The organism is Streptomyces sp. NPDC054887 (genome assembly GCF_053610585.1).
In genome coordinates, this window is sequence record NZ_JBSGYQ010000065.1 from 1 (window position 1) to 43,187 (window position 43,187).

Genomic DNA, 43,187 nt, shown 5'->3' on the forward strand with positions numbered 1-43,187 from the left:
ACGTCTTCGGCTCCATCCCCTCACCCTAACCCAACTATCATAGTTGCGATAGTTGGGTGGCTTTCGAAAGCGCCGCTCATCGACACCCCTCCAGCATCGCAGCGGCGCTCGGCGCCCAGATGATCGACGACGTCGCCCCGGAGATGTGGTAGAAGCGTGTGCTGCGCTGCTCCAGGTGTCCCATCGGCAGTCCTTTGGCCGTGACCAGCTCGCGCATCGCGGACAAGACGTCGCCCGGTGTGGTTCACCGGGCGAGCGCGGTGGGCATGGGGTCCACCGTGGGGCTGGCCACCCGTTCCAGCTCGTCGCCCTGGCGGGCGTCCATGAACTGCTGGACCAGGGCGAGCAGGCCGTCGGGCTGGGCGGGGGTGACCCGCGTCGGCCGGCGGACCGGGCCCGCCGCCGAGGCCGGGTCAGCCGCAGCGGATGCGTCTCGCTCCGCTCCTGGGCGCCGGTATCGGTGAGCTCGGCCTCGACGGTCCGTGCTGCGGACTGGCGGGACTCCTCGCCTGCTGCGCGGGCCACCGCGTTGCGGTAGTGGCGCTGCCAGGAGCCCATGTCCCCGGTGAAACCGCAGCCGCGTACGAACGCCTCGACTATCTCCCACTTCGGCACGCCGTTGCCCGACTCCGCCGCGGACAGGGCCGCGGCGGAGTAGTGCGAGCGCGCCGACAGGTCCTTGTAGGTGAGGTTGGAACCGCGCCGGAGCGCCCGCAGTTCGCGGGCGAGCTCCGCCACGAGTTGCCGACGTCTTCCAGGATGGAAGTTCCTACACTGCCCATCCGAAAGCTCTCGACATGTTCCACGCTATCTTCGACGCGCCCTGTCTGACCACGTTCCGTTGTCTCGATGAACTCGGTCTGGAGATCGAGTGCCAGCACCCAGCCGCGTTCACCGATGAGCGACCAGCACTGCCGCGAGCCCCTCTTGCAGGTCCTTGACGAAATACTCAGGAACCTCCAGCGACGGGAAATGCCCCCCGATTTCGGGGGACCTCCATCGGACGATGTGCCGGTACCGCTCCTGCGCCCAGGGGCGCGGACACTTGTCGATGTCGCGGGGATACATAGTGATTGCTGACGGGACGTCGACCCGAAGTTCGGGGTCCAGCGCGTTGACACCGCCGTGGCTTTCGTAGTAAATGCGGGCCGCCGATGCGCCGGTCTGCGTCAGCCAATACAGGGTGACGTCATCGAGAACGCGGTCTCTTGAAATGGTCTCGAACGGGCTGTCTTCGATGTCTGCCCACTCGGCGAATTTGTCGAGGATCCAGGCAAGAAGGCCGGCCGGAGAGTCGACGAGCGAGTAGCCGATGGTCTGCGGTCGGGTCGCCTGCTGCTTCGCGTATGCCGCGCGGTGGCTCCAGAAGCCGCGGGTCTCCTCGGTCCACTTGCGCTCGACCGCCGTCAGCCCGTCCGTTGTCAACCCGGGTGGTGCCTGCGCCAACGTGGAGTGGATGCCGAGAACGTGCGCCGGGAACCTGCCGCCGAGGACCGTGGTGATCACACCACCCCAGTCGCCACCATGGGCTACGAACTTGCTATACCCGAGCCTTCCCATCAGTTCCACCCATGCGGCCGCGATCTTATCGATTCCCCACCCGGTGGTGGCCGGCTTGTCGCTGTAACCAAAGCCTGGCAGTGACGGGACCACGACGTGGAATGCCGGCGCGTCTGCGTCTCTCGGATCCGCCAGCTCGTCTACTACGTCGATGAACTCAGCAATGCTGCCTGGCCAGCCGTGAGTCAAGATCAGAGGAGTGGCATCTGCGCGTACGGATCGGCGGTGCAGGAAGTGGATTCCCAGACCATCAATGATCGTGCGGAACTGGCCGATCCAGTTGAGACGCTCCTCGAACGACCGCCAGTTGTACTCGGTGCGCCAGTAGTTCACGACATCGACGAGGTCGGCGAGAGGAACACCCTGTTCCCAGCGGCGAGGATCGGGCGCGTAGCGACAGACCGTCTCGACCTCCGGCAGCCGCGCCGCGGCCAGTCGTGCCCGCAGATCGTCGAGGTCAGCTTCAGGTGCGTGGGCTTCGAATGCTTGCACGTCGCTGGTTGGACGGGGCATAAGACCTCCTGGCCATCGCGGAACCGGCTATGACCTATCACGAACCGGCTAAGACGGTTCTACTATGTCTTCGCGTCAGCGCGCAACCAGCTATGGTGGTTCCATGCGTACTGGGTTCCCTAACTTCCGCATCGGTACCGTGCTGGCGACCAGCTTCACGGGGACTCTGTCGGAGCGTCATGGCGACACTGTGGAGCGCATTCCCACGCCGCAGCGACTCGTCGACTGGCTGGCGGTGTATGGCCTCACCGTGGACTCCTGCACCACTGCCCAGCTCGAACTGGCCCATAGGCTGAGGGAATCGATTCACGCCGCCGCGACAGCAGCCGCGGTGCAGGACGCCCTCCCTGCGCCTGCCGTCCAAGTCATCAATGACTACAGCGCTCAGGGGCGAGCCGCGGCGATTCTGACGCCCGAGGGTAAGCGGCGATGGCGGCTCAGCTCGGCTTCCTGCGTGGAAGATGCCCTCAGCGTGATCGCCGCCGACGCGATCAGCATCATCGCAGGCGAACGAGACGGAAAATTGGCCTTGTGCGCATCGCCAACCTGCCAAGCCGCCTTCTTCGACACCAGCCGAAGCCGCACCCGCAGATGGTGTGACATGAACACATGCGGGAATCGCCAGAAGAAGGCGCGCTTCAATGCCAGCCAGCGCAAAAGCCCCAGATCAGCGGAGTGATCGTTACCTCGGTACATCCAAGTGGGCCCCACGCCTGCAGGATCAGGCTGCCGGGGCATCCGTGGGGCGCTTTGTAGTGCGGCTGCCTTTCGGTTCACGCCGCTCCGCGATCCAGCCGGGTGAGCACTTTCTGTAAACACCCTGTCGCTTTGGGTAATCGTGCGGTAGGCGTGTGCTGCATCCGCGCACGTTCTGCTTCCTGGGCTTGGGCCCGGACGCCCAGCGCGTCGGCTGCAAGGCGGGCCCGCTCGTACGGCGATGCGGCCCGGTTGCGGGTCAGCGGACGCAGCACTGCCTGGCCCTCGGTGTCGCGCGGGTACCGGGCGCGCAGGTCTGCGGGCGGACCTGCGCGCCGCCAAGCACGGCACACCGCGCAGCGGGTCTTTGACCGGCTGCGCGGTGCACGAGGGCGCGGCAGGCTCGCACAGCATCTGGACTGGAGCGACCCGAATTGCTGAGCACGTGACTGAACGGTGCTGGCATCGTGTGCCCCATGGCAACGATAGAAGATGCGTCCGAACCTGATACTTCCGTAGGTCGCGTCCCGATGGATCTGGAGGAGGCAGCATGGCTCTATCAGGCAGACGAGGTGTCTCCGGAAGACCTGCCGATGACCGCTGCCGAAGCACTCGCTGCAGGAGTGGATTCCCCGACACTCTGCGAGCTCGCCGGGTTGCCGCGCAACGCGGACTCCCGAGACATTTGCGACGCCTTCGAGCAGGCGCTCGCGGAACTGGGAATCGCGTTGCCCGATCCCGCCCGGGCCCAGCGCTATGCGCTCCGCAGGCTGGCCGTCAGGTTCGCCGCCGGGGAGGTGGCCCTCACCGATCTGGCATCGGATACGTGGTGGGAGATGGAGGTCGAGACCGCAGAGGAGCAGGCGTTCCTGGAACTGCTTCGGACGTGTGCGTGCTGCACCGAATACACGCTGGGGCTCGACCAGGAGGCATGGAAGTCCCAACTGCGACTCGCAGCGCTCGCTCTGGCTTCACACCCTGCGGTCGAGCCGGACAGCTTGCGGTGACATCAATAGGTACTGAGGACTTTCGTGCTGTAGCCGCGGGCGCCGGCCTTGGTCCGGAACCAGTGAGCCTCTTTCATCCTGTGCTGGAGGGTGAAATGGGCCGGTCAGCGGGTGTGGTGACGGGGCAGGGCCCTTCGTCGTTGGCGTGGTGATCTCACTCAACACACCGGTGACCGAAGGGCCCTGTGGTTCCGCATCCTGCCCATGCTCGATGTCCCGCACGAGCTGGTCGAGCATGTTTCCTGGCTGCTGTACGAACACCGCCGGGCTCGCAACACCCGCTGGCGCAGGCTCGACTGCTTCAAGCAAGCGCTTCTCACGCTGGTCGTGCAGGACATCCTTCGTGGGCATAGCGGGTTGTGGGCGGAGTAGCCGAAGAAGACGCCGGCCACCGACGAGGAGTGGCCGCTGGCTGCCTCTCGCAGTTCTTGCAGGCGGCGGCCGCTTGGTGCGTGGATGTACTGGCCCCAGCCATTGATTTGCCTGTGCGCGAGGTTGCTGTCCTTGACGCTAAGGGTTGACGGCTCAGGCACCCGCCCGCGTGACCAGCCGCCGCGTCGGTAAGATGCGGGCGATCACATCCCGGCAGCGGCTCGTGTGTGCTCCAGGCCGGGGCGTGTAGGTTCGAATAAGGGGAGCACTGTGGCTCTGGCAGAGCGGCCTTCGCTGGCGTGGGATGTCGCTGACCTGGTGGCTCAGCAGTTGCTAGTCGTGCCGAATCCCCTGGCCGCGTGGAACAGTGACACGTTCTGGGTCTCCGTGTGGGACTCGGACCCTGGACAGGTCCTTGTCTCCCTGCATGTTCCGCGTGAGAGCGCCGATCCGTTCATGCAGCTGAAGATCGGGTTTGCGGTGACCGAGGAAAGCCCCAAGCTCCAGGCCGAACATATCGTCGCCGCCGTCCGGCGCCCGCACCCCCTGAACGGCGCGGTGGTCTGCGCGGGCTATCGAGAGTGCGCCGAAGCCTTCGGGTATGTCTGGCCGTCGTCGCTGGAAGAGTGAGTCACCAGCCACCGGTCAACTTCAGTGGCCAAGGGCAGGGAGAGCCAGGTTCCGCCGGCCTTCTGCTCGGGCGGAGCCTGCTCCTGTCCCTGGTGCCGGGACCTGACCGTTTAGCCCTGCTCGATCCAGGACTGCTCGATTCCCACCCTCTCGTGCTTGTCGCAGTGCCCGCACCGAGTCGGATTGGCCTCCGGGGGAAGGGTGTCCCAGCCGACGCGCTCGACCGCCTGCCACCGCTCGTCGGTGAACGCCGCCCCACACTCGGTACAGCTCGGACGACGGGCGCAGCGCAGGAGAGGCTTCTGCTTCGCCCAGTCGGGAAGCGGCCCCGGGCGCTCCTGGCGGTCGGTCTCTTGGGCGACGGCGCCGGCCTTCTGCTTGCAGCCGTCGAACAGGTGCGGGTGGGAGTCCTTCGGGGTGCCCCAGTCCGTCGTCTGTGCCGCTTCCCACCGTTCGTCGCGACGCGGGCTCGGCTCCGGCTTCAAGGGCATCGCCGCCCGATAGCCGGCGTCGTAGCGAACAGTGGACCACCATCCCTTCCGAGGATGATGGGCCGCCGACTTCTGATGCCGTGTGGTGCTACAGGGGGGCTGCGGGCTCCCTGAGTGGTCTGGCAGGTCTCGCACCACCAGTAGGTGCCCGGCTTTCCGATCTTCGCTTCCGCCGGGCTGGGCGCGGCCGCTGTCCCGCAGGTCTCGCACACGGGCGCGTCGCCGTAGACGAGCGGAGCGTGCAGGGCCTTCTTCTGGAAGCTGGTGGCCTTGGTCAGCAGCTTGGAGCGCAGCTCCGCGTACTCCTTCGCGTCGCCTTCCTTGGCGGCCTGGACGAAGGTGTCCTTGGTGCCGGCCCGGTTGAGGGCGTTCAGAGCGGTGATGGCGTCGACACGTGTGGCGACAGGTATGCCGGCTCCGGACGGCAGCATGTCGGGAACGTCGCCGTTGCGCACCGGCGACGGAGCGGCGGCAAGTGCCGGACGCCGAAGGTGTACGCCTCCGAGGTGTGACGGCGCCGGGCGCCGGGCGGCGGGCGAGTCCGTCGAGCAGATCGACCTGATCATCCCTACCGGCAAGCGCAAGGGCCGGAACCCCGGCGCTCTCCAGTTCGAGAGCCGACCGGTCCAATCGCTCCAGGACCACCTGGGTTTCCCGCGCGTCCCGGCGACCAAAGATCAGGGCCGCCCGGTCCCGGAATCCCGACCACACCTCAGTGCCGGCCGCCGAAGCCACCGCCGCCCCGAACGCCGAAGCCAGAACAACCAACGCCTGGTCCAACATGTCATCCCCCCGCAAGGCGGCCAGCCCTCATGTCCCTATGCCGATAAAGCGTACCGAGCCGGGCACCTCACCGAACCGCCTCGGCAGACTTTAAATCGAGGGCAGATCGCGCAACGGCCGTCAGGCGTCTGCCCGGTCTTTGACGCCTCGGCCCCACAGCGGGCCGGTGTCGAGCTGTGCGCGAACAACTTGCCTAACCTGCCTCGACTGTTTGCTCGGTGCTGACCTGCATCATCGGGTTGACGCCCTAGATAACGATCGGGAGCGGTGCCCGTGCCCGGAGCCTGCGGCGGTGACCGGGCCGGGCCCTTGTGGTTGTGCCGGGCGTCATGTGCAGAGCGAACCGCCGGGCGTCATGGCGTTCTTCCGGGGCTTCGTGCAGCGACAGAGCCGGCACCGCAGTGCGGTTCAAAAGCCTGATCGACGGCGCTGGCAAGTAAGGCACGTAGCCGAACCGTTCACAGGGCTCCGCCAGACCGGGGCAGGGCAGTCAGCGTTTGACGCGGTTGCGGACGGCGAGGACTGCTAGGCCCAACAGGATGGGTTCGGTCAGGCGGGAGGTCATCTCGATGTAGGTGCCGGTGGTGGTCAGGTCTTGGCCGGAGGAGCGGAATACCACCGAGTTGAGGGTGATATTCAGGGCCTTCTCGAAGCGCTCGCCGGTGAACCGGCTGCCGGTGGGGTTTTTGGGATCGTCCTTGTCGATCTCGAAGGTGACCTCGCCCCCGCCGACCGGGACGGTGCCGGTCGCGGTCTGCTTTGGAGTGTCCCGGGCGAGGCCGAAACCCATCAGCAGGACGATGGTGAGGAGCATGGCCGACCCGAGCCAGGCCAGGGCCCGGGAGGCGCGCAGGCCGTAACCGGACAGCGCCCAGTACGCGGTCAGCAGTCCTCGTTCACTACGGGGGATGTCGTCGGCGTGGCGGCGCATCTCCATCTCCCCGTAGTAGAAGTCCGCCGCCCCTGGCTCGTGCTTGCCGTCCTCGAAGGCCTTGCGCAGCGCCCGGTACACCGGCGCCAACTGCAACGGCCCGGCCCGCCCGGAGCCGAGGACCGCCACGTTCCAGCCCCGCACGGCCCCCGGCCGGCCGGCGCGCCAGTGGTGTTCCTCGGCCAGGACGCGGCGCTCGGTGAACCGCACGGGCGGCCAGCGCCACCAGTGCACGGCGGGCGGGGCTGTGTCGAAAGTGCAGGCCCCCTCCAGGCGAAGTTGGTCCAGGTGGACCGTGCCGGCGAACAGGCACCCCGACAGGTCGAGGTCGGCCAGGACCAGATGGGCCGCGTCCACCCCACGCAGCGACGCCACCCGTGCCCCAGGGTCGGACGCGCTCGGAACGGGATCTTCGGCGAGCTGTCGGCCGTCGGTGAGCACGAACGGATCCGGCTCGGCGGCGATCGTGAGGGGGTACTCGAACACCGCATGAGCGAAGTCCACCGTGGCATAGCGCAGGCGGATCTCCGCTGTCGATGACCAGCGAGTGCGACGGCACTCCAGACGGCGCGCGACGAATGAGAGGGTAACCGGGCCGCCGAACACCGCACTGGACAGCGCAACCCGCCCAGCACATACCAAAGGCCCGAACTGGTCAGCCGATATGAAGGTCGCTGACTCGAAGACGGCGTCGCGCTCGAAGGTCGCCGACTCGAACCAGGCGTCGCCTTCGAAGGTCACGAACCAGAACCTGGCGTCGCCCTTGAAGGTCGCCGACCTGAACGCGGCGTCGCCCTTGAAGGTCGCCGACTCGAACCTGGCATCGCGCCCGAAGGTCACGGACCAGAACGCGGCGAAGCTTCCGAAGGTTGCCGACTCGAACCTGGCGTCGCCCTTGAAGGTCGCCGACTCGAACCTGGCGTCGGCTTTGAAGGTCGCCAACCAGAACCTGGCGGCGCCCTTGAAGGTCGCCGACTCGAAGACGGCGTCGCGCTCGAAGGTCGCCGACTCGAACCACGCGCCGCGCCCGAAGGTCGCAGACTCGAACCCGGCGACGTTTCCGAAGGTCGCCGACTCGAACCTGGCGTCGCGCCCGAAGGTCACGGACATGAACGCGGCGTCGCCCTTGAAGGTCGCCGACCCGAACACGGCGTCGCCCTCGAAGGTCGCCGACCCGAACACGGCGTCGCCCTCGAAGGTCGCCGACCCGAACACGGCGCTGCCCTCGAAGGTCGCCGACTGGAACGAGCCGTCGGCTAGGCGGGGGTGACCGGTTGCGGGGTCGCGGAGGGCGTTCAGTAAGGCGTTGAGCAGGGATCCGGTGAAGGTAGTGCCCCGGTGGTCGATGCTGGCGCCTGGTGTCAGGGCAGCCAGGTAGGCGTCGCGGTCGGCGTCGGGAAGGTGGGCGAGGCACGCGGTGCGGCCGGGGACGTGGACGCCACGGCAACCAACGGGGTCGTCAGCAGAGTCTGCACCGTGTGCGCAGTGCGGCCAGGTTGGCGGTTCGGATGTGCTCATGGTGCGGCGGCTCCACGGTGTCAGGTGCCCGTATGGACGCCGTGGGGACCGGAACGGTTCAGGCTCGACGCTGACGGGCAGCGTCGGAGATCGGCTCCCACCTTGCGAACATGCCGTACGTATCAGACCGTGCCAACGGCCCGCGATCCGCCGGCACGGCGCACCCATGTCCGTTTTAGGCTGGATCTCCCCATCGCTGGAGGCCGCCATGCCACGCCCCATCTGGAGCGGCGCCATTTCGTTCGGCCTGGTCAGCATTCCTATCCGGGTCATGAGCGCCACGGAGAATCAGAGCATCGCCTTCCGTCAGTTCCATGAGGCTGACGGCGGCCGGATCCGTTACCAGAAGGTGTGCGAGCTGGACGGGCAAGTCGTGCACCAGGGTGAGATCGGGCGCGGCTACGAGATCTCCCGCGACACGATCATTGCGGTCACGGACGCCGAGCTGGACGCCATGCCGCTGCCCACCGCGAAGGCCATTGAGATCGTCGCGTTCGTGCCGGCCGAGACCATCGACCCCGTACTCATCGGCGATTCCTACTATCTGGCAGCCGATGGCGCCGTCGCGGCGAAGCCGTACGTCCTGCTCCGCCAGGCCCTGGAGCGCTCCAGCAAGGTGGCCGTCGCCAAGTACACGTGGCACAACCGGGAACGTCTCGGCCTGCTGCGGATCAAGGAGGACGCGATCGTTCTGCACAGCCTGAAATGGCCGGACGAGATTCGCTCCTCGGAGTCTCTTGTCCCCAAGCCGGTGCCGGTGAACGATGAGGAGATCCAGGCTGCCGTCGACCTCATGGAGGCCATGGCCGTAGAGGACCTCAGTGGCTTCCGTGATCATTACCGCGAAGCCCTGGAAGATCTGACCGCGCCAAGGCCGAGGGTGCGAAGCCCGACGGGGCTCAGCCGGAGCCGGCCGCAGCCCCCGTCGTCGACCTCATGTCCGCACTGCTCGAATCCGTGGAGTCCGCACGCCAAGCCCGCGGCGAGGACCAGGCCGACGCGGCCGGCGATGAGGCGAGCGTCCACGACATGGCCGGGGCACGCGCCCGCCAAGAAGACCGCCAAGGCCCCGGGCAAGAAGTCGGCGGCAAAGAAGACAGCAGGGCGCAAGTCCAGCGCCTAGGTCAGCCAGCCTTACTCGAGGATGCCCAGTTCCGTGTCCGGGCGGCACAGGGAGCAGGGACTGACCCCGTCGTGCAGGGCCTGGATCGCATCCTGCCGGCTGATCGCCTTGCTCCGTACCTCGCTGCCGCCCATGGAACATGCGCCGACGTGCACGGCGACCGGCGTGTGGCCGTTGATGCTGATCTGCACCGCCCACTCCGGCGGCGGCTTCTGTCGCTCGATCTTCTCGTGAATGACGGCTTGCTGCTCCGGGTGCCGAATCCGCTCCCGCACCCGGGCCAGGATCGCGAGCAGGAAGGTCTCCAGCACGCGCAGGCGCGGCAGGTCCGGCGGGAGGTCAAACGGTGCGGACATGGCGGTGCCCCGCCTTCAGGTCAATCGGTAGGAGCGCCAGCGGCTTCCGCTGCGCGAGATCGCGCCGTTCTGCTCAAGCCGCTTCAGCTGGTACTGCACGGAGGAGGTGCTGGACAGGCCGACCCGGTCACCGATCTCGCGGACCGTCGGCCCCTCTCCGTACTCGTAGATCCACTCCCGGATGCAGGCCAGAACCTGCTCCTGCCTCGCGGTCAGGTGACCCATCACGGCACATCCCCCCTCGTTCATGGGCGCGTACCCGCTGGGACAGGGCGGCCCGAGCGGTCGAGTGATCGGCCGGGGTGGACCAGAAGGGATGCCAGAGGAGCCGGTTGGAGAGGTGCAGCAAGCGGCGCCGCAAGGCCGTCGTGCCGCCCGGGTGAGGAGCAGCAAGCGCTGCGTACGTACGGGCCCAGTCGTACTGCACCTGCGCCAGGTCGGCAGGGAACGTGGAATGCGCCATGGCTCAAATTAGACCACGTGTTCGAATGTCGATGCACGGGCGCAGGTCAGCCCTGTGCATGCAGCTGTATGTGGCCAGCCCGTCCGCTCCGTTCTGCGGCGAAGGTGCAGCGCTCTCGCAGGGCGCGGCCGGAGTGCGGCCGGGGCAGCGCTCTGGGCCCGGTGGGGGGGTGACGGCAGCGGATCACAGGTCGGGCGGGGACGCCCCGGAGGGCCTGGCGGCCCTCCAGGATAGTCTGGCGGGCGCCTTCGGCGCGTTCACCGGCACTCAGCCCGCCCGTGCTGACGTCACCCTCGTCCGCGTCGTCTACTTCTGATCTCGCAAAGAGCCCCGCCCTCACCTCCGCAGGGGAGGACGGGGCTCTTGTGCGTACCGAGCCACTGCGGACCCCGACGTCGGATCCGCCATATAGGTGAAGACGAGTCCGCGTGGAGGGTGTCGGTTGGCCACACAAAATCGAACACGCGTATTATTGTGCGGTGGCTATGTACGACTTCCCCGAAGACCTTCGCGCAGCTCAGCTGCGTCTGCATCAGACGTGGGCGGAGTACGAGGCCCTCGGCCGCACGCTCCCTTGGTCGGTGGAGCCTTCCGAGGGATGGACGGCTCCGAAGGTTCTCTACAGCGACGCGGAGCCCCGCAGTCTGCCGCCCAGCACTGGGTACAGCGACGAGCAGAAGGCGGAGGTTGCCCGTCTGCGCCGTGAGCTCCTCGAGTTGTCGGCTGAGGTGTCGACGCATCCCTACTGGGAGACGGTCGAAGCCGGCAAGAGGGTGGATCAGCGGATGGCGCTGAAGCATGTGCACGAGCACGAAGCCGACGTCTGCCGGGCCGAAGCGGCATAGCGACGCCCGTTCCGCCCGGTCGCGCTCCGGCGGCACCCGTCGTAGACAGAGGTAGTGCTGCGTCCCCCGGTGCAACCGATGCTCGCTCAGTCCCGCGAGACTCTCCCGCGCCCGGGGGTGCTGCCGGGTGGGCTGGCCCTCGAGGCCAAGTTCGACGGTTACCAATGCCTGCTCTTCACCTCAGCCCAGTAGGGCGACCCCGTGCTGGTGCATTCACGCCGCGGCAGTCTGATCCAGCGCCACTTCCCCGACCTCGTCAACGCTGCCAGGCAGTTGCCGCACGGCTGGGTCCTCGACGGCGTTATGCGACCTGTACGGGTGTCTCAGACCCAAGGTGTCTCAGGCAATGCACCTCCGTACACGAGACGCATTCGCCTCCGATGGTTCGGGGAGCCGAGGAAGGCAATAGGGCCATGCGGCCGTCGGCGCGGCGCGCATAGCCTGCGCGAATGAAGCGGATTCAGCGAGCGGTCGGCGCGGTCGTCGGCTCAGCGGTGGGCGACGCCCTGGGCGCTCCCTTCGAGTTTGGCCCCCCGGGAGCCTTCTCCGCGCGGTTCCCCGCGCCTGGTGCCGGTGGCGAGATGTGTGGAGGCGGTGGCTGGGACCCCGGCGAGGCCACTGACGACACGCAGATGGCTGTCCTGGTCGCGGAGTCCCTGCTGGAGAGGAGCGGACTGGATCTGCCGGACATCTTCGCCCGCTTCCAGCGGTGGGCGGCATCTGCTTTCGACGCAGGGCTGACGAGTTCACCAGGCTGTGGTCGGCGGCGTTGAACCCCTGCTCGCGCCCACCGCTAGCGTTGACCGAGGCAAAAGCCGTCAGCACAGCGGGGCAAACTCGGTACGCCCCAGGCATGCAAACCCCTGGGGGCCGGCAGCCAACCACTGCGGCCGGCCCCCAGGGGCCTGTTTTGCTCCACTCACTCGTCGTTCGTCTGCCCACGCACAACGGTCCCTAACATCCGCAAAGACCAGACCCGACCGTGACCCACAGCCGAGCAGCGCCGTTGTATGCGCGACGCGTGTGTAGCTATCCGTCCCCCACGGACCCGCGTTGTGAGGGCCCTGCCGCCCCTGCAGGGCCCTCACCCCCTCGGCCAGGCAGCGGCTTGGCCGACGAGCTGGTCCCAGCGGCCGGCTGGGGCAGATCGCCCGCGCTTCGATCGCGATCCGGGCCCGTAACGATGTTCGCCGTACGCCGCTACGCCCTCGGGCGACCGCCGCGCCCTCATGTGTGCCGAGACCGCAGGCACTGCCACCCTCGCAATCACCGAACTGGGCCTCGTACCCGCATGGGTGACCGTGACGGCGCTGGACGCCCGCCAGGACGCGGCCCAGAATGAGGGGACGTGACCTGCGTGCGGATCGGAGACGCGGTCGGCCTGTCGCATGCGACGGATCGCCGCCAGCTCGCTCAGATCGATGCCATCAAAGGTGGGCGGTAATGAGCACCCCGGAAGCATTGTGTGTCGTCACCCGGATCACCGGCCGCCGGGCGGTAGTGACACTGGCGGGAGAAGTCGGCCTGCCCAACGGCCCGCGCCTGCGCGCAGCCGTGGACGTGGCCCTGGGCTCGGGCGCGCACCTGATCGAGGTGGACTTCACCGGGGTGTCCTTCTGCGACTGCTCCGGGCTGTCCGTGCTGATCGACGGCCGGAAGAAAGCACGGAAAGCCGACGTCGGCTTCGGCGTGAGCCACGCCGAAGCCCCGGTGGTCAAGCGCCTGTTCGCCCTCGCGGGTGCCGACGACCTCCTGCTGACCGAAACAGCCGCCGCCTGACCACGCGCGCTCGCACAGGAGACCGCTACCAGCGGGACGAACGGCACCGCGATGGACGGCTCGCGAGCGCCGAGGTGTGACGGCCGTAACAGGCATGGGCAAGCATGTTCGGGGCAAGGAGGCGGTCATGAGGCCGGGTGACCAGAACAGCGAACCCCCGACAGGGGACGCATCGCTCGAGGACGCTGCGGACGCGGCGGCGGCCCAACTCGCGACAGACACCGCGGCTGCCATCGCCTCCCTGCGACCCCAGGCAGCCCGCTACATCGCCGGACAACACCCCCTCGCCGCAGACAGCGACTGAATACCCCCACCGCGCAGCACTCCCCCGCCTCGCTTGCGCCCACCCGGCAGCCAGGCGAGGCCGGCGCTGCGCACACTCCGGCCAGGGAACGCCCAAAGGCCTCGCGGCGGTCCACGAAGGGGCCGGGCCGCCTGGCGGCGGTTGCGCGAGCGGCGTCGGCTGGCACAAGGTGGCCGGCCCAGTCTTCGCGCGCCTTAAGGCCAGCCACCCACTCTTCGTACGTCCGCACCAGGCAGTGCGCCAAGACGCCACGGCGCGCCGGCCGCCCACATCACCCAGGTGCCGAGCAGGGGGCAACTCTGCTTCAGCGGGGCAGGTCTTGATCCAGCGGTGAGCAGGTCCGCGCTTGTGGGCGGGTCAGTCGGTGGCGTTGCTTGTTTTGCGCCGTTCACCGCGTGGGCCGCGTTGTCGAGTGCAGTGCAGTTGCCGGGCCACCGGCTTGGCTAGGCGCTCAAGGCTTGGGTGGCGCGGTAGACGCGCAGTTTGCGTCGTGTGGTCAGAGGTGGGAGGCCGGGCAGGATGAGGCGTCGGGAGCGGTGGCCGGGTCCGACGGCGTGTATGTCGGCGATCGGCCTGCCGATGTGGTCGTCGAAGGGGACGATGTCGCCCACGCGCAGTTCCCACGGCAGGAGGTCTATCGCCACTGTCCCGAACGGGTGCCGCGGCAAAGCAGGGGCGACGGCCGGTGCGGTAGTGATGCAAGTGGGAGCAGACTCTACCGCGATGATCCATGGGCGATTCACGCCCGCAGCTCTACCCTCCAGCGCAATGGGCTATGCGAGGCTCATGCCGATATGTCTCCTCGGCCCGGGCCAGTGCGCGTCGCCTGTGCTCCCCCGGCCAGGAGACGAAGCAAGCAGGCAGGCGTGGCCAAAGACGGGTGTTGCGCCCCGATGTCCGCCGTTGTCCCGCCGTTGTACCGGCCTGTCATCCACGGCGGTCAGGCGGCTGTCCACTGGTTCACGCTGGTACGGACAGGGCCGTCAGGTAGCCGGACAGAGCCGCGGCGGTGGCGGCGAGAGGGAACCGGGCGCCGAGCTGCCCGTCCGGGCGGACGACGAAGCCGGTCGAGCCGTCGGGGCCGTAGAGCCGGGCGAACTCCCCGGAGGCGTCACGGTATCCAGGCACTGGCAAACCGTCGGGGACGGTCCGTACGGCTTCGCGGGCGAGGACGGCAACAATGTGCGGGCCGGTCCCGTGACCGAGACCGGTGGGGGTGCCTCGGCCGCCGGCCCCGAGCGGCATTCCGGCAGCCCCGGCTGCTGCGGCGGCTCCGGCCAGGTCGGCGGTGTCGGTCGCGTACAGCAGCAGTACGTGACCCGCGCGGCCGCGCAGGATGTCGAGCAGGCGCAGGGGGTAGGTGGCGAGCGGTGCGGTCAGGCCGGCGCAGTCCGGGGCCCGGTCGCCGGGCTGGGGGGCGCTGTCCGGTCCGTGGGGACCGCGGGTGAGAGGGCCGCCCCGGTAGCCGACGAGCAGTTGCGCCTCGCGGAGCATCATGGTCCGCGGATCGTCGCCGTCGCCTGCCACGCCGTGGGTAGCGTGGCGGACGGTCCGGCCGACGACTTCTTCCCCGACCGGGCGGCGTTCGGCGTCGTAGCTCGCGAGCAGGGCGGGGCCGGCTTCGCCGCGGACGACGAGGGCGAGTTTCCAGGCCAGGTTGCAGGCGTCCTGGATGCCGGTGTTCATGCCCTGCGCGCCGGTCGGCGGGTGGATGTGGGCGGCGTCGCCCGCGACGAACACCCGCCCTTCGGCGTAACGGTCGACGATGCGGTGGCTGATGCGGAAGACGGACGACCAGCGCATACGGGAGACGGCACCCGGCACGGGAGCAAGGTGGTCGACGACCGCCTGGATGTGGGACAGCTCCGGGGCACGGCCGCCGTCCAGGCCGTGCGCCGGGCCGCGCCCGGCGGCGGGTTCGAGGCCGTGCGCCCCGCCGCCGCCCTGTGCGGGCGAGCCGTCCGCCGCCCGGGTGGAAAGTTCGGGCGGGACCCGCATCGACATGCGGTATCGGTTCGCGCCGGGCAGCGGGACACAGATCAGCACATCGTCGGTGGTGCCGTCGTCGGCGCGGTGGCTGGACCGTAGGGCGTACCCGTGCGGCAGGTCCAAGTCCGCCTCGACATCGGCCAGCATGTACTCCTCGGCGAAGGCCCCGCCCTCGAAGGTGAGCCCCAGCCCCTTGCGGACGATGCTGTGCGCACCGTCGCAGCCGATCAGATAGCGGGCACGGACCTCTTCTGCAGCCCCGGTGGCAGTGCCCAGCCGGGCAGTGACGCCGCCCGCATCCTGGGCGAACGACAGCAGCTCGGTACCGCGTTCGATAACCGTGCCCAGGCCGCAGACGTACTCCTCCAGGAGGCGCTCGGTCTCGTACTGCGGCAGCGCGGCGAACCCGTAGGGCACCTCCGACGGCAGCGTCAGGTCGATCCGCGCCTGCTCCCGGCCATTGACGTAGATCAACTGTCCGCGCAACGGAACGGCAGCCTCCAGAACAGCGCGTACCAGGCCCATCCGGTCCCAGGTCTCCAGAGTGCGCGGCTGGATGCCGACCGCCTTGGCGTACGGGAGACGGGCCGGCAGCCGGTCCACGAGACGGCAGCGCACTGCATGGCGGCCAAGCTCGGCGGCCACACTCAGCCCGACCGGGCCGGCCCCGGCGATCAGTACATCGGCTGTGCTTGTTGCCACGGTGCCTCCCGGTGCCTGGCGCCGGACCGGTCTCGTGCTTCCATCGTCGCCCGGCGGGACGTGGGCGGCGAGTCGGGCCGCACCGGGCCAGGCGACACCGCCTCCCCGCTCGCGAGCCGAAACCGGCCAAGACCGCCGCCAGCCGGTAACCGGCAACGGCCTCTTCGTCCGGCGACCGGCAACGGCCCATTCCACACTGCGCGCAGGCAGCGGGCACCCCGAGACGTGCCCCGTCGCAGGTCCACGCCCCCCGTGGCGACGAGCCCCGACGACGAGGCGGGGAGGACCCACGCGACGCCACCATTGGTGTTGCCGCCCGCCGCCACTGCCAGCAGGCCGAACAAGCCGTCCTTGTTGGCATCGATCAGCCGCACCAGGTCGCCGCAGCGGTCCGAGGTCTGCGCACCGCCAGGGATGTCGGGGCGATTCCGGTCAAACTGCGCGCCCCGGTCGCCGTCAGCCCACCCGGCGCTCCGCGCACCGGCTGGGCTGGGACAAGCTCACCAGCGTGCAGCAATGGATGTGCGAACACGTTGGGGCAGCTTGTCTGATCCGCCGGGCGGCACCCAACGGCTTGCCGGCCAGGTAGTACGGGCGGTCTAGGATGCGCTGATGCAACCCTTCGCGCCGCCGCGGATTCCGGCGAATGATCTCCGGCCCGGCCGTCACTGGTATGCCACAGCGGCCTTGATCGCCGTCGTACTGATCGCGGCGGGTGCGGTCATCGGCGTGTACCGGTTCTACAACGTGATCGACGCGGTGGACACCGACCATCACTTCGCTAACGGTGACACCGTCGCCCTGCGGCTCGAGCCGGAGAGCGAGAAGGCGATCTGGATCACGGACCAGGAATTCGGCCCGTCGGCCGCCCCGAAGTGCAGGATCACCGGGCCAGGCGACCCCGGCCTAACCGATCCGGGAATCGACGTGTTCCTCACTCGTGAGGAGACCTGGAATCCGCTCTACAGCATCGACGTGCCACGAACAGGCGACTACGAAGTCACCTGCTCGTCCGAAGCGCTCTCCAAGTACGCCATCGGGGACTCCGGAGGCTTTTTCACGTTCGTGGGCTGGCTGATACTGGCCATCGCTCTGCCCACCCTCGGAATCGGCATCGGCGTTGTCCTCGCCCTCGTCACCGCCGTCCGCCGCATCCGCCACCGCAAGCGGCTGTTCGCCGCACGCCACGACTCCACTGGCGGCCACCCCGCGCACACCAGTCGGCGCCCGGCCCCGGTACCGGCCGACAGCGAACGCCGCCCTGCGCTCCGACAGACTTGATCCCACCAGCAACGGTGATAACGATCATGGTTCGTGGGCCGTGGCCCGCGTGGTGGGCCCGGGTCAAGCGCGGGTCTGTGGTGGCTGTTTCCAGTGGTGGTGCCGGGCTCGCCGGTTCGTACACTGACGAAGGTGGAAGACCATACGGCCACCAGGATTGCTGCCCGTCCGGCGCCCGCCTTGCGGCAGTACGTCAGCTCGTATGTCGGTTTCGACCTTCGCGGGTTCCCGGCGGGGGTGCACTGCGGGCCGCCGGGCCGCGCGCTCACTGCGGTGATCAGCCTGTCCGACCCTTTGGAGGTGGGGGCGGGCATCGACGACGGGGCACCGGTCACCCGATTCGGCAGCGTGGCAGGCGGTCTGATGTGCCGGTCCGTCGCCATCCACCACGACGGACGCCAGCACGGCGTGCGGGTGTCGCTGACACCGCTCGGGGCTCGGGCCGTCTATGGCATGCCCGCCGCTGCGCTCACCCACCAGCTGGTCCCCCTCGACGAGCTTCTCGGAGCGCTTGGCGTCCAGTTGGTCGACCGGGTGCGAGTGGCGGCAACATGGACCGCACGGTTCGCTGTGCTGGACGAGTTGCTCCTGCAAGCCGTCGGCCGCGGCGGCGGCCGCGTGCCCCCGGTGCGCCCCGAGGTGGCCGAGGCCTGGCGCCGCCTCGTCGCCGCGCGGGGCCGCGTCCACGTTGGGGCGGTCGCCGCAGAATTGGGCTGGAGCCGCCGGTACCTCACCGAGCGGTTTCGCGGTGAGGTGGGCCTGTCACCGAAGACCTTCGCTCGAGTTCTGCGCTTCGAGTACGCGCACCGACTGGCGACGGCGCAGGACCCGCTCCCGTGGGCCGACGTGGCAACCGTCTCCGGCTACGCCGACCAGGCCCATCTCGTCCGGGACTGGCGTCAGTTCACGGGCCGACCCCCGACGGCCTGGCGTCGCGGCGAAGTCCTCCTCGCAACCGGGTAGTCCCCAACCGGCTGCCCGTCGTCGCGCCGGCTTGCGTTCCCTTTCCTTCAAGACCACCCGATCACCGTCCTGTCACGATCGTCGGCATGAGACTCATCAACCACGAACACAACGCCATCGACCTGCGAACCACCCCCGTGCACCTCGGGCTGGGATCGACAGCGCAACCCGTCGAGGGCTTCGCCTGGGACCCTCAGGTGCTCCAGGCATACAGCGCCGCAGTCGCAGCCGACGGCGCCGAGGGCCGGATGGTGACGATATTTGACGGCGACGGTCCCGGCGACGACTGGGAGCGCCACCCTGCCGGTGACGAACTGGTCGTCTGCCTCAGCGGGTCGGTGACGGTCACCCGCGATGCGGACGGGAAGCCCGACCGCGTTGTGCTCGGGCCGGGCGAGGCCACAGTCAACCCGGCCGGGACGTGGCACGCGGTCGACATGACGGGGCCGTCGACCATCCTGACCATCACCGCCGGCCTGGGCACCGACCACCGCCCCCGGACCGACACCCTCCCGACCGAACACGTCGGCACGCACGGCCCGCAAGCGCCGTGACGACACCCACCGCGTGCCTCGGCGACAACATCACCGAGCGGACCTCAGCACCGACTACCCGGACCTTCTCGAACGACGCCACCCTCCCGGCGACGTGCGGCTCCCCCCTTCCTGCCCTCAGGTTCCCGGCTTGCGGCCGGTACATGACCAGGCTGCGCCGATTTCCTCGGCGTGACTTCCCCGACTTGGTGCCCGCACTGGGGCGCTTGGCTCTGTACGCGGGAACGGGGGTCGTTTGTCGATGAGCCCGGGAGGCGCTCTGACGGTGGCCAAGTCGATGTTCACGAGTTTAGGAGGCACTCGCCACTGACTCGATGGGTGCATGTACCGGTGTGCCCGGAGCCCAGTGGCCGAGCCTCGTGGCCCGCGTCGCCGGCATCGTCACCGGCTACAACCAGGTCGGCGGCTGGAGTTCAATCGTCGAACACGTTCAGGAACTTGGTGGAAGCCCACCGAAACTCCTCGTCATCGTCGCGCGACTCCAGCAAGTCGGCCTCCACGAGCGCCAAGAGGGTGGCGTGGAGAGCTCGCCCAGCCGGGTTGTCTTCCCAGAAGATCCTCTTGCTCTTCGAGAAGGGAACGTCAGCCGTGAGCACACCGAGGCTCAACCCCAGCTCGTATGCGGCCTGGTCCCAGTAGACCCAGTCCTCCAGCGCTTTCGAGAAGACCATTTCAGTCCTCACCCTTCTCCTTGTTACGGTTCCGTTCGAGTCCAGAGGTCGCGCGCCGGACCGTGAGTGACTCCCAGACTCATTGATCGTGGAACAGGGCCGCGCGGTGACTCCCGAAGCCGTCGACGAAGGTCACCCGTTCTGGCGGACAAAGGCAGGGCGCTCTGGCGTCAACGGATCGAATTGGCACAGTGACTGAGCGCGGCTTGCAGGATGCGCTGCCTTCTGGCGCCATGCTGGAGATCGGAGCCGCGTCAGGCGCCCCTTACTCGGCCTCACTGCCGGTAGCCCTCCAAGAAGCGACCGATGCGGCTGATCGCGGCGTCCAGGTCCTGCGCGCGCGGCAGGGTGAGGATGCGGAAGTGGTCGGGGCGGGGCCAGTTGAAGCCGGTGCCCTGGACGACCTGGATCTTCTCCCGCAACAGCAGGTCAAGGACGAACTTCTCGTCGTCGTGGATCGGATGGACCTTGGGGTCCAGGCGCGCGAAGGCGTACAGGGCGCCCTTGGGCTTGACGCAGGAGACGCCGGGGATGGCGTTGAGCTTCTCCCAGGCCATGTCGCGCTGCTCGTGGAGCCTGCCCCCGGGCAGGACGAGGTCCTTGATGCTCTGGCGACCGCTGAGTGCGGCCTGGATGGCGTGCTGGGCCGGCACATTGGCGCACAGCCGCATGGAGGCGAGGGTGAGCAGGCCTTCGAGGTAGTTCTTGGCGTGCTGCTTGGGGCCGGAGACCACGAGCCAGCCGCTGCGGAACCCGGCGACGCGGTAGGCCTTGGACAGACCGCTGAAGGTCAGGCACAGGACATCGGGGGCGAGGGCCGCGGCGGTGTGGTGGACGGCGTCGTCGTAGAGGATCTTGTCGTAGACCTCATCGGCGAAAACCATGAGGCCGTGGCGGCGGGCGAGGTCCAGGATGCCTTCGAGGAGCTCGCGCGGGTAGACCGCGCCGGTGGGGTTGTTGGGGTTGATGAGGACGACTGCCTTGGTGCGGTCGGTGATCTTCGCGGCCATGTCGTCGAGGTCGGGGAACCAGTCGGCGGACTCGTCGCAGATGTAGTGCACGGCCTTGCCGCCGGCGAGAGTCGTGACGGCCGTCCACAGCGGGAAGTCCGGGGCCGGAATCAGGACTTCGTCGCCGTCGTCGAGCAGCGCCTGGACCGACATCTGGATGAGCTCGGACACGCCGTTGCCGAGGAAGACGTCGTCCACGCCGACATCCGGCAGACCGCGCTCCTGGTAGTGCGCAGCCACCGCCCTGCGGGCGGACAGGATGCCCCGGGAATCGCCGTAGCCATGCGCCTGGGGGAGGTTGCGGATGATGTCCTGCAAGATCTCCTCGGGGGCCTCGAAGCCGAAGAGCGCCGGGTTGCCGGTGTTGAGGCGCAGGACGCTGTGGCCAGCCTCCTCGAGCGCGTTCGCGTGCTCGATGACGGGTCCGCGGATCTCGTAAAGGACGTTGGTCAGTTTGCCCGACTGCTTGAACTCCATGCTTGGTTTTACCAAGTAGGAGCTTGGAAAGTCCAACCTTTTCGCTAAGCTGCTCTCATGCCGCGCCGAAGCTATGACCAGTACTGCCCCATCGCCCGCGCCCTGGACCTGGTGGGCGAACGCTGGGCCCTTCTGCTCGTTCGCGAACTGCTCGCCGGCCCTCGCCGCTACACCGACCTCCACGCCGACCTCCCCGGCGTCAGCACGGACGTCCTGGCCTCCCGCCTCAAAGACATGGAACGCGAAGGCCTGGTCACCCGCCGCAGAATTCCGCCCCCTGGCGCCGCACACGTCTACGAACTCACCGACCGCGGACGTGAACTGCGCCCCGTGCTCACCGCCCTCGCGACATGGGGCACACCCGCCCTCGGCGAGCCGCGCCCCACCGACGCGGTACGGGCCCACTGGTCCGCAGTACCCAACACCCCACCCCCTTCAGACCCAGCGGAGGTCGTGGGCAGCTGATCCTCCGGCAGCTGCCTGTGACTGAGTGCTGCAAATGGCGGGCTTCGCCAACTGCAGCGCATTGTCGAGAGCCAACCCTTGGCTCGGTGGACACGACCGCGACATGCACCGATCCGCGCCAAGTGCACCGGGCTTGCGTTGGTAGCCACCGGTCCCTCGGCTCGCATGGAAGCAGCGGACCGGCGAGCTACTTACTGACTTGAGCTCGTCGGGGTGAATCTTCGCGAAGTCCCTGATTGGTGTGGGTGGGTGGCTGTATCCGTGGTGTGTGAGATATGCGGATGGGGGCGGGCTGACGCCTGCGGGGCGTCGGCGTCGGGAGTCGGTAAGGATGCAGGCGGTTGAACTCTTCGAGCAGAGAGTCAAGCCGTCGGAGGTTGCGCGACGGCTGCGGGTGAGCGTGAAGTCGGCTTATCAGTGGCACCAGTTGTGGCGGGACGGTGGCGTCGAGGCTCTGGTTTCCCGCGGTCCGAGCGGGTCGCGGTGCCGCCTGTCCCCGCGGTCTTTGGAGAAGCTGGCCGTGTATCTGGAGCAGGGGCCGGCCGCGCATGGGTGGGTGGAGGATCAGGTGTGGACCGCATCGAGGGTGGCCACGCTGATCGGCCGCAAGTTCCACGTCTCCTACAGCGTCTCGGGCGCCACCCGGTTGATGCACCGGCTCGGCTTCAGCCCGCAGGTCCCCGCCCGGCGGGTCGCTGAGCGTGATGGGCAGGCCGTGAGCGTGTGGAAGGAGGCGACCTGGGCGGAGGTAAAAGGACCCGGGCGGCCTGCGGGGGCTACATCTGCTTCGAGGACGAAGCCGGCTTCACCCGCAGACCGCCAAGGGGACGGACCTGGGGCCGACGAGGACGCACCCCCGTCGTGACCGTCAGCGGGCGACGCTCGGGACGGCTGTCGGTGGCCGGGCTGATCGCAATGCGACCGGGGTCTCGGACCCGGCTCTGTCACCGTCTGCGGACTCATCCCGCGGGCAAAGGCAAGCGTCGCAGTATGGGCGAGCGGGACTTCATCGCGCTGATCGACGGAGTCCACCAGCTCGTGCGGGCACCGATCGTCTGATCTGGGACCGCTTGAACACCCACGTCTCGCGAAGGATGCGGGACCTCGTCGCAGAGCGGGAATGGCTGACCGTGTTCCTGCTACCCGCCTACTCACCCGACCTGAACCCCGTCGAGTGGGTATGGGCCCACATCAAACGCAGCCTGACCAACCTCGCCGTCATGGCCCTCGACCAGCTCGAAGCCCTCGTCCGCAACCGGCTCAAACGCCTCCAGTACCGGCCTCACACTCTCGACGGCTTCATAGCCGGCACCGGCCTGACCCTCGACACACCAGCCTCACCCTGACAAGCCGAACTCAGTAACGCTATTGGCCGCGCCCCAAGACCTGTCAGACCCCGGACACGCCATGCCGACTCTTAGCTGGTCGGAGCCGTCGCCCGAGCCCGGGGACAGCCGCGTTCTTCGCTTCTGCCTTCCGCCACCTTCTGCTTCAACCGCGGATCATCCGCCAGCTGGACAGGGAGTTTAGTGGTCCTGTCGAGCTGCGCCTCCATGATCTGCTCGATGGTGACCTCAGCGTCCTTGTGAGGATCATTGTCCGGGCTGCGCAAGACAGCGCACCGCAGGTCCGCCAGGTCCAGATCCGCATTGTGCAGTTGCGCTCCAGTCAGATTGGCGCCGCTCAGGTTCGCCGAGGCCAAGTTGGCTCCAGATAGCTCCGCGCCCTGTAGGAGTGAGCCCTCCAAATGGGCGTCGTCCAACTGGGCGCTGCCAAGCTTCGCCTTGCGCAGATCGGCTCTGTCCATGTCGGCGAGGGTGAAGGTGACGCCATTCAGATTCGCGTTGCTGAGTTGCGCGTCATCCAGCTGCGCGTCTTGGAGATAGGCGCCGGTCAGATCGACCTGCCCTTTGCCGTCATGGCGGGGGTCGCGCGTGGCGATGACGGAGAGGGCCGCGGCCACATCATTGGTCGGGACAAGCGGGCCGTCAGTGCCCCGCCCGGGCTGGGGTGCCTGGAGCCGGACGTATGCGGAGAGCACGCTGATCACTGTCTTCTGGTCCCTGTGGGAGTCCTGCATCAAGCGTTCTAGCGCGTAGATGCCGCCCATGCGTACGGCGGTCGACTCCTCGTCGAGGTGGCCAACGGCTTTGTTGTATCGGTCGGTGATCTGCCCTTCACGAGTGATTGCCAGTTCGTTCTTTGCTTCGCTGATCGACGTCAAGGTGTAGCCGGCAGCGGCCAGAGCGCTCCCAGCTGCCAGGAGCGTCGCGATGCCCTCTAGCCGCCCCCACCAGGTCGAAGTTCCATCAGGGTTCGTGCTTGTCACCATTCGGCTGTTCCACCCGCAGGGCCACCAGATTCGCGCCTCGCTGTCTTTTGGCCTGCACCACCTATCTCCATACCGCCTGTTGGCTCAACAGCTGGCGCATCGGGCTCTTGGCTGGGGAGGGCGCGGCCTGTGGATCGGTGGTGCAGCAGTGGGCTGAGCTGGAACCGGCGTTCAGCGCCGGGTCTCGTCGAGCTGCTGAAGCTGACACGCTCGAGGAAGCGGAGCAGCTCCACCCGCGACGGTTCATCGGACACCAAGGGAGCGGCGCAGCGACGACGGCTTCCTGAGCGAGGTCCAGCGAAGTGTGGCTGATCAGGTCAGGAGACGATAAGGAATGGTCACTGCTCCGCCCTGTTCTCCGTCTTGTCGCGTCGCTGGCGCAGCTGGGTGTGAAGGTTTTCCTTGGCCTTACCGACGTGGTACTCGACGGTGCGCCGGTCCATCCCCATGTACCGGGCGATCTGTTCGATGGGGTACCCGACGAGGTAGTGCAGCGCGATGACAGTGAACTGCCGGGAGGGCAGTTCCAGGATCGCTTCGTAGAGGCCGGTTGTACTGGGTGCGACTTCCAGGCGGGTGCGAATCGCCTGCAGGCCGCTCGGGATGGCGTCTCCTTCTTCGAGTCGGCGCGCTACACAGCGGTTCAGGACTTCGAGTGCCTGCTGTGCAAGGTTGTCCTCCTGCAACAGCTCATGCCATGCGGCAAGGATTTCCAGGAACGCCTTGTGCACTACCTCCTCAGCCGCAGGCCGGCTGCGCAGGTGGAGTTCCGCGAAGTGGTGGAAGAATTCCTGATGCCCCAGGTAGAAGGCTTCGAATTCGATGGGGAGAGCGACTTCGCCTGGTCGGCCGCCGCGGTGCGCGGTGCGCAGTTCGATGACGTGGTGCACGGTGCGGGCTTGGCCGGGTGGGGTTCGCTCTCGCAGCCGCCGGCCAGCCGAGCCGCCCAGTGAGGACTTCTCCAGTAGTGCGTCGAAGTCATCGTGCCGGTGGCTGGCCATCCTGATCACCTTCTTCTCTGTCCCGCTTCATCTGCATTCGCAACCGGTAGAGCACTCCCTCGACTCCCCTGACCGACTTCGCGTTCACAAGCAGGCGGATCTCCTCCTGCGAGTAACCTTCGGAGGTGAGGGCGACGATTGCGCGCGCCCGGAGGTCTTTGATGGTCTTCAGGCGATCCAGCGCTTCCATGTTGCCCAGGACTTCGTCGGCCACGCTGATGCGGGGCGGAATCTCGTGGGTCTCCTTTTGGCGCTGCTCGACGAGGCGCTGCCTTCTATGGGCGACGCGATGCCGGCGGAACTCATTGGGAAAGTCGTAGGCGCAGGCGCCCATGAAGTAGGTGGCGATGCTCGCACCGCCCTCAAAGGTCCACCCGCTTTCGAGGAGGGCGCGCTGCCGGAAACGAGGCAGGGCACAGGCTACGGTCATGGTCGCGAGCTGTTCGCGCAGTTCGCTGTCCGATGCCAGGTCGTCCAGGTCGAACTCGGTCGGGTTGAGGCTGTAGCCGCGGTTGGCGACCAGCTGGAAGATGAACCCGGAGTACATCCAGCCACGCAGAACGGACATGCCGTAGCGGATCAGCTCATTGATGAACTGGTCGTACCGCCGCCCTTGGTAACCGTCCTGGGCCAGTAGGTCCAGGAGCTGCTTGTCGTTCATCCTGCGGTCGATGCTCCGCTGCAGTTGCTCGGCCTTGCGGCTGTGGCGGTCAGGCATCTGGCGCAGGTCGTCTGCAGACACGGGTGCGCCCAGGTCACGAATCGCGAGCCGACCTGAAGGTTGTAGGTCTCGGGCGCGATCGGCCGCAGACTGCCCGCCCGCGTCGTCGCCCTGCATCCCCGCTCCCTCCGCTTGGCCTGGTCGGCTTTGATGCGAACGTCGCCTTCTAAGTGCTCCAGGCGGAGCTACCCCACGGAACTTCTCAAGATTTTTTAGGGGTCCTCCAATCAGAGACAGTCCGTGGGGTGCAGGGCCGGTTGCGACGTAGGAGCGGGCGTCAGATTCACCAACTTGCGGGAGAAACAAGTGAGTTCCGAGATCACCACCACTACGCCGCCAGATCCGTCCGATCCCTCCCCTGCGCCTGGTCCACTCGTGACGCTGCACGCCGCCCTCATTCTCTTGGCGGCAGTCGTCATCGGTCTCGTCGTAGGGGGCCTGACATTCCTCGGCGGCATGCACGCTGCCAGTGCGACCGTCGCGGGATTGCTTGCCACGGGGGGCAGCATCCCGGTGCTGCGCACTCTCATTGGATGAGGTCGTTGATGGCCTCTGGCGGGCGATCATGCGAAGACGATCGGTGGTCTTCCGCGCGGCTTCGCTAAAGCTGATCGCTCGCCAGTGGTGAGCCGACCACACACCGGCTCCAAGGCAGCGCTTCCGCGTTCCCGTACGACTTGAGGGCATGGAGGGACCCGCCGGCCACGAGGTCTGGCCACACGCGTGGACAACCGGCGGGAACCTGCCCTTGGCGGGTTGAGGGGAGCGGAGGAGGGAACGCCGCTGCGGCGGGCGGCTGCCGGTCCTCGGTGCCTCAGGGCTGCGTGCCTGTGCGTCGCAGTCCTTGACGAGCGTGAGGTCCGATGGGCGGGTGCAGAAGTGCGGCTTGAGGCGCGGGCCCGATCCGTCGACCGCAGGATCGAGCTTGCCCCCGCGTCGATGATCGAAACGAATGTCCACATCGTGCCATCCCACATGCACGAGGGATAGGCGGCCACGCACCGGAAAATCGCGAACCTTAGCAATCAGGCGATCGTCGACCTGCGCAGCACCTACGCCGGCAACCCCGTCGTGGATGCCCCGGGAAGCCTCGGCCCGGGCAGCAAACACTCCATCGCACTGCCCATCACCACGACACCCGGCCAGGAACCCACCGGCTTCCTACGGCAGACGGTCATCGACTTCACCGACGCGGCCTAAAACGGGTGGAGAAAGGCCGGCGGGATCGGCCTTCGGCAAGCCGCGACCGACCCCTCGTTCGACCCCGCAGCGCACCGGCCACGAAGCCCGCAACCATGACCAGGGTGAAGGGGAGGTTGTCGTGAAGGCAGCGAAGCTGTCGTCGCGGCTGCAGAGGGCGAACGCGACCAGGTGGTCGGCAGGGAGACCAGCGGGGAGAGGCAAGTTCGGCACCCAGATGATCGACGACGTCACGCCGGAGATTCGGTAGAAGCGTGTGCTGCGCTGCTCCAGGTGTCCCATCGGCAGTCCCTTGGGCGGGACCAGTTCCGCATCGCGGACAAGACGTCGCCCGGGTGTGGTTCACGGAGTGAGCGCGGTGTGCATGTGGTCCACCGTGGGACCGGTCACCCGTTCCAGCTCGTCGCCCTGGCGGGCGTCCATGAACTGCTGGACCAGGGCGAGCGGGCCGTCGGGCTGGGCGGGCTCCGGTCAGCAGGTGACGACCTTGCCGTAGGAGCCGCGGCTCCAGTTCCACTCCCACTGGTGTCCCGGCTGGTAGGTCAGGCAGCGGGAGTCGGGGCCCCAGTCGATGACCACCTTCAGGTGCATCGCCTCGTTGCACGTATTGGTGACCTTCACGTACTTCTGGTGCTTGATGACGTCCCTCTTGACGCAGGACGGCGCGGTGCCCATGACCTGGACCTGCGACGAGTGCGCGGGGGCGGCTGTGAGGACTGGGGCGATGGCGGTGGCCGCAAGGAGCGCAGCGATGCTCAGTAGCGGTCGCGCAGTTCGGCGCATGACGTCTCCTGTTCGATGGGTGAGCTGGTTGAGAAGGCCCCGTATGGCCGTGAGTCGGCCAGGGGGCGGGGTGTGGGGTTATGGGGCGGGTTCGAAGTGGACTTCGGTGGTCGGGCACTGTTCGGCCAGGTCGAGCAGTTCGGCTTGTTCCTGCGGGTCGACGGCCAGGTTCCAGCGGAGCTTGGTTGCGGTCCATTCCGCGGCGTACTGGCAGTGGACTTCGCCGGTGGGCGGCATCCAGGTGGCGGGGTCCTGATCGGACTTGCTGCGGTTGGAGCGGGCGGTGACGCCGACCAGCGACGTCGGGGCGCCCAGGTCGTTGGCGTATGCCTCGCGGCGCTGCGCACTCCAGGCTGATGCGCCGGAGTCCCATGCTTCGGCGAGGGGCACCATGTGGTCGATGTCCAGGCCCGAGGGGCCAAAGACGGTGGTCGCGTCGTAGTACGACCACCAGGTTCCCCCGGTCAGCTTGCACCCGGGGCCGACCGTTGGGGGCTCGATGGCCTCCGCGATCAGAACCTCGTTGCGGGTGTTGCAGCCGTCCGTGGGGTTCTGGCCAGTGTTCCAGTGGCGGAACTTGTCGCGCGTGTAGCCCTGGCGGGATTCATCGGCGGTCTCGAGCTCGTGGACCGCCACGTTGAGCGGAAGCGTCTCGGCGGCGCGCGCCGGCGAGGACATGGTGACGGGCAGGACGGCGAGCGCGGCAGCCGTAGCGGCGCGCAGCAGGTTCTTGATCACAAATGTATGGATAGCGCTGTATGGGCCACCGGTTGCCCAAGACGCCGGGCTGCTCACTCGCCCGGGTGGTGCGGTTCACCGCAGAAACGATGCCGCAGCCCCGCCACTCACTGTCTTCGCAAGCGAGCCAACTGCCATCCGGCACAAGCCGGCTCGCCGCACAGGCAGGCCTGACGACACATACGGGTGGAATACGAGCGCCCTGCGAACCGCTGGAGGCCGGGCAGCGTCGGCCAGAAGTATGGAGAAAATCGACGAACAGCACGTCAGGCAGCCCGGCCTCGTCGTCCTGGACATCACCGCTGCCGACGAGGCAACCGTCCACGCTGTCATGGCCAGTCTCGGGGAATGGTGGGCCACCTCCGGCGTTGCCCCGGTACGCCGCGAGCCCGGCGTTCCCGGGGTGAAGGCCCGCATTTATGCGGACATCCGACGCCCGGGCACGATGATGTAACGGTGCCGCCCCCGCTTCGTCCCCCGGGGGCAGGTCCAGGTACGAAAGACCGACAACCAACCGCTGGCCCTCCGAGCGCGCTTGCCGGGTCTCACACATGGGTCTGTGCGGTCCTGGCGCGCGGCGTCGGCGGTCCGGCCCTTCCACGTGACGCACGGGTGCAGGGTCCTGTTCCTGCCCCAGTCGGGGCGGCCTGCCTTCCAGCAGCCGGGTGAACGTCACTCTGCGGTCGGCGCACACCGGTGCGGGGGCTCGCGTGCGCGACTGCGCTCAGCCAGGCGCTACTGCTCGACCCGGTACGCGGTCGCCGCCCTCCCGCAGTGCAGCGCTCACCCTCCCTCACTACCGGGTGAGAGGAGCGTGACCTCGTACCCCGCCCCAGACCGGTTCCGCCCGGGGCGATCGTGCGCCGGGCCCCGTCGGACGGCATGGCAGGAACATTTTCGGGGCGTAACCACGAGGGGGCGGCGCGCCGTTGGCGTGCCGCCCCGTGGTGCCCTTATGCCTGTGGTCAGGTGCGGGCGGTGTGGTCAGCCGCGGTGGTGGCCGCCGCGGCCCCAGGACTCGGTGTCCACGGTGTGGCCGCGGTCGTTGCGCAGGGTCGCGGTGTCGGAGCGGTTGTCCCACATGTAGTGGTGACGGTCCATGTAGAGGTCGGTGCGGGTGTCGCGGCCGACACCGGTGTGGATACGGACCGTCGCGCGGCCGGCGAGGCGTACGTGGTCGAAGCGGTAGCGGTTGCCGTCACGGTCGCGCAGGGTCCAGCCGTCCAGGTTGACCGCGCGGCGGTGGCTGTTGGTGATCTCGATCCACTCGCGGTTCAGCGACCGGTTCGAGCGGTTGTCGAAGCCGGGGCTGTCGGCCTGGACGGCGCTGATCTCGACGCCCGAGCGGCGCTGCTGCCGGTCCTCATCACGGTCGTGGGCCATGGCCGGCAGAGCGGCGGCGGAAACGATCGCGCCGGCCGCGAGAACGGAGGCGGCCAAACGACGGGCGGAAGAAGCAGACATGAGTGATGTCCCCTCAGATCATGTGCACCACCGGCCGAGACACGGCTGGTGGTGCGGTGCGGGTCCCGGCCCCCTGTCGGTGCCGAGGACCCAAACTCTGGCCCGCCGGCACCGGCCGTTGGGGTGCGCCTGACACCCAGTTACCGATTACGGACATTTCCGTAACACGCGCATGCATAGCGCATGAATGGACAGTTAGCCGTGAGCCTGACATTCACTGACAACTACACCCACCCGTTGAACTGTAAACAGAAAGCGCTTGCGTGCTCCGGCGCACGACCCCACACGCCACCCCCCACACCACCCCACCCGCAGGGCCAGATCTTTGTAACAGGCCTTCTGCACGTTTCTTCGCACACCCGCACGGACACCGCAGAAACGCACGACGAAAGAGGACGGGCGGCTCCTGCAGCGCCGGAGGAACAACCGCGGAAGCCCGCCCTGACCAGCGACTGCCCCCGAAACCGATGCCCATTCCCCCGGCCAGCAAGAAGCCGACCAACCCGCTCCGCGACGACGCACACGGGCCGTGTGCTGCACAAACAGGCCAGCCGATTCCCAGCGGCTCCCTAGGCCGGCCGCCCCTTCTCGGATCCTGCCCTCGCCACGGACACCGGCCATGGCGGGCCGTGCAACCGTCCGCCCAGGCCAGGCTCACCGGCGAGGTAGTGGGCGACCGGGCGGGGGGCAACGGGGCATCGCCGAGCCGCTGTTCGGCCTGTTCGAAGCGCCGTTGGGCAGTCCCCAGGCCTCGGTGACGCTCGGCGGTACTTGCCATGACGTAAGCATGACAGTAACCCCGCCCACACCGGCCGCTCCCCCCTACTACCCCACGTGCTCTTGCGGTCAGTCGCCCACGTGTGGCAGGAGGGAGACCATCTTGCTGCCGTTACGGGCGATCAGTACGTCCTCGTAGAGCAGGACCTGGGGCGTGTACCCGTTCTTGCCGACGTCGACGTGACCGCGCCAGAGCTGCTCGCCCGTGCGCACATCGAGGCCGGACAGATCGCCGGCCGTGCCGAGGAAGTACACGACGTTCTGGCTCGGCGACACCACGGGAGAGGCGATGCCGTTCCAGATCTCCTCCCCCTCGGGCATCTTGACGCCGACCGGGGCGGTCCACAGGGTCTTTCCGGTCTTGAGCGAGTAGGAGGAGGCCTTGCCCTCCAAGGACACGGAGATCAGACGATCACCGACGACTTTCCTGGTGGCCGTCGCCCCCTCGACCCGATAGGGCCGTGAGGTCTGCTTCCCCGAGCTGTCGACGAGGGTCAGCACCAGGTTCTTGCTTTCCCGGGCCCCCTGCGCGAGGGTCTTGCTTACCCGGGGCGGCACCGTGACCAGGGCCATCCGGTCCCCCGAGATCCCGATGATTTCCTGCCTGCCGGAGAGGGCCGTGACCTTCTCGGCCCGTCCGGTGGCGGGGTCGAGACGGAAGACGTCGGTGTCGCGCGGCTTCTTGGTCTCCGGCGAGCACAGGAGGTAGGGGACACCGTACAACACCGTCCGGTCGCACCAGATGCCCTTGCCCCAGGTGTGGCGCCACTTCACCTCACCGGTCCGCGGATCGACGGCCGACAGCGTCCGGTCCGTCGGGGTGTTGGCCAGTACCGCGCCGTCGATGAGCAGGACAGCCTGGTCGTCGCGGTTGTCGCTCGCCAGCTCCACCGTCCACAGCACCTTGCCGGTGTCGGTGTTCACCGCCATCAGGTCGGTGCCGCCCGCGTAGTTGCCGTTCGGCTGCTTGTCGGCGGTGTGGTTGCGGTAGCCGTAGAGCACGCCGTCGCGCACGGCGATCGGGTGGCCGGGCCCGCCGCCCCCGCCGTTGACCTTGACCGTCCACAACCGCTCGCCGGTGTCCGCGTCGAACTTCGCGGCGTCGTACTTGAACCCGGCGCAGTACAGCGCGGAACCGTCCACCAGGCAGCCCTGCTCAGCGGCGCCCGGGACGCTGATCCGCCACGGCTTCCAGCTCTCCGGCGACGCCGCCGGCCGCGCCGGCCGGTCCTGGTCGGTCATCCCGCCGCCCCCGAAGCCGAGCACCGCCCCCGCGGTGATCGCGGCCACGGCCGCCGTCGTCCCCGCCACCTGCGAGAAACGGCGTCGGGCGCGCCGCCGCACCACCTTCTCGACCAAATCGCCGGGCGCCCGTACCCGGCCCAGGTCGACAGCGTGCAGAGTCTCCCGGACCTTCTGCTCCACCTGTTCCGTCGTCATCCCTGGGCCCCCTTCGGCGTAAGACTGAGCTGCCGTTCCTGTTCTTCCGCGAGCCCCGCGGGGCCCAGTTCCGGTACGAGGACCCGGAGTTTGGCGAGCGACCTGTACGCCGTGCTGCGCACGGTCCCGACCGGACACCTCAGCAGCGCCGCGACTTCGGCCTCCGGCAGGTCCTCGAAGTAGCGCAGGACGACCACGGCCCGCTGGCGCTTCGTCAGTCGGCCGAGCGCCGCCCACAGCGAGATCCGCAGTTCGGACTCCGCCCCGGCGTCGGCGTGGGTGCCCGACTCGGGCAGTACGGGCACCGTCGTCTCCGCGCGGTGTCTTCGCAGCCGCCAGCGGTTGACCTGCTGGCGGTACATGACCTGGCGAACGTACGCCTCGGGCTGCTCGATGCTCGACCAGCGTCCATACACTTTCATCAACGCGATCTGCAGCAGATCCTCCGCTCCATGCCGGTCCCCTCCGGTGAGCAGCACCGCGAGCCGCAGCAGCGCGGTGGAGCGCATTGCTACGAACTCTTGGAACTCGTCGTGACTCGACGCCTTCATCAACCCTCCCTTTCTTGGCAACCCTCACGACGTGATGAGCAGCCCACGGCTATCCCTCATCGAGTGAGATCGCGCGTCCGCCCCGGGGTGTCCCCGGGGACACCCCGGGAGAGTGACACGCAACCGCTGATCTCGCACCCTGCGGTACGGCGCGTCCGGTACGTACGTGTCCCACTCGGCTCGGGTCAGGTCCTCGTTCCGGCGCGGGCGCAGACGTGGTCGATGGTGCGGACGGCGGAGGACGGTGCGGCGGTGGAGGGGGACGTGCGTGCCGTGGGCGAAGAGGGTGGTGTTGTCGGGGCTGCAGGCGAGGGAGGCGATGGGCTCGCCGGGGGGGGAAGGGAGCGGGTCGCCGAGGGGCTGTTGGGTGGTCGTGTCCCAGAGCTGGATGGTGCCGGCGTCGCCGTCTGCCAGGCGCCGAGGGGGTGCTGGCGGGACGCAGCCCACGGGGCCGGGATGGGTGTGATGAAGTTGAGCCAGGGCGTGCCACAGGCCGATCGTGAGGGTGGCCCCTTCTCGGCTGCGTCTGTCGGGGCTAGTTGCACAGCGACTTGGCCAGTGCACGAGTATCATCCGACATGGCCTATGTGATCACTGCCGCTCACCCTGACGATGCCGCGGTATTGGGGCCCTTGCATCTGCGGAACTGGCTGGAGAACTACCTCAACGCGGACGCGGGGGTCGATGAGGCCTGGATCCGTGAGCACCGCGGTTCGTCCGCCACTGCGGAAGGCATCACGCAGTGGCGAGAGTTCATCGAGGTGGCGAACCAGCACCCTGCCCCGCACTTCTGCCGTGTCGTCCGGTCCGAGACGGAGATCGTCGGCTATCTCTGTGGCCATCAGGACGACCCGGGATCGGTCACCCTCGGACCGATGTATCTGCTGGACCACGCCCAGGGGCACGGACTCGGTGGCTGCATGATGACCGAGTTCCTCACCTGGACAGGGGCTTCACGCATCCGTTTGGGGGTCGCCGACTACAACGAACGGGCCATCCGGTTCTACCAACGCCACGGCTTTGAGATGGCAGGCGAGCGTTACCTCTGGCGAGGAAGAATGCCAACCCTGCCTATGACCCGCGAGGCCCACGACTGCAGCTGAGCCCAGACATCGGGCCGTGCCCGATCACCGCACCGCCGTCATTTCTCGCCAACCCTCACGCCGCCGCGGACATCGGCGAACGACCTCCGGCCCGGCCGTCACTGGTACGCCCCAGCGGCCTCGATCCCCGCCGTACTGATCGGAGCGGGTGCGGTCATCGGCGTGTACCGGTCCTACAGCGTGATCGACGCGGTGGACACCGACCATCACTTCGCCAACGGTGACTGCTGCCCGCGGATCTACCGCGGCGCAGCACTGGGGACCGGCGGCCGGGAGCCCGATGGAACTCGCCGGGGGCGAAGGGCGAAGGGGAGATGAAAGCCCAATCCTTCGAAGCGTTCTTCAGGACGAGAGGAGCCCCGATGACCGTCGACCCAGGCGTCCGCACAGGGGTGGACAGTGATGCCTCGGTAGTTGCGCGGTCCCGGGATGAGCCCGAGGCGTTCGCCGTGCTCTTCGACCGGCACGCGGATGCGGTACACCGGCCCGTAGGCTCGGCGGCGAGCCGGCCGACGACCTCATGGCGGAGACCTTCACCATTGCTTTCCAGCAGCGGCACCGGTACGACCCCGCGCGGGCCACGGGCGACAGCGCCCGGCCCTGGCTGTTCGGCATAGCGACCAACCTGGTCGGCCGGCACCGGCGGGCCGAGGCCCGCCGGTTCAAGGCCCCTGGCCCGCGTCCCGGCTCCCGCCGACCACGAGGAGCCGCTGGCCGACCGGGCTGCAGCCCGGGTGGGGGCACAGGCCGTACGCCGCGAACTGGCGGCGGCACTGGCCAAACTGCCCGCGCGGCACCGGGACGTGCTGCTGCTGGTAGCGTGGGGTGGTCTCGGCTACGAGGAGGTGGCCACGCCCGGCACCGACTGCTCAACACGATCACACGCACGCAGCACCACCCCGACACCGGACCCAGCCGCCGCCGCACGCTACGCCTCGCGACAGCCGCGGTGATCGCCGTGGCGATCACGGGGACGGCGGTGCTGATCACCACCGAGGGCGAAGGCCCCGACCGCGCGCGCACGGCCGCCCCGCAGATGCGCAACACCGCCGCTGCGAAGGTGCTGAACGGGGCGGCTGCGTACGCGGGCCAGCAGGAGACGCCCGTAGCGCCGCGCGGCGACCAGTTCATCTACTCCAAGCGGATCATCAAGGAAACGGACTGCAAGACCGGCAAGGTCAAGACCTTCGTGGACGTGAACTGGGACTCGGTGGACGGCTCCAAGCGCTCCCTGACCATGGAACGCGGCAACGTGATCTGGGAAGAGCCGGACGGCAGCTCCGTGTGGCCTCCCCGGGAGTGGCACAAGCTCAAAAAACTCCCCACCGAACCGGAAAAGCTCGTTCCGGCCATCATCTCCGCCCACGGCACGACCGACCAATCGATCCACGACCTCTCCGGCGACGACTGGTGGCACGCCCAATTCCTGCTCGGCGAACTCCTGAAGCAGCCGGTACTGCCCCCGGGGATGCGTCCCTCCGCGTACGAGGCACTGGCCCTGGTGCCCGGAGCCAAGACGATCCCGGGCGTGAAGGACTCCGCCGGACGCACCGGAGTGGGCATCGCCTACACCGGAAAGGGAGCCCAAAAGGGCAGCTACCTCATCTTCGATGCGAAATCCTACGCATTCCTAGGGTTCCGCAGCGAGGGGTCTACCGCTTCCGGCAGGACGTACATCCAGCTGTCGCACACGGTGGAGTGGGCGATCGTCGACCACTTGAAGCAGCGCCCCAAGGCCCCCTACGGCCTCTGAGTTGAGATCACAGCGGGACCAAGCGCCATTAGCTGCCCCTGCTGGACCGGGCCTCCGCCAGACCAAGGGGGCGGCCAGGCCGCCGGCTGGTGGCTGGTGGCTGGTGGCTGGTGGCGCAGGATGAAGTCGACGAGGGTCCGTCCGCCCGATGCCGTCAGCGTGCGCCCGGTGCCCGGGCAGCTCAAGGCATGGAGATCCGGCACAGCCAGGGGGGTCGGCCGGGGCCCGCACGCTCAAAAGTAGCGCGGCCCCGGCATTTCGGAGTTCTGGTCAGCCGTGCGCGGTTGTGGCGGTTTCCTCTTTGGTGGTCGTGGTCGTACGCCCCCGGGGCGACGCGGAACCAAGGCACGCCGCCCTGGGCTGGGTAGGCTCAGGGCGGCGTCCCTCTTCCTTGGAAAGCACAGCCGACATGAGCGATACCGAGCACTACGCCGCCTCCTACTCTCCCCTCCCGCCCGTGGCCGGTACCACCGGTGGTGCAGGCCAGGGTGAGAAGGGCGGTGGTGCCGAAGCCCGCTTCTTACTGCGTGTGGCCTCGCCCGCCTTCCGGCTCGGCCCCCAAGGCCTCGAGCTGCAGCAGATCGAGCTCACTAACCGCCGCTTCACCCTCAGCCCCCTGACCAGCCAGAGGACCGCATTCCCTTCTATGCCGTCGGCCCCGTCCCCGACGACGACACCGAACGCCAGATCTGGGACTACACACCCTTCGCGCCCTCGCCCCCCTGGACCCACCTGGTCTGGCTGGTCCAGCAGCTCGCCACTCAGCTGGACCTTTTCTCCAGCCACGGCGCCCGCCTGATGGAGATCACCGCTCCCTCCCGCTCCTGGGCCGACGTCATCGTCGAACACGGCGGCACCCAGTGGCGGGCGCGAGTCCCACTGGAGGGACGTCACGAACCCATCGAATACCCAGCAACGACCCTTGCCGAGATGTTCGGTGACGGCCGGCACCTCCAGCTTGCCGAAGGAGAGCTGATCCCCGACGCCCTCTGACCAGAGATGAGCGGCCGGAGTGCCCAGCTCGCTGCGCGCCTACCTGGCCCGGTTCCAAGCCTTCTCACCCCGGATGAGCGCGCACGTCACCGTCGTCGCCTTCCACACGGAGACAAGGCAGCCGGACCTGGTCGGAGAACTTCGCGCGGATGGTGAAGACCTACCGCAAAGCCGGGTGTGGACTATGACTACTTCGCCGGGAACGCCGCGCGAAGCGCGGTCGGCGGCCAGGTCAGGAGCGGGCGGTCGGCTTATGAGGCGGCGGGACAGCCCGCAGGAGCTCCCACACCGGGCGTGAGCCGGACGCCCACACGGCAAGGGTGTGGCGGTCGACCACATGCAGGCGCTGCTGCTTGGCGAAGGCCACGGCAGGTGCGGTGACCCGGCCGTTGGTCACGATCACCGCGATGTCGGCGCCGTGGACCTGTCGGGCGGTGCCGTTGAGGACCTGAAGGTCCGGTGTGCCCACCGGGGAACCAGAGGAGCCGTTGCGCCGGTGTTTGCACTGGATCACCCAGCGGCGCCCGTAGGGGTCGGTGGCCTTCACATCAGCGCCCAGGTCCCCGCCGCCTCCGACGCGGACCGCGTTCGGGCAGCCGTCGCGGCGCATCAGGTCCCGCACCGCCTCCTCGAACCGCGAGTGGTGCAGGGCGTCCAGCTGGGACAGCTCGTAGCGCAGGCCCTGCGCGCGGACCGCTTCCCACCGCGCTTTCTGCTGCTGTTGATATAGCCAGCCGGCGCCGGCCGCCGCCGCGAGTGCGGCGAAGACGATGAAAATCCACCAATGGGCGAGCAGCCAGTTCACGACGGCCACCACCAGGGCGACGGCCAGGACCGCGGCCACAAGGCCCCCGATCAGACGGTCCTCCGCACGCTGGCGCCGCTTCTCTGGCCTGCGGGTCCGCCGCCGCGCCGGCGCACGCCTTGCCGTGGCCGGCCGCCTCTTGCGCGTCTTGCGCGTAGGGGAGCTCATCGGCTGGCCTGGGTGACGCCGGTCGCCAACTGCCCGAGGATGTCCAGGATTCCCTGGCCGACCGGGGTGGGAGCGAGCAGCACGCCCAGCGCCAGGATGATGAGGGCAGTGGTCCTCTCCTCGTTTCGGCTGCGGGCCTGCGTACGGCGGCGCAGCCGGAAGAAGGCGATGACCGCGAGCAGCACCGCCACATTGATCGTCAGCAACCGCCAGACCCCCCACCAGAGCATGACCGCCTTCAGGAGGGGCGGCGGACGCCCGCCCCAGTCCTCTTGTGTAGCCCGACCCTCACGCCGACGCGCCCTAGTTGCGTGTCATTGGCAGTAAAACGACCTGCTGGCCGGATCCCGCAGGTGAGCGGTGCCGCATCACCACGGCGCGGCGGCCCGGCCGACCCGTAACCCGTGGGGCAGCGCCCCCTGTCCCTGGCTGCGGCCCGCCGCCCGGATGCGGCGTGCTGCTGACCCTGCTGGGCGGCTGACACGCCCGTTCGGCCGGGTTCAGCGCGCTGTTGCCTGTTCGCCGTCGTACGGTCTGGCGGAAGGCCGTCTTTCAGACAGGACTGGCGGCTGCGGCCCTGCGCTCCATTCGCACGTTGCGCAGGGCCGCACACCGCAGCAGATGAGATCAGGCGGCCCTTCCGACGGCCGTGACCAGCTTGCGCACCCCTGCTACTTGGCTGTGCCGTGAGCGCAGGTCGCTGACGGTTTGCCGGATGGCCGGCCGGTCGCGGACCGCCAAGATCCCTGGCCCCTCACGGGATCTTCGCCTTCAGCCAGACCGAGCCGGTCCCCGACGTGTACGGGGCGCAGCCGATGCGCGGCAAATGGCTCGAGGGCGAGAGCGCGAGCTGACCGTGCTGCGCTGGCAGTACAGCCCCGAAGCCTGGGCAGATCTCCTCCAGCGGCACGGCTTCAGCAACATCGACGCCCGTATCCTGCCCCCCGCCGAGCTCAGAAGGCTTGGGCACGCTCCTCGTACGGGCACGGGGCCCGGAGTAACAGGCCAGACGCCGGCTCAAACCGTGCACGACCGCGGCACGGGGCACGGGGCACGGGCGCCAGCGAACCGATCAGGTGCAGCGGGGCGTTGCTGGACCGGGTCTGAGAAGCCGTTGTCTTTCCGAGAGTGGCGGGTGTTTTCCCGCTGGTGAGGCATAGGGCCGTGGCGCCGGCGGCAGAAACGAAGTGCCATGTCGTCTCTGCGGTGGAGGTGCCGGAATGCCGCCTGTCGTGGGGCTGTTGGAGGAGCGCGAGCGTGCCGCTCGGCAGCGGGTGGAAGCTCTGCAGGCCGAGCTGCGCGAGGCGGAGGCCGTGTGAGAGCGGTTCGTGATCGCCCGGGAGACGGTCGGACTGGTCCTAACTGAGGTGCGCGGAGGCAATGAGGTGCCGCCGGTCGTGGCAAGCGAGCGGCCGGCGCGGACCACCGCGGCTGTGCCGGGATCGGTCGTGCCGGTGTGGAGAGATGGCCTCGATGTCGGTGTGCTTGCGCCGGACTACCGCCGACTCGTGGATGTCCTGGCTGGCGGGACCGGGGGTGGGGAGACGATGGACTGTCGGCAGCTGGCAGTGGCGCTCGGGCTGGACGCGGTCCCCGCGAAGGTCGAGGGGGTCGGTCGAAGGCGAAGCGCCTGGTCGCGCGGGGCTGGCTGGCCGAGGAACGCCCGGGGGCGTTCACCATGGTCACCGGGCAGCTCGGTGACTCGTAGGCTACCGGGGCGGGGTTCCGGCCGGGACGCCCGGAACCCGGGAGAAGGGGCTCGGTGATGGCAACGCTTTCGGAGGTCAAGGCCCTGTTGGGTGAGCCCCGGTTCAACTGGTCGGATCCGGCGCCATGGATCGAGATGGAGCGGGAGTTCGGCATCGAATTCCCTGCCGACTTCCGCGAGATAGTGAACGCCTACGGCTCGATCGAGATCAACGGGCAGCTGTACCTAAAGCACCCCGCCGGTCACCTTTTGCACAGTCTAGGAGAAACCGTCAGGGGGAATCTTGAGATGTGGCGGGAAGAGGACATGGCGGAGTTCCTGCCCAGTCCGGCAGGAGCGGGTCCCGGGGAGTTGATGCCGGTGGCGTCGGCCACGACGGGAGAATGGGTTTTCCTTCGTGTTCCAGACGGACCCTCGTCGCCCTGGCGCATCCTGGTTCAGGAGCTTGACAGTCCGGCCTGGACTCTCCATGAGATGACGTTCAGTGAATGGCTGCTGGCATATCTCAGAGGTGAGGACGTGACGGTGTGTTCGCGTAACCTCGCGCCTGACCGTCCGTTCTACGAACCCCTGCCCTGAACCTGAACAGGGTGGAATCAGCGTGTTCGCCGGGCGAGTCGGCGGCTCATGACCATGCTCATCGACCACTGGATCATCGCTTCCGAGGTGTCGGTGCGGCCTTCGTAGTCGCGGGCGAGTCGGCGTGAGCGCATCAGCCACGCGAACGTTCGCTCGACCAGCCACCTCTTCGGCAGCACTGTGAAGCCCACCGTGTCGTCGCTGCGTTTGACCACGCTCAGCCCGATCCGCAGAACATCACGGGCAAAATCGATCAGGCGCCCGGTGTAGCCGCCGTCGGCCCACACCAGTGCGATGCGCCAGTGCCGTTCATGCAGCCGGGCAAGTAGTGTCTGCCCTGCGTCGCGGTCGGTGACCGAAGCCGCGGTCACCACCACGACCAGCAGCAGCCCGAGGGTGTCCACCACGATGTGCCTCTTGCGGCCGTTCACCTTCTTGCCGCCGTCGAACCCCCGCGTCGCCGCCGGCACCGATGCGGCCGCCTTCACCGACTGCGCGTCGATGATGCCCGCGGTCGGCTCCCGGTCCCGGCCGGCGACCTCGCGGACCCGGTCCCGCAACCGGTCGTGGAACTCGGCGACCAGGCCTTTGTTCCTCCAGCGCCGGAAGAACGCGTAGACGCGCTCCCAGGCGGGAAAGTCCGCGGGCATCGCCCGCCAAGTGATGCCACCCGCGACCAGGTAGCGCACCGCGTCCACCATCTGACGATGGCAGTAGGCCTCCGGCTGTCCGCCTCTGCCCTCCAACCACCCCGGGACCGGCATCGCGTCACGCACCACCGCCCACTGCGCGTCGCTCATGTCGGACGGATACCTCGGCCGCCTGTACGGCCGGTCTCCGGCGCTCCCGAACCGATGAGCGAGACAGTCACACGTACGAGCCGCGGACTTGGAGCCGGCCGGCGTGAGGGCGTACAACTGCGGCAACAGGGCCTCCAGGCGCTCATGGTCTTCGACAAACCCGAGCTGCACCAGAGGCCCTGCCTTCATGCACGGCACGCCGCAAGATCACCCGACGGAGCTGCCGCAATCGAACCCACGCTCACCGAGATCGCTACGACAACGGCTTCTGATCCCGGCGGCCATACCAGCGCATGAGACAGACGTCGCAGGCGGCGGTATTCGCCGGCCCCTCATCACCCAGTAACCCCCGCAGCCAAGCCTGGCAGGCACGCCGCACCACACTTATCCCAAGGAGAAGGGTAGGTTCTGCCCTGATTTCCAAGGCGAGGGGGCGCAGCGAGGCCCTTTGATCTAGGTACTGGTGGGAAGCGGGTGGGCAGCTTGGTGGCACCACTAGGCGGAGTCTCCAGTAGTCCTGCAGCATCTGGCTCGGCCAATCCGGCTGGGTGACGCTGCGCGGGGCAAGAGCTCCCCTAACAGCCCGAAAGGCTGGAACGGTTGAGCGGTGAGTTCGACGCGCTCCTGCTGGGCGATCACTCCATCCCCGGGACGATGAGTACGCCCACTGCGAGTCCGCGCACGCCCTGCGTCATCTGGTGATCGTGGCTGGATAAGCGGCTGTGCTGGCCCTGGCCAACCTAGCCGTCATGGCAATCGACCCACTTGGAGCCCCTGTCCCTGACGGCTCTAACGCTTCCAGTCCCGACCCCACACTCTCGACGGCTTCACAGCCGGCACCGGCCTGATCCTCGACACACCAGCCCCACCTGACAAGCCGAAGCCAGGGTGCACGCGCCGCACGCATGCGCGTACTCCATGGTGCCGTGTGCGACGCACCGTCGCACCACACCGGCTGGCAGCGCGAGGACGGCGCCCACGCGTCTGAGGCGTCTTCGGGTCACTGGGTGACCTCTTCAACAGGTTCCTTTGACCCCTTTCTGCTGTCCGCGCTTGGATCTTCACCAAGTGGCTCAGCGCTGCAACCGATAGTTTTGAGAGAGGCAACTCGATGCGGTCCAACAAGAGGCTCGTTCGAATGGCAGTCACCGGAATGGTGGCTGGGATGGCGTTCACCGTGCTGCCTGGTGCTATGTCCACGGCCAGCGCGGATCCAAGTTGTATAACCAGTGCTTCGGGGTCTGTCTCTGGCAGAGATACTTTGACGGTCACCGTTAGGAGCAACCCCTGCAGCCGTCAGGTCCGCGCGTGGGTGGAGTGCATCACGCACAACGGCATCAAGAGCCAGAAGACGAGCGGGTCCATATCCGGGACGGGGACAGTGCGCGTCAACTGCGGAACGGCGTACGTGAACCGCTCAGGTCACGAAGTGAATGTCCCCGGGCAGGGGTGGACACGCTACGTCTACTAGGGCCTGTGTGATGTCGTGATCACTCTTGGATTCTGCCCTGTTCGAGGGGCAGGATCCGGTAGGACTGTGGTCGTGACGCGCAGGCAACTCACCCATGCCCAGTGGACGTTCATCGAGCCGTATCTGCCGATCGGTAGGTACGGCCCGTATCCGGAGCGGTTGCGGGAGCAGTTCGAGGGTGTGATCTGGCGGTTCCGGTCCAGTACCCAGTGGCGGGAGATGCCTGCCGAGTTCGGCCCCTGGGCCACCGTCTACGGACGCCTTCGCGTCTGGCGGGACGCCGGTGTGTTCACCGCCCTGTTGGAAGGCCTGATCGCCGAGGGTGCCCGGGCGGGAAGAACGGACTTGTCGCTGGTCAGTGTGGACTCGACCACGGTTCATGCCCACCACGACGCCGCAGGGCTCCGCGTCAGCAAGCACCTCATGTCGGCCCTGGAAGAAGCCGCGCAGGAACAGGAAACAGCCCGGCAGAAGAGGGCGGCACGGAGGAACAGAACGGACAGGCCGAGCGCCGGCGCATCCGGCGCCGACGCAAGCTCTGCCTGCAGGAAGCCCTGCTCGGCCGGTCACGGGGCGGCCTCACCAGCAAGGTTCACCTTGCCGCGGACCGCAGATGCCGTCCCCTCGCGTTCGTTCTGACCTCCGGGCAGGCCGCGGACAGCCCGCAGTTCATCCCCGTGCTCGAGAAGGTGCGGGTCCGTCTGCCGGTCGGCCGTCCCCGCACCATGCCCGGCGCAGTCGCTGGCGACAAGGCCTACACATCTCGCGGCAACCGCTCCTACCTGCGCAAACGCAACATCAAAGCGGTCATCCCGGAGAATAAGGACCAGGCCGCCAACCGGAGGAAGAAGGGCTCACGAGGTGGTCGGCCCGTCGGCCACGACGCCGACCTCTACAAGGAACGGAACACGGTCGAGCGCCTGATCAACAAGCTGAAGGCCTGGCGAGGCATCGCGACCCGCTACGACAAGAGCCCTGACAGCTACCTCGCCGGCCTCCACCTCCGCGCCGCAATGATCTGGATCGACGACCTGATCAAAACCGCCGAATGATCACGACATCACACAGGCCCTAGAAGCGTGGGTCGGTAACGAGCAAGGAGCCTACTGATCGTGATCGATGGGATCGGTCGCGGTCGCCCCGCCGGCGCCTGTGAGGCTGTGGTTGTGGCTCTGCCTGTCGGGTGTGCGGCCTGGTGGGGCCGTGACTGCCCGGCTGGTCAGTTACTGAGGTTTTCAGGGTGGGGTCGGTGGGTTGAGGCCGGTGGCGGTGAGGCAGCCGTTGATCAGGTGGGGTCGGAGCTGGATTCTTCGTAAC

The 43,187-nt window shown here is 68.0% G+C and carries 39 protein-coding genes and 7 pseudogenes; 23 read left to right on the top strand and 23 right to left on the bottom strand.

Annotated features, from left to right (window positions below; all coding sequences use genetic code 11):
• Positions 1-570: 570 nt before the first annotated feature.
• Both ACWGH0_RS28285 and ACWGH0_RS28290 read right to left on the bottom strand, forming a co-directional pair.
• Positions 571-738, bottom strand: a pseudogene (locus ACWGH0_RS28285) (helix-turn-helix domain-containing protein); the annotation flags it as partial.
• A gap of 153 nt (positions 739-891) precedes the next feature.
• Positions 892-2,073, bottom strand: a complete 1,182-nt coding sequence (locus ACWGH0_RS28290) for an epoxide hydrolase family protein (protein ID WP_453407082.1) — start codon at positions 2,071-2,073, stop codon at positions 892-894.
• 103 nt (positions 2,074-2,176) lie between these two features.
• Here ACWGH0_RS28290 and ACWGH0_RS28295 point away from each other — a divergent pair, with 103 nt between their 5' ends.
• From ACWGH0_RS28295 to ACWGH0_RS28310, 4 genes and pseudogenes are all read left to right on the top strand, one after another.
• The gene (locus ACWGH0_RS28295; protein ID WP_453407083.1) at positions 2,177-2,752 is read left to right on the top strand and encodes a CGNR zinc finger domain-containing protein; all 576 of its coding nucleotides are present in this window, start codon (positions 2,177-2,179) and stop codon (positions 2,750-2,752) included.
• Positions 2,753-3,245: 493 nt separating this feature from the next.
• Entirely contained in the window at positions 3,246-3,776 is a 531-nt protein-coding gene (locus tag ACWGH0_RS28300; RefSeq protein ID WP_453407084.1) for a hypothetical protein, read from the top strand.
• A gap of 145 nt (positions 3,777-3,921) precedes the next feature.
• Positions 3,922-4,103 (top strand): annotated as a pseudogene (locus ACWGH0_RS28305) (IS5/IS1182 family transposase); the annotation flags it as partial.
• Between the two features lie 315 nt (positions 4,104-4,418).
• Complete coding sequence (locus ACWGH0_RS28310; protein WP_453407085.1) at positions 4,419-4,778, top strand: hypothetical protein; 360 nt, start codon at positions 4,419-4,421, stop codon at positions 4,776-4,778.
• Between the two features lie 110 nt (positions 4,779-4,888).
• Here the strand turns inward: ACWGH0_RS28310 and ACWGH0_RS28315 are convergent, their stop codons facing one another.
• The 3 genes from ACWGH0_RS28315 to ACWGH0_RS28325 all read right to left on the bottom strand — a co-directional run bounded on the left by ACWGH0_RS28315 (position 4,889) and on the right by ACWGH0_RS28325 (position 8,774).
• Positions 4,889-5,269, bottom strand: a complete 381-nt coding sequence (locus tag ACWGH0_RS28315) for a hypothetical protein (RefSeq protein WP_453407086.1) — start codon at positions 5,267-5,269, stop codon at positions 4,889-4,891.
• The gene (locus tag ACWGH0_RS28320; protein ID WP_453407087.1) at positions 5,260-5,700 is read right to left on the bottom strand and encodes a hypothetical protein; all 441 of its coding nucleotides are present in this window, start codon (positions 5,698-5,700) and stop codon (positions 5,260-5,262) included. Before ACWGH0_RS28320 ends, ACWGH0_RS28315 begins: the two co-directional genes overlap by 10 nt.
• 842 nt (positions 5,701-6,542) lie before the next feature.
• The gene (locus tag ACWGH0_RS28325) at positions 6,543-8,774 is read right to left on the bottom strand and encodes a pentapeptide repeat-containing protein (protein WP_453407118.1); all 2,232 of its coding nucleotides are present in this window, start codon (positions 8,772-8,774) and stop codon (positions 6,543-6,545) included.
• Here ACWGH0_RS28325 and ku point away from each other — a divergent pair.
• Entirely contained in the window at positions 8,773-9,624 is an 852-nt protein-coding gene (gene ku, locus ACWGH0_RS28330) for a non-homologous end joining protein Ku (protein WP_453407088.1), read from the top strand. The two genes, ACWGH0_RS28325 and ku, sit on opposite strands and share 2 nt — an antisense overlap.
• A gap of 11 nt (positions 9,625-9,635) precedes the next feature.
• Here the strand turns inward: ku and ACWGH0_RS28335 are convergent, their stop codons facing one another.
• A complete protein-coding gene (locus tag ACWGH0_RS28335; RefSeq protein ID WP_453407089.1) occupies positions 9,636-9,980 on the bottom strand; it encodes a DUF6233 domain-containing protein in 345 nt (114 codons plus the stop codon).
• A 15-nt stretch (positions 9,981-9,995) separates the two neighbouring features.
• Complete coding sequence (locus ACWGH0_RS28340; protein ID WP_453407090.1) at positions 9,996-10,205, bottom strand: LexA family protein; 210 nt, start codon at positions 10,203-10,205, stop codon at positions 9,996-9,998.
• A gap of 407 nt (positions 10,206-10,612) precedes the next feature.
• Here ACWGH0_RS28340 and ACWGH0_RS28345 point away from each other — a divergent pair, with 407 nt between their 5' ends.
• The 4 genes from ACWGH0_RS28345 to ACWGH0_RS28360 all read left to right on the top strand — a co-directional run bounded on the left by ACWGH0_RS28345 (position 10,613) and on the right by ACWGH0_RS28360 (position 13,067).
• Positions 10,613-10,759, top strand: coding sequence for a hypothetical protein (locus ACWGH0_RS28345; RefSeq protein ID WP_453407091.1), 147 nt, complete (start codon positions 10,613-10,615; stop codon positions 10,757-10,759).
• 169 nt (positions 10,760-10,928) lie between these two features.
• A complete protein-coding gene (locus ACWGH0_RS28350; protein ID WP_453407119.1) occupies positions 10,929-11,288 on the top strand; it encodes a hypothetical protein in 360 nt (119 codons plus the stop codon).
• A 449-nt stretch (positions 11,289-11,737) separates the two neighbouring features.
• Positions 11,738-12,061, top strand: coding sequence for an ADP-ribosylglycohydrolase family protein (locus ACWGH0_RS28355; RefSeq protein ID WP_453407092.1), 324 nt, complete (start codon positions 11,738-11,740; stop codon positions 12,059-12,061).
• A gap of 670 nt (positions 12,062-12,731) precedes the next feature.
• Positions 12,732-13,067: an STAS domain-containing protein gene (locus ACWGH0_RS28360; protein WP_453407093.1), complete on the top strand. Its 336-nt coding sequence runs from the start codon at positions 12,732-12,734 to the stop codon at positions 13,065-13,067.
• A 747-nt stretch (positions 13,068-13,814) separates the two neighbouring features.
• On the opposite strand, the gene ACWGH0_RS28365 is transcribed toward ACWGH0_RS28360, so the two are convergent.
• Positions 13,815-14,015 carry a hypothetical protein gene (locus ACWGH0_RS28365; RefSeq protein ID WP_453407094.1) on the bottom strand — a complete coding sequence of 67 codons (201 nt, stop codon included), beginning with the start codon at positions 14,013-14,015 and terminating at the stop codon, positions 13,815-13,817.
• Positions 14,016-14,331: 316 nt separating this feature from the next.
• Positions 14,332-16,062: an FAD-dependent monooxygenase gene (locus tag ACWGH0_RS28370; RefSeq protein WP_453407095.1), complete on the bottom strand. Its 1,731-nt coding sequence runs from the start codon at positions 16,060-16,062 to the stop codon at positions 14,332-14,334.
• A gap of 612 nt (positions 16,063-16,674) precedes the next feature.
• On the opposite strand from ACWGH0_RS28370, the gene ACWGH0_RS28375 reads away from it, so the two are divergent.
• The 3 genes from ACWGH0_RS28375 (at position 16,675) to ACWGH0_RS28385 (ending at position 18,860) form a co-directional block, all read left to right on the top strand.
• Entirely contained in the window at positions 16,675-17,343 is a 669-nt protein-coding gene (locus tag ACWGH0_RS28375) for a hypothetical protein (protein WP_453407096.1), read from the top strand.
• 132 nt (positions 17,344-17,475) lie between these two features.
• Positions 17,476-18,306 carry a helix-turn-helix domain-containing protein gene (locus ACWGH0_RS28380; RefSeq protein WP_453407097.1) on the top strand — a complete coding sequence of 277 codons (831 nt, stop codon included), beginning with the start codon at positions 17,476-17,478 and terminating at the stop codon, positions 18,304-18,306.
• Positions 18,307-18,392: 86 nt separating this feature from the next.
• The gene (locus ACWGH0_RS28385) at positions 18,393-18,860 is read left to right on the top strand and encodes a cupin domain-containing protein (RefSeq protein WP_453407098.1); all 468 of its coding nucleotides are present in this window, start codon (positions 18,393-18,395) and stop codon (positions 18,858-18,860) included.
• A 413-nt stretch (positions 18,861-19,273) separates the two neighbouring features.
• Here the strand turns inward: ACWGH0_RS28385 and ACWGH0_RS28390 are convergent, their stop codons facing one another.
• On the bottom strand, positions 19,274-19,543 hold the full coding sequence (locus ACWGH0_RS28390) for a hypothetical protein (protein ID WP_453407099.1): 270 nt from the start codon (positions 19,541-19,543) through the stop codon (positions 19,274-19,276).
• A gap of 263 nt (positions 19,544-19,806) precedes the next feature.
• Positions 19,807-21,018: a pyridoxal phosphate-dependent aminotransferase gene (locus tag ACWGH0_RS28395; protein ID WP_453407100.1), complete on the bottom strand. Its 1,212-nt coding sequence runs from the start codon at positions 21,016-21,018 to the stop codon at positions 19,807-19,809.
• Between the two features lie 57 nt (positions 21,019-21,075).
• Here ACWGH0_RS28395 and ACWGH0_RS28400 point away from each other — a divergent pair.
• Positions 21,076-21,438, top strand: a pseudogene (locus ACWGH0_RS28400) (winged helix-turn-helix transcriptional regulator); the annotation flags it as partial.
• A 313-nt stretch (positions 21,439-21,751) separates the two neighbouring features.
• Positions 21,752-22,829: pseudogene (locus tag ACWGH0_RS28405) on the top strand (IS630 family transposase).
• 71 nt (positions 22,830-22,900) lie between these two features.
• Here ACWGH0_RS28405 and ACWGH0_RS28410 read toward each other — a convergent pair.
• The 3 genes from ACWGH0_RS28410 to ACWGH0_RS28420 form a co-directional block, all read right to left on the bottom strand.
• A complete protein-coding gene (locus tag ACWGH0_RS28410) occupies positions 22,901-23,815 on the bottom strand; it encodes a pentapeptide repeat-containing protein (protein ID WP_453407101.1) in 915 nt (304 codons plus the stop codon).
• A gap of 338 nt (positions 23,816-24,153) precedes the next feature.
• Complete coding sequence (locus tag ACWGH0_RS28415; RefSeq protein ID WP_453407102.1) at positions 24,154-24,816, bottom strand: sigma-70 family RNA polymerase sigma factor; 663 nt, start codon at positions 24,814-24,816, stop codon at positions 24,154-24,156.
• Entirely contained in the window at positions 24,794-25,654 is an 861-nt protein-coding gene (locus ACWGH0_RS28420; protein WP_453407103.1) for a hypothetical protein, read from the bottom strand. Before ACWGH0_RS28420 ends, ACWGH0_RS28415 begins: the two co-directional genes overlap by 23 nt.
• A 189-nt stretch (positions 25,655-25,843) precedes the next feature.
• Here ACWGH0_RS28420 and ACWGH0_RS28425 point away from each other — a divergent pair, with 189 nt between their 5' ends.
• Positions 25,844-26,074, top strand: a complete 231-nt coding sequence (locus tag ACWGH0_RS28425; RefSeq protein WP_453407104.1) for a hypothetical protein — start codon at positions 25,844-25,846, stop codon at positions 26,072-26,074.
• A gap of 1,134 nt (positions 26,075-27,208) precedes the next feature.
• Here the strand turns inward: ACWGH0_RS28425 and ACWGH0_RS28430 are convergent.
• Both ACWGH0_RS28430 and ACWGH0_RS28435 read right to left on the bottom strand, forming a co-directional pair.
• Positions 27,209-27,520: a hypothetical protein gene (locus ACWGH0_RS28430; RefSeq protein WP_453407105.1), complete on the bottom strand. Its 312-nt coding sequence runs from the start codon at positions 27,518-27,520 to the stop codon at positions 27,209-27,211.
• A gap of 78 nt (positions 27,521-27,598) precedes the next feature.
• A complete protein-coding gene (locus ACWGH0_RS28435; protein WP_453407106.1) occupies positions 27,599-28,258 on the bottom strand; it encodes an HNH endonuclease family protein in 660 nt (219 codons plus the stop codon).
• Positions 28,259-28,499: 241 nt separating this feature from the next.
• Here ACWGH0_RS28435 and ACWGH0_RS28440 point away from each other — a divergent pair, with 241 nt between their 5' ends.
• The gene (locus tag ACWGH0_RS28440) at positions 28,500-28,712 is read left to right on the top strand and encodes a DUF6207 family protein (RefSeq protein ID WP_453407107.1); all 213 of its coding nucleotides are present in this window, start codon (positions 28,500-28,502) and stop codon (positions 28,710-28,712) included.
• A gap of 530 nt (positions 28,713-29,242) precedes the next feature.
• On the opposite strand, the gene ACWGH0_RS28445 is transcribed toward ACWGH0_RS28440, so the two are convergent.
• The 3 genes from ACWGH0_RS28445 to ACWGH0_RS28455 all read right to left on the bottom strand — a co-directional run bounded on the left by ACWGH0_RS28445 (position 29,243) and on the right by ACWGH0_RS28455 (position 32,490).
• Positions 29,243-29,722, bottom strand: a complete 480-nt coding sequence (locus tag ACWGH0_RS28445) for a lamin tail domain-containing protein (protein ID WP_453407108.1) — start codon at positions 29,720-29,722, stop codon at positions 29,243-29,245.
• 846 nt (positions 29,723-30,568) lie between these two features.
• Entirely contained in the window at positions 30,569-31,939 is a 1,371-nt protein-coding gene (locus ACWGH0_RS28450; RefSeq protein WP_453407109.1) for an outer membrane protein assembly factor BamB family protein, read from the bottom strand.
• Positions 31,936-32,490 (bottom strand): SigE family RNA polymerase sigma factor, encoded by a 555-nt coding sequence (locus ACWGH0_RS28455; RefSeq protein ID WP_453407110.1) that lies wholly within the window; start codon positions 32,488-32,490, stop codon positions 31,936-31,938. Before ACWGH0_RS28455 ends, ACWGH0_RS28450 begins: the two co-directional genes overlap by 4 nt.
• A 578-nt stretch (positions 32,491-33,068) precedes the next feature.
• On the opposite strand from ACWGH0_RS28455, the gene ACWGH0_RS28460 reads away from it, so the two are divergent.
• The 4 genes and pseudogenes from ACWGH0_RS28460 (at position 33,069) to ACWGH0_RS28475 (ending at position 36,339) form a co-directional block, all read left to right on the top strand.
• Positions 33,069-33,593: a GNAT family N-acetyltransferase gene (locus tag ACWGH0_RS28460; protein WP_453407111.1), complete on the top strand. Its 525-nt coding sequence runs from the start codon at positions 33,069-33,071 to the stop codon at positions 33,591-33,593.
• A gap of 362 nt (positions 33,594-33,955) precedes the next feature.
• Positions 33,956-34,546 (top strand): annotated as a pseudogene (locus tag ACWGH0_RS28465) (RNA polymerase sigma factor).
• On the top strand, positions 34,471-35,346 hold the full coding sequence (locus tag ACWGH0_RS28470; RefSeq protein WP_453407120.1) for a CU044_5270 family protein: 876 nt from the start codon (positions 34,471-34,473) through the stop codon (positions 35,344-35,346). Before ACWGH0_RS28465 ends, ACWGH0_RS28470 begins: the two are co-directional and overlap by 76 nt.
• Before the next feature lie 798 nt (positions 35,347-36,144).
• Positions 36,145-36,339: a hypothetical protein gene (locus tag ACWGH0_RS28475; RefSeq protein ID WP_453407112.1), complete on the top strand. Its 195-nt coding sequence runs from the start codon at positions 36,145-36,147 to the stop codon at positions 36,337-36,339.
• Positions 36,340-36,571: 232 nt separating this feature from the next.
• On the opposite strand, the gene ACWGH0_RS28480 is transcribed toward ACWGH0_RS28475, so the two are convergent.
• From ACWGH0_RS28480 to ACWGH0_RS28490, 3 genes are all read right to left on the bottom strand, one after another.
• Positions 36,572-37,183 carry a restriction endonuclease gene (locus ACWGH0_RS28480; protein WP_453407113.1) on the bottom strand — a complete coding sequence of 204 codons (612 nt, stop codon included), beginning with the start codon at positions 37,181-37,183 and terminating at the stop codon, positions 36,572-36,574.
• 125 nt (positions 37,184-37,308) lie between these two features.
• A complete protein-coding gene (locus tag ACWGH0_RS28485; RefSeq protein WP_453407114.1) occupies positions 37,309-37,542 on the bottom strand; it encodes a hypothetical protein in 234 nt (77 codons plus the stop codon).
• A 524-nt stretch (positions 37,543-38,066) separates the two neighbouring features.
• Positions 38,067-38,282: a hypothetical protein gene (locus ACWGH0_RS28490; protein ID WP_453407115.1), complete on the bottom strand. Its 216-nt coding sequence runs from the start codon at positions 38,280-38,282 to the stop codon at positions 38,067-38,069.
• A 358-nt stretch (positions 38,283-38,640) separates the two neighbouring features.
• Here ACWGH0_RS28490 and ACWGH0_RS28495 point away from each other — a divergent pair.
• Both ACWGH0_RS28495 and ACWGH0_RS28500 read left to right on the top strand, forming a co-directional pair.
• A pseudogene (locus ACWGH0_RS28495) lies at positions 38,641-39,020 on the top strand (hypothetical protein).
• A 57-nt stretch (positions 39,021-39,077) separates the two neighbouring features.
• Complete coding sequence (locus tag ACWGH0_RS28500; protein WP_453407116.1) at positions 39,078-39,599, top strand: SMI1/KNR4 family protein; 522 nt, start codon at positions 39,078-39,080, stop codon at positions 39,597-39,599.
• A gap of 17 nt (positions 39,600-39,616) precedes the next feature.
• Here the strand turns inward: ACWGH0_RS28500 and ACWGH0_RS28505 are convergent, their stop codons facing one another.
• A complete protein-coding gene (locus ACWGH0_RS28505) occupies positions 39,617-40,399 on the bottom strand; it encodes an IS5 family transposase (protein ID WP_453407117.1) in 783 nt (260 codons plus the stop codon).
• A 1,543-nt stretch (positions 40,400-41,942) separates the two neighbouring features.
• Here ACWGH0_RS28505 and ACWGH0_RS28510 point away from each other — a divergent pair.
• A pseudogene (locus ACWGH0_RS28510) lies at positions 41,943-42,922 on the top strand (IS5 family transposase).
• Positions 42,923-43,187: the final 265 nt, after the last annotated feature.

Bases quoted from the DNA above. Each gene is read 5' to 3' on its own strand.
- ACWGH0_RS28290 (WP_453407082.1), bottom strand. From the start codon at position 2,073: ATGCCCCGTCCAACCAGCGACGTGCAAGCATTCGAAGCCCACGCACCT.
- ACWGH0_RS28295 (WP_453407083.1), top strand. From the start codon at position 2,177: ATGCGTACTGGGTTCCCTAACTTCCGCATCGGTACCGTGCTGGCGACC.
- ACWGH0_RS28300 (WP_453407084.1), top strand. From the start codon at position 3,246: ATGGCAACGATAGAAGATGCGTCCGAACCTGATACTTCCGTAGGTCGC.
- ACWGH0_RS28315 (WP_453407086.1), bottom strand. From the start codon at position 5,269: ATGCCCTTGAAGCCGGAGCCGAGCCCGCGTCGCGACGAACGGTGGGAA.
- ACWGH0_RS28320 (WP_453407087.1), bottom strand. From the start codon at position 5,700: ATGCTGCCGTCCGGAGCCGGCATACCTGTCGCCACACGTGTCGACGCC.
- ku (WP_453407088.1), top strand. From the start codon at position 8,773: ATGAGCGCCACGGAGAATCAGAGCATCGCCTTCCGTCAGTTCCATGAG.
- ACWGH0_RS28325 (WP_453407118.1), bottom strand. From the start codon at position 8,774: ATGACCCGGATAGGAATGCTGACCAGGCCGAACGAAATGGCGCCGCTC.
- ACWGH0_RS28335 (WP_453407089.1), bottom strand. From the start codon at position 9,980: ATGTCCGCACCGTTTGACCTCCCGCCGGACCTGCCGCGCCTGCGCGTG.
- ACWGH0_RS28340 (WP_453407090.1), bottom strand. From the start codon at position 10,205: ATGGGTCACCTGACCGCGAGGCAGGAGCAGGTTCTGGCCTGCATCCGG.
- ACWGH0_RS28350 (WP_453407119.1), top strand. From the start codon at position 10,929: ATGTACGACTTCCCCGAAGACCTTCGCGCAGCTCAGCTGCGTCTGCAT.
- ACWGH0_RS28355 (WP_453407092.1), top strand. From the start codon at position 11,738: ATGAAGCGGATTCAGCGAGCGGTCGGCGCGGTCGTCGGCTCAGCGGTG.
- ACWGH0_RS28360 (WP_453407093.1), top strand. From the start codon at position 12,732: ATGAGCACCCCGGAAGCATTGTGTGTCGTCACCCGGATCACCGGCCGC.
- ACWGH0_RS28375 (WP_453407096.1), top strand. From the start codon at position 16,675: ATGCAACCCTTCGCGCCGCCGCGGATTCCGGCGAATGATCTCCGGCCC.
- ACWGH0_RS28385 (WP_453407098.1), top strand. From the start codon at position 18,393: ATGAGACTCATCAACCACGAACACAACGCCATCGACCTGCGAACCACC.
- ACWGH0_RS28395 (WP_453407100.1), bottom strand. From the start codon at position 21,018: ATGGAGTTCAAGCAGTCGGGCAAACTGACCAACGTCCTTTACGAGATC.
- ACWGH0_RS28410 (WP_453407101.1), bottom strand. From the start codon at position 23,815: ATGGTGACAAGCACGAACCCTGATGGAACTTCGACCTGGTGGGGGCGG.
- ACWGH0_RS28415 (WP_453407102.1), bottom strand. From the start codon at position 24,816: ATGGCCAGCCACCGGCACGATGACTTCGACGCACTACTGGAGAAGTCC.
- ACWGH0_RS28420 (WP_453407103.1), bottom strand. From the start codon at position 25,654: ATGCAGGGCGACGACGCGGGCGGGCAGTCTGCGGCCGATCGCGCCCGA.
- ACWGH0_RS28430 (WP_453407105.1), bottom strand. From the start codon at position 27,520: ATGCGCCGAACTGCGCGACCGCTACTGAGCATCGCTGCGCTCCTTGCG.
- ACWGH0_RS28440 (WP_453407107.1), top strand. From the start codon at position 28,500: ATGGAGAAAATCGACGAACAGCACGTCAGGCAGCCCGGCCTCGTCGTC.
- ACWGH0_RS28445 (WP_453407108.1), bottom strand. From the start codon at position 29,722: ATGTCTGCTTCTTCCGCCCGTCGTTTGGCCGCCTCCGTTCTCGCGGCC.
- ACWGH0_RS28450 (WP_453407109.1), bottom strand. From the start codon at position 31,939: ATGACGACGGAACAGGTGGAGCAGAAGGTCCGGGAGACTCTGCACGCT.
- ACWGH0_RS28455 (WP_453407110.1), bottom strand. From the start codon at position 32,490: ATGAAGGCGTCGAGTCACGACGAGTTCCAAGAGTTCGTAGCAATGCGC.
- ACWGH0_RS28460 (WP_453407111.1), top strand. From the start codon at position 33,069: ATGGCCTATGTGATCACTGCCGCTCACCCTGACGATGCCGCGGTATTG.
- ACWGH0_RS28475 (WP_453407112.1), top strand. From the start codon at position 36,145: ATGGAGATCACCGCTCCCTCCCGCTCCTGGGCCGACGTCATCGTCGAA.
- ACWGH0_RS28485 (WP_453407114.1), bottom strand. From the start codon at position 37,542: ATGCTCTGGTGGGGGGTCTGGCGGTTGCTGACGATCAATGTGGCGGTG.
- ACWGH0_RS28500 (WP_453407116.1), top strand. From the start codon at position 39,078: ATGGCAACGCTTTCGGAGGTCAAGGCCCTGTTGGGTGAGCCCCGGTTC.
- ACWGH0_RS28505 (WP_453407117.1), bottom strand. From the start codon at position 40,399: ATGAGCGACGCGCAGTGGGCGGTGGTGCGTGACGCGATGCCGGTCCCG.